This window comes from Streptomyces sp. NPDC042102, assembly GCF_055582305.1.
Window position 1 is genome coordinate 742,745 of the sequence record NZ_JBVJDL010000004.1, and the last position, 57,165, is coordinate 799,909.

At 74.1% G+C, this 57,165-nt stretch carries 48 protein-coding genes (1 of these 48 running past the window's edge); 12 read left to right on the plus strand and 36 right to left on the minus strand.

Annotated elements, in window-relative coordinates; genetic code table 11:
- Positions 1-250: 250 nt before the first annotated feature.
- The 3 genes from ACZ6KO_RS21420 to aceA are packed head-to-tail and all read right to left on the minus strand — an operon-like array spanning position 251 to position 4,040.
- The gene (locus ACZ6KO_RS21420; protein WP_469305573.1) at positions 251-1,123 is read right to left on the minus strand and encodes a 3-hydroxybutyryl-CoA dehydrogenase; all 873 of its coding nucleotides are present in this window, start codon (positions 1,121-1,123) and stop codon (positions 251-253) included.
- Positions 1,120-2,718 carry a malate synthase A gene (aceB, locus tag ACZ6KO_RS21425; protein ID WP_469305574.1) on the minus strand — a complete coding sequence of 533 codons (1,599 nt, stop codon included), beginning with the start codon at positions 2,716-2,718 and terminating at the stop codon, positions 1,120-1,122. Before aceB ends, ACZ6KO_RS21420 begins: the two co-directional genes overlap by 4 nt.
- A gap of 35 nt (positions 2,719-2,753) precedes the next feature.
- Positions 2,754-4,040: an isocitrate lyase gene (aceA, locus tag ACZ6KO_RS21430; protein WP_469305575.1), complete on the minus strand. Its 1,287-nt coding sequence runs from the start codon at positions 4,038-4,040 to the stop codon at positions 2,754-2,756.
- 387 nt (positions 4,041-4,427) lie between these two features.
- Between aceA and ACZ6KO_RS21435 the strand changes: the two genes are divergently transcribed.
- From ACZ6KO_RS21435 to ACZ6KO_RS21450, 4 genes are all read left to right on the plus strand, one after another.
- Positions 4,428-5,828 carry a short-chain fatty acyl-CoA regulator family protein gene (locus tag ACZ6KO_RS21435; protein ID WP_469305576.1) on the plus strand — a complete coding sequence of 467 codons (1,401 nt, stop codon included), beginning with the start codon at positions 4,428-4,430 and terminating at the stop codon, positions 5,826-5,828.
- A gap of 161 nt (positions 5,829-5,989) precedes the next feature.
- Positions 5,990-6,625 carry a metal ABC transporter ATP-binding protein gene (locus ACZ6KO_RS21440; protein WP_469305577.1) on the plus strand — a complete coding sequence of 212 codons (636 nt, stop codon included), beginning with the start codon at positions 5,990-5,992 and terminating at the stop codon, positions 6,623-6,625.
- Entirely contained in the window at positions 6,622-7,488 is an 867-nt protein-coding gene (locus ACZ6KO_RS21445; protein WP_469305578.1) for a metal ABC transporter permease, read from the plus strand. The genes ACZ6KO_RS21440 and ACZ6KO_RS21445 overlap by 4 nt, the downstream gene beginning before the upstream one ends.
- Entirely contained in the window at positions 7,446-8,255 is an 810-nt protein-coding gene (locus ACZ6KO_RS21450; RefSeq protein ID WP_469305579.1) for a metal ABC transporter solute-binding protein, Zn/Mn family, read from the plus strand. The genes ACZ6KO_RS21445 and ACZ6KO_RS21450 overlap by 43 nt, the downstream gene beginning before the upstream one ends.
- Before the next feature lie 96 nt (positions 8,256-8,351).
- On the opposite strand, the gene ACZ6KO_RS21455 is transcribed toward ACZ6KO_RS21450, so the two are convergent.
- Together ACZ6KO_RS21455 and ACZ6KO_RS21460 are read right to left on the minus strand one after the other, a co-directional pair.
- Positions 8,352-10,028, minus strand: a complete 1,677-nt coding sequence (locus tag ACZ6KO_RS21455) for a class I adenylate-forming enzyme family protein (protein ID WP_469305580.1) — start codon at positions 10,026-10,028, stop codon at positions 8,352-8,354.
- A complete protein-coding gene (locus ACZ6KO_RS21460; protein WP_469305581.1) occupies positions 10,025-11,800 on the minus strand; it encodes a CoA transferase in 1,776 nt (591 codons plus the stop codon). Before ACZ6KO_RS21460 ends, ACZ6KO_RS21455 begins: the two co-directional genes overlap by 4 nt.
- Positions 11,801-11,945: 145 nt before the next feature.
- Between ACZ6KO_RS21460 and ACZ6KO_RS21465 the strand changes: the two genes are divergently transcribed.
- Complete coding sequence (locus ACZ6KO_RS21465; RefSeq protein WP_469305582.1) at positions 11,946-13,136, plus strand: acyl-CoA dehydrogenase family protein; 1,191 nt, start codon at positions 11,946-11,948, stop codon at positions 13,134-13,136.
- Between the two features lie 18 nt (positions 13,137-13,154).
- Here ACZ6KO_RS21465 and ACZ6KO_RS21470 read toward each other — a convergent pair whose 3' ends face one another.
- Both ACZ6KO_RS21470 and ACZ6KO_RS21475 read right to left on the minus strand, forming a co-directional pair.
- Complete coding sequence (locus ACZ6KO_RS21470; RefSeq protein ID WP_469305583.1) at positions 13,155-14,189, minus strand: sugar ABC transporter permease; 1,035 nt, start codon at positions 14,187-14,189, stop codon at positions 13,155-13,157.
- 53 nt (positions 14,190-14,242) lie between these two features.
- Positions 14,243-15,457 carry an MFS transporter gene (locus ACZ6KO_RS21475; protein ID WP_469305584.1) on the minus strand — a complete coding sequence of 405 codons (1,215 nt, stop codon included), beginning with the start codon at positions 15,455-15,457 and terminating at the stop codon, positions 14,243-14,245.
- Positions 15,458-15,689: 232 nt separating this feature from the next.
- Between ACZ6KO_RS21475 and ACZ6KO_RS21480 the strand changes: the two genes are divergently transcribed.
- Positions 15,690-16,439, plus strand: coding sequence for a hypothetical protein (locus ACZ6KO_RS21480; RefSeq protein WP_469305585.1), 750 nt, complete (start codon positions 15,690-15,692; stop codon positions 16,437-16,439).
- A 138-nt stretch (positions 16,440-16,577) separates the two neighbouring features.
- Positions 16,578-17,276 carry a sigma-70 family RNA polymerase sigma factor gene (locus ACZ6KO_RS21485; RefSeq protein ID WP_469305586.1) on the plus strand — a complete coding sequence of 233 codons (699 nt, stop codon included), beginning with the start codon at positions 16,578-16,580 and terminating at the stop codon, positions 17,274-17,276.
- Positions 17,277-17,349: 73 nt separating this feature from the next.
- On the opposite strand, the gene ACZ6KO_RS21490 is transcribed toward ACZ6KO_RS21485, so the two are convergent.
- Both ACZ6KO_RS21490 and ACZ6KO_RS21495 read right to left on the minus strand, forming a co-directional pair.
- Positions 17,350-18,957 (minus strand): alpha/beta fold hydrolase, encoded by a 1,608-nt coding sequence (locus tag ACZ6KO_RS21490; RefSeq protein WP_469305587.1) that lies wholly within the window; start codon positions 18,955-18,957, stop codon positions 17,350-17,352.
- A 160-nt stretch (positions 18,958-19,117) separates the two neighbouring features.
- Positions 19,118-21,007, minus strand: a complete 1,890-nt coding sequence (locus tag ACZ6KO_RS21495; RefSeq protein ID WP_469305588.1) for an APC family permease — start codon at positions 21,005-21,007, stop codon at positions 19,118-19,120.
- A 263-nt stretch (positions 21,008-21,270) separates the two neighbouring features.
- Between ACZ6KO_RS21495 and ACZ6KO_RS21500 the strand changes: the two genes are divergently transcribed.
- Positions 21,271-22,029: a DUF4118 domain-containing protein gene (locus ACZ6KO_RS21500; RefSeq protein ID WP_469305589.1), complete on the plus strand. Its 759-nt coding sequence runs from the start codon at positions 21,271-21,273 to the stop codon at positions 22,027-22,029.
- Positions 22,030-22,335: 306 nt separating this feature from the next.
- Entirely contained in the window at positions 22,336-23,679 is a 1,344-nt protein-coding gene (locus ACZ6KO_RS21505) for a cellulase family glycosylhydrolase (protein ID WP_469305723.1), read from the plus strand.
- A 78-nt stretch (positions 23,680-23,757) separates the two neighbouring features.
- Here the strand turns inward: ACZ6KO_RS21505 and ACZ6KO_RS21510 are convergent, their stop codons facing one another.
- From ACZ6KO_RS21510 to ACZ6KO_RS21560, 11 genes are all read right to left on the minus strand, one after another.
- A complete protein-coding gene (locus tag ACZ6KO_RS21510) occupies positions 23,758-24,576 on the minus strand; it encodes a phosphate ABC transporter ATP-binding protein (protein WP_469305590.1) in 819 nt (272 codons plus the stop codon).
- Between the two features lie 11 nt (positions 24,577-24,587).
- The gene (locus tag ACZ6KO_RS21515) at positions 24,588-25,565 is read right to left on the minus strand and encodes a sortase (protein ID WP_469305591.1); all 978 of its coding nucleotides are present in this window, start codon (positions 25,563-25,565) and stop codon (positions 24,588-24,590) included.
- 36 nt (positions 25,566-25,601) lie between these two features.
- On the minus strand, positions 25,602-27,596 hold the full coding sequence (locus tag ACZ6KO_RS21520) for an LPXTG cell wall anchor domain-containing protein (protein WP_469305592.1): 1,995 nt from the start codon (positions 27,594-27,596) through the stop codon (positions 25,602-25,604).
- A gap of 148 nt (positions 27,597-27,744) precedes the next feature.
- The gene (locus ACZ6KO_RS21525) at positions 27,745-29,319 is read right to left on the minus strand and encodes an Ig-like domain-containing protein (RefSeq protein WP_469305593.1); all 1,575 of its coding nucleotides are present in this window, start codon (positions 29,317-29,319) and stop codon (positions 27,745-27,747) included.
- Positions 29,320-29,431: 112 nt separating this feature from the next.
- Positions 29,432-30,427 carry a substrate-binding domain-containing protein gene (locus ACZ6KO_RS21530; RefSeq protein ID WP_469305594.1) on the minus strand — a complete coding sequence of 332 codons (996 nt, stop codon included), beginning with the start codon at positions 30,425-30,427 and terminating at the stop codon, positions 29,432-29,434.
- Between the two features lie 100 nt (positions 30,428-30,527).
- Positions 30,528-33,122 carry a hypothetical protein gene (locus tag ACZ6KO_RS21535; protein ID WP_469305595.1) on the minus strand — a complete coding sequence of 865 codons (2,595 nt, stop codon included), beginning with the start codon at positions 33,120-33,122 and terminating at the stop codon, positions 30,528-30,530.
- Entirely contained in the window at positions 33,122-34,867 is a 1,746-nt protein-coding gene (gene pstS / locus ACZ6KO_RS21540) for a phosphate ABC transporter substrate-binding protein PstS (protein WP_469305596.1), read from the minus strand. The genes ACZ6KO_RS21535 and pstS overlap by 1 nt, the downstream gene beginning before the upstream one ends.
- A gap of 107 nt (positions 34,868-34,974) precedes the next feature.
- Entirely contained in the window at positions 34,975-36,339 is a 1,365-nt protein-coding gene (gene pstA, locus ACZ6KO_RS21545) for a phosphate ABC transporter permease PstA (protein WP_469305597.1), read from the minus strand.
- Entirely contained in the window at positions 36,336-37,367 is a 1,032-nt protein-coding gene (gene pstC / locus ACZ6KO_RS21550; RefSeq protein ID WP_469305598.1) for a phosphate ABC transporter permease subunit PstC, read from the minus strand. The genes pstA and pstC overlap by 4 nt, the downstream gene beginning before the upstream one ends.
- Positions 37,364-37,834, minus strand: coding sequence for a hypothetical protein (locus ACZ6KO_RS21555; RefSeq protein WP_469305599.1), 471 nt, complete (start codon positions 37,832-37,834; stop codon positions 37,364-37,366). The genes pstC and ACZ6KO_RS21555 overlap by 4 nt, the downstream gene beginning before the upstream one ends.
- A gap of 212 nt (positions 37,835-38,046) precedes the next feature.
- Positions 38,047-38,832, minus strand: coding sequence for a hypothetical protein (locus ACZ6KO_RS21560; RefSeq protein ID WP_469305600.1), 786 nt, complete (start codon positions 38,830-38,832; stop codon positions 38,047-38,049).
- 136 nt (positions 38,833-38,968) lie between these two features.
- Here ACZ6KO_RS21560 and ACZ6KO_RS21565 point away from each other — a divergent pair, with 136 nt between their 5' ends.
- From ACZ6KO_RS21565 to ACZ6KO_RS21575, 3 genes are read left to right on the plus strand one after another with little or no spacing between them, the layout of a single operon-like run.
- The gene (locus ACZ6KO_RS21565) at positions 38,969-39,610 is read left to right on the plus strand and encodes a TetR/AcrR family transcriptional regulator (RefSeq protein ID WP_469305601.1); all 642 of its coding nucleotides are present in this window, start codon (positions 38,969-38,971) and stop codon (positions 39,608-39,610) included.
- Positions 39,600-40,217 carry a hypothetical protein gene (locus tag ACZ6KO_RS21570; protein ID WP_469305602.1) on the plus strand — a complete coding sequence of 206 codons (618 nt, stop codon included), beginning with the start codon at positions 39,600-39,602 and terminating at the stop codon, positions 40,215-40,217. Before ACZ6KO_RS21565 ends, ACZ6KO_RS21570 begins: the two co-directional genes overlap by 11 nt.
- Positions 40,210-40,818 carry a GNAT family N-acetyltransferase gene (locus ACZ6KO_RS21575; protein WP_469305603.1) on the plus strand — a complete coding sequence of 203 codons (609 nt, stop codon included), beginning with the start codon at positions 40,210-40,212 and terminating at the stop codon, positions 40,816-40,818. The genes ACZ6KO_RS21570 and ACZ6KO_RS21575 overlap by 8 nt, the downstream gene beginning before the upstream one ends.
- Positions 40,819-40,914: 96 nt before the next feature.
- On the opposite strand, the gene ACZ6KO_RS21580 is transcribed toward ACZ6KO_RS21575, so the two are convergent.
- From ACZ6KO_RS21580 to ACZ6KO_RS21655, 16 genes are all read right to left on the minus strand, one after another.
- Entirely contained in the window at positions 40,915-42,360 is a 1,446-nt protein-coding gene (locus ACZ6KO_RS21580) for a glyceraldehyde-3-phosphate dehydrogenase (protein ID WP_401455071.1), read from the minus strand.
- Between the two features lie 184 nt (positions 42,361-42,544).
- Positions 42,545-43,636, minus strand: a complete 1,092-nt coding sequence (hypE, locus tag ACZ6KO_RS21585) for a hydrogenase expression/formation protein HypE (RefSeq protein ID WP_469305604.1) — start codon at positions 43,634-43,636, stop codon at positions 42,545-42,547.
- The gene (gene hypD / locus ACZ6KO_RS21590) at positions 43,629-44,828 is read right to left on the minus strand and encodes a hydrogenase formation protein HypD (RefSeq protein WP_469305605.1); all 1,200 of its coding nucleotides are present in this window, start codon (positions 44,826-44,828) and stop codon (positions 43,629-43,631) included. The genes hypE and hypD overlap by 8 nt, the downstream gene beginning before the upstream one ends.
- A complete protein-coding gene (locus ACZ6KO_RS21595; RefSeq protein ID WP_469305606.1) occupies positions 44,825-45,166 on the minus strand; it encodes a HypC/HybG/HupF family hydrogenase formation chaperone in 342 nt (113 codons plus the stop codon). Before ACZ6KO_RS21595 ends, hypD begins: the two co-directional genes overlap by 4 nt.
- Positions 45,167-45,213: 47 nt before the next feature.
- On the minus strand, positions 45,214-47,697 hold the full coding sequence (gene hypF / locus ACZ6KO_RS21600; RefSeq protein ID WP_469305607.1) for a carbamoyltransferase HypF: 2,484 nt from the start codon (positions 47,695-47,697) through the stop codon (positions 45,214-45,216).
- On the minus strand, positions 47,694-48,572 hold the full coding sequence (hypB, locus tag ACZ6KO_RS21605) for a hydrogenase nickel incorporation protein HypB (protein WP_469305608.1): 879 nt from the start codon (positions 48,570-48,572) through the stop codon (positions 47,694-47,696). Before hypB ends, hypF begins: the two co-directional genes overlap by 4 nt.
- Before the next feature lie 3 nt (positions 48,573-48,575).
- Entirely contained in the window at positions 48,576-48,977 is a 402-nt protein-coding gene (locus ACZ6KO_RS21610; protein ID WP_469305609.1) for a hydrogenase maturation nickel metallochaperone HypA/HybF, read from the minus strand.
- Positions 48,978-49,139: 162 nt separating this feature from the next.
- On the minus strand, positions 49,140-49,244 hold the full coding sequence (locus ACZ6KO_RS21615; RefSeq protein WP_469305610.1) for a DUF6893 family small protein: 105 nt from the start codon (positions 49,242-49,244) through the stop codon (positions 49,140-49,142).
- 23 nt (positions 49,245-49,267) lie between these two features.
- Positions 49,268-49,864 carry a hydrogenase maturation protease gene (locus tag ACZ6KO_RS21620; RefSeq protein ID WP_469305611.1) on the minus strand — a complete coding sequence of 199 codons (597 nt, stop codon included), beginning with the start codon at positions 49,862-49,864 and terminating at the stop codon, positions 49,268-49,270.
- Complete coding sequence (locus ACZ6KO_RS21625; protein ID WP_469305724.1) at positions 49,861-51,243, minus strand: hypothetical protein; 1,383 nt, start codon at positions 51,241-51,243, stop codon at positions 49,861-49,863. Before ACZ6KO_RS21625 ends, ACZ6KO_RS21620 begins: the two co-directional genes overlap by 4 nt.
- Before the next feature lie 134 nt (positions 51,244-51,377).
- A complete protein-coding gene (locus ACZ6KO_RS21630) occupies positions 51,378-52,106 on the minus strand; it encodes a DUF6084 family protein (protein ID WP_469305612.1) in 729 nt (242 codons plus the stop codon).
- Positions 52,103-52,864, minus strand: a complete 762-nt coding sequence (locus ACZ6KO_RS21635; protein WP_469305613.1) for a DUF5947 family protein — start codon at positions 52,862-52,864, stop codon at positions 52,103-52,105. The genes ACZ6KO_RS21630 and ACZ6KO_RS21635 overlap by 4 nt, the downstream gene beginning before the upstream one ends.
- A complete protein-coding gene (locus tag ACZ6KO_RS21640) occupies positions 52,861-53,463 on the minus strand; it encodes a hypothetical protein (RefSeq protein ID WP_469305614.1) in 603 nt (200 codons plus the stop codon). The genes ACZ6KO_RS21635 and ACZ6KO_RS21640 overlap by 4 nt, the downstream gene beginning before the upstream one ends.
- Positions 53,460-55,244 carry a nickel-dependent hydrogenase large subunit gene (locus tag ACZ6KO_RS21645; RefSeq protein WP_469305615.1) on the minus strand — a complete coding sequence of 595 codons (1,785 nt, stop codon included), beginning with the start codon at positions 55,242-55,244 and terminating at the stop codon, positions 53,460-53,462. Before ACZ6KO_RS21645 ends, ACZ6KO_RS21640 begins: the two co-directional genes overlap by 4 nt.
- A gap of 116 nt (positions 55,245-55,360) precedes the next feature.
- Positions 55,361-56,452 carry an NADH-quinone oxidoreductase subunit B family protein gene (locus ACZ6KO_RS21650; protein WP_469305616.1) on the minus strand — a complete coding sequence of 364 codons (1,092 nt, stop codon included), beginning with the start codon at positions 56,450-56,452 and terminating at the stop codon, positions 55,361-55,363.
- 61 nt (positions 56,453-56,513) lie between these two features.
- Positions 56,514-57,165 carry the final stretch of an enoyl-CoA hydratase-related protein gene (locus ACZ6KO_RS21655; RefSeq protein ID WP_469305725.1) on the minus strand. The gene runs 1,175 nt beyond the window's last position, so 652 of the gene's 1,827 nt are visible here — the last part of the coding sequence; its start codon lies beyond the right edge, outside the window; its stop codon occupies positions 56,514-56,516.

The following is a 57,165-nucleotide window of genomic DNA, read 5'->3' on the forward strand; positions in this document are numbered from 1 at the left end:
CCCCTTGGTAAACCCCGCCCCCGCCGCCGGCGGGGGCCGCCGGAACCGGGCGCCGCCCCCGGGCGCCCGCGGGGGGGCCGGGCCCGGCCGCCGGGGCGCCGGCCCCGCCCCGGCCGGCATCCTTCACACGCGGTCCGCATCCGTCACGCGGTCCGCATACGGCGCGAGGGGGTGCGGCGGACACCACTCCGCCGCACCCCGCCCGTCACGCACCGCCGGACCCCTCAGCCCGGCGCCCGCACCGGGTCCCTCAGCGGCCCCGGTCGTAGGTGTGGAATCCCCGGCCGGTCTTCCGGCCCAGCCGCCCCGCCTGCACCATCCGTGACAGCAGCGGGGGCGGGGCGTAGTGGGGATCCTTGAACTCGTCGTAGAGCGACTGCGCGATGGCGGCGACCGTGTCGAGTCCGATGAGGTCGGCCAGCTTCAGCGGCCCCATGGGGTGGGCGCAGCCGAGTTCCATGGCCGCGTCGACGTCGGCCGCCGTCGCGAACCCCGACTCCGCCATGCGGACGGCCGAGAGCAGGTAGGGGACGAGGAGGGCGTTGACGACGAAGCCCGCCCGGTCCTGCGACCTGACCACCGTCTTGCCCAGGGTGTCGCGGGCGAACGCCTCCACCGTCTCCACGGTCTGCCGGGTGGTGTGCAGCGAGGAGACGACCTCCACGAGCGGCAGGACCGGCACGGGGTTGAAGAAGTGCAGGCCGACGACCCGGTCGGCCCGGCCGGTGGCCATGCCCAGCCGTATCACGGGCAGCGACGAGGTGTTGGTCGCGAGGATCGCCTCCGGGTCGGCGACGATCTTGTCGAGGGCGGCGAAGGCGGCGGTCTTGACGTCCTCGTCCTCGGTCACGGCCTCGATGACGAGCTGACGGTCGGCCAGGTCGTCCAGGTCGCCGGTGAAGACCAGCCGGGCCAGGGCGTCCTCGGCGGAGATCCGGTCGAGCTTCCCGCGCTGGACCGCGCGTTCGAGGGAGACGGCGACGCGTTCACGGGCGGCCCGCGCGGCGGCGGCGCCGGCCTCGCAGACGACGGTGTCGACTCCCGCACGGGCGCACACCTCGGCGATACCGGCGCCCATCTGTCCACCGCCGACGATCCCGACCCTGCGGATCCGGTTGGTCATGCCCGGGCCTCCTGCCTGCGGACCAGGTGGCGGGTGTAGGCGTCGGGGGTGAAGAAGGCGGGCAGCTCCCGTGCCAGCGCGACGCGTTCCAGGACGTCCCGGGCCTGCGTGACGAGCGCGTCGGGCTGCTCGTCCGCGAAGGACGCGCACTCCTGGGCGATCACGGCGAGCAGGTCGTCCCGGTCGAGGGTCCGGTGGCGCAGCCACTGCCACAGCTGCGTCCGGGCGATCTCCGCGGTGGCCGCGTCCTCCATCAGCCCGTGCAGGGCCACGGCTCCGCGGCCGCGCAGCCAGGCGTCGAAGTAGCGCAGCGAGACGGCGACGTTGGTCCGTACCCCGTGCGGTGTGGGTGGCGCGCTGGTGCGCCGGACGGCGAGCAGGTCGGCGGCGGTGACGGCGACGTCGTCGCGGGTGCGGTCGAGCTGGTGCGGGCGGTCGCCCAGGACGCCGTCGAAGACCTCGCGGCAGACGGGGACGAGCCCGGGGTGGGCGACCCAGGAGCCGTCGAAGCCGTCCTCGGCCTCACGTTCCTTGTCCAGCCGGACCTTGGCGAGGGCGGCCGCGTCGGCTTCCGGGTCCTTGCCCGGCACCTGGGCGGCCATGCCGCCGATGGCGTGGGCTCCGCGCCGGTGGCAGGTGCGGACCAGGAGTTCGGTGTAGGCGCGCATGAAGGGCGCGGTCATGGTGACCTGGGCGCGGTCCGGGAGCTGGAAGTCGGTGCGGTGACCGAAGGTCTTGACGATGCTGAAGAGGTAGTCCCAGCGGCCGGCGTTGAGTCCGGCGCTGTGCTCGCGCAGGGCGTGGAGGATCTCCTCCATCTCGAAGGCGGCGGTGATCGTCTCGATGAGGACCGTGGCGCGCACGGTGCCGCGGGGAATGCCGAGGAGTTCCTGGGCGAGGAGGAAGACGTCGTTCCAGAGCCTGGCCTCGCCCGCGTTCTCCAGCTTGGGGAGGTAGAAGTACGGCCCGTGCCCGGCGTCGATCTGGGCCCCCGCGCAGTGGAAGAAGTACAGGCCGAAGTCGACGAGGGCGGCGGGGACCGGCCGGCCCGCGACCTCCAGGTGTTCTTCGAGCAGGTGCCAGCCGCGGGGCCGGACGACGATGGTCGCCGGGTTCTCGCCGAGCCGGTACTCCTTGCCCCCGGGCGTGGTGAAGTCGATGCGGCGGCGACACGCGTCGAGCAGGTTGACCTGGCCGTCGATCACGTTGTTCCAGGTGGGGGCCGTGGCGTCCTCGAAGTCCGCCATCCACACCTGCGCGCCCGAGTTGAGCGCGTTCACGGTCATACGCCGGTCCGGCGGGCCGGTGATCTCCACCCGGCGGTCGGTGAGTCCGGGCGCGGGCGGGGCCACGCGCCAGTCCGGGTCCGCCCGGACCCCGGCCGTGGCCAGGGAGAAGTCCAGCGGCGAGCCCGAGACGAGGCGGTCCCGGCGGCGGCGCCGCTCCTTGAGGATGTCCTCGCGGCGGTGGGTGAAGGCCGCGTCGAGCCGGCCGATGAAGTCGAGCGCCTCGGGGGTGAGGATCTCGTCGTGGCGGTCGCCCGCCGGCGCGAGGACCCGGACCCGGTGCGTGGTGGCGGTGGTGGTGGTGGACATGCGGTCTCCTGACGCGTCGAGGGGGCGGGATCGCCTCAGTGGAACTGCTCCTCCTCCGTGGAGCCGGTCAGCGCGGTGGTGGAGGAGGCCGGGTTGACGGCGGTGGAGACCAGGTCGAAGTAGCCGGTGCCGACCTCGCGCTGGTGCCTGACCGCGGTGAAGCCGTGCTTCTGGGCGGCGAACTCGCGCTCCTGGAGGTCGACGTACGCGGTCATGCCGTGCTCGGCGTAGCCGCGGGCGAGGTCGAACATGCCGTGGTTGAGGGAGTGGAAGCCGGCCAGCGTGATGAACTGGAACTTGTAGCCCATGGCGCCCAGTTCGCGCTGGAACTTGGCGATCTGGTCGTCGTCCAGGGCCGCCTTCCAGTTGAAGGACGGCGAGCAGTTGTACGCGAGCATCTGGTCCGGGTACCGCGCGTGGATCGCCTCGGCGAACTCGCGGGCCTGCGCCAGGTCCGGGGTGCCGGTCTCCACCCAGATCAGGTCCGCGTACGGCGCGTACGCCAGGCCGCGGGCGATGACGGGGGCCATGCCGTTCTGCACCCGGTAGAAGCCCTCCGCCGTGCGCTCGCCCGTCGTGAACCGCGCGTCGCGCTCGTCGACGTCGCTGGTGAGCAGGTTGGCGGCGAGGGCGTCGGTGCGGGCGATGATCAGGGTCGGGGTGTCGGCGATGTCGGCCGCGAGCCGGGCCGCGTTCAGGGTGCGGATGTGCTGCGAGGTCGGGACGAGGACCTTGCCGCCGAGGTGGCCGCACTTCTTCTCCGAGGCGAGCTGGTCCTCGTAGTGGATGCCCGCGGCACCCGCCGCGATCATCGCCTTGGTCAGCTCGAAGGCGTTCAGCGGGCCGCCGAAGCCGGCCTCGGCGTCGGCGACGATCGGGGCTAGCCAGTCGGTGGTGTCGTGGCCGCCTTCGGCGGTGGCGATCTGGTCGGCGCGCAGCAGCGCGTTGTTGATCCGACGGACCACCTGCGGAACGGAGTTGACCGGGTACAGGGACTGGTCGGGGTAGGTGTGGCCGGCCTGGTTGGCGTCGGCGGCCACCTGCCAGCCGGAGAGGTAGATCGCCTGGAGCCCGGCCCGCACCTGCTGGACGGCCTGGCCGCCGGTCAGCGCGCCGAGCGCGTGGACGTAGTCGAGTTCGTGCAGCCGGCGCCACAGCCGCTCGGCGCCGCGCCGGGCGAGGGTGTGCTCCTCGCGGATGCTGCCGGAGAGCCGGACCACGTCCTCGGCCCCGTAGGTGCGCTCGATCCCGGCCCAGCGGGGGTCCGTCGCCCACCGCTCGGCGAGGTCCGCCGCCGCTGCCGCCGTGTTCGTGTCTGCCATGACCGTCACCGTCACCGTCTCCATGAGTCGCTTGGTCTGCCAACGCGCTCGTACCGCACGATGCGCTGCTGGCACTGTGTGCCTTGCCATAAGGGTTGCGGCTGCCGGACCACCTGGGGGTGGAACGGGCAACGGTGCAGGGCAGTCGAGCCGGAACTGCCGGGATCTCCGACGTCAGGGCGTGAATCGTGCCCGGATGTCCGCCTCGACCGCCGGGGTCCGGCGAGCCGCAGGACCGACTCTGACAGCGGCACGCAGTGCCATCAATGAGGGACGTCTGCCAACTTCTGCGAATCTTCCGGCCCGGATCTGCCAAGTTTGCGAAGGCTGGCCACGGCATGATCGCGCGTACCCTGGAGCGGCCGGAGCGAGGCCGAGGGAGGCCGGGTGAGCAAGACGTACGCGGGAGCACGGCTGCGGAGGCTGCGCGAGGAGCGGCGGATGAGCCAGGCCGAACTGGCCCGGGTGCTGGGGATCTCGCCCAGCTACCTCAACCAGATGGAGCACGACTCGCGCCCGCTCACCGTCCCGGTGCTGCTCCGGGTGACCGAGGCCTTCGGCGTCGACCCCGGGTTCTTCTCGGAGCGCGACACCAGCCGGCTCGTCGCCGACCTGCGCGAGGCGCTCGCCGGAGAGGTCGCCGAGGCCCGGGTGTCCCCCGCGGACCTCGCCGAGCTCGCCTCCCGTATGCCCGCCGTCGCCGCCGTCCTCCTCGACCTCGGCCGGCGCAGTCAGCTGCTCGCCGAGCAGCTCGCCGATGCGGCCGACGGCAGGGACGGCGGCGCGGCGGACACGCCCCGTTCACCCCACGAGGAGATCCGCGAGTTCTTCTACCGCCGGCAGAACTACCTCCACGACACCGATCTGGCCGCCGAGCAGCTGGCCCGCGCCATCGGGATCCGCCCGGGGGACGTCCTGCACGCCCTCACCCGCAGGCTCGCCGAGCGCCACCGGGTACGGCTCGCGGCGGACTCGGACCGGCTGCACCACTACGACGGCGCGAGCCGGGTCCTGCACCTGTCGAACCGGCTGCGGCCGGGCCAGCAGGCGTTCCGGATGGCCACCCAGCTCGCGCTGCTGGAGTACGGGGCGGAGCTGGACCGGCTGGCCGCCGAGGACTTCCCGCAGGACTCCCCCGCCCACGCCCTGGCCCGGATCGGCATCGCGAACTACTTCGCCGCCGCGCTGATCCTGCCGTACGGGGCCTTCCACACGGCCGCCGAGGAGTTCCGCTACGACATCGAGCGGCTCACCGACCACTTCGGGCTCGGCTACGAGACCGTCTGCCACCGCCTCAGCACCCTGCAACGCCCCCGGCTGCGCGGGGTTCCCTTCTCCTTCGTACGGGTCGACCGGGCCGGGAACATGTCCAAGCGGCAGTCCGCCACCGGCTTCCACTTCTCCCGCGCCGGCGGCACCTGCCCGCTGTGGAACGTCTACGAGGCCTTCGCCTCCCCCGGCCGCATCCACGTCCAGGTCGCCGCCATGCCCGACGGGCAGCGCCATCTGTGGACCGCCCGGGCCGTCACCCGGCACCAGGGCGGCTGGGGCGAGCCCGGCAAGACCTTCGCCATCGGCCTCGGCTGCGAGATCCGCCACGCCTCCCGGCTCGTCTACTCCGACGGCCTCGACCTCGGCAACACCGGGGCCGACACCCCGATCGGCATGGGCTGCCGGCTCTGCGAACGTCTCGACTGCCCCCAGCGCGCCGTCCCGCCCCTGGGCCGGCCCCTGGCCGTCGACGAGAACAGCAGCACGTTCGTCCCCTACCCGGTCAGCGGGAGCTGACCGGACGTCACCGACGCCCTCCGCTCCCGGCACAGGGGGATCCCGAGCGATTTTCCGTCGCCCGGGAACTCGGGACGTCCGCCGTCCGACTACTGCCGCGTGGGCGACGGGCGGACCTCCTCTCGCGCCCCTGCCGTTACGTGAGGATCGAGGTGGGTGGGATGGGCGGGCTGGACGTACAGATGCGCCAGGTGGCCTGCCGGCACGGCCGGGTCGAGGCGGTCGCCGACGTGGATCTGGAGATCGCGGCCGGCGAGCGCGTGGCGCTGACCGGGACCAACGGTTCGGGCAAGACCACGCTCCTGCGTGCCGTGCTGGGCCTGCACCGGCAGGTGTCGGGGTCGATCACGGTCGGCGGGCGGGGCACCGGGTCACCGGCGGAGTGGGCCTGGCGGCGCAGGGCGTGCGCCTGGATCCCGCAGAAGCCCGCGGCGGGCCGGTTCCCGCTGCTGGGATCCGAACTGCTGGCCAGCAGCACGGCCCCGGCGGACGCCGTCGAGGCGGCGGACCGGCTCGGTGTCGCGCAGTTCACCGATCGCCCCCTGCACACCCTCTCGGGCGGCCAGTTGCAGCGCATGTACCTGGCCCGGGCCATCGGCTGCGTCGCCGCCGGGGCACAGGTGCTGCTGGCGGACGAGCCGACGGCCGCCCTCGACTTCGACGGGCAGGCGGACGCCACGGACGTCCTCACCTCCCTGCCGGTGACCCTGGTGGTGGTGACGCACGACCGGACCCTGGCGGAGCGCTGCGACCGCGTCCTGGAGATGGCGGCGGGCCGGCTGCGGGAGGTGCGGTGACCCTCGCCACCGCCGACCTCGGCGCCCTCCTGCAGCTCGTCCCCGTGCAGCGGGCCGGGATCGCCCTGCTGCTCGCTGCGGTCGGGCTGCCCGTGATCGGGGTGGTCATCGTCGGGCTCGACATCATGCCGGTCCGGTTCGCGATGATGCACGTCGCGCTGCTGGGCATCGCGGTCGGCCTGCTGACCGGGCTCGACCCCATGCTGTGCGCACTGGTCGCGTGCGCCCTCGCCGGTGCGGGCGTGGCTCCCCTCGCCCGGACCCCGGACGGCCTGTCCGGCGCGATGGGACTGCTGATGAGCCTGGCGATCGCCGCGGCCCTGCTGCTCATGGCGGTGTCGGGGGTCAACGCCTCCGGTGCGTTCGCGCTGCTGTGGGGGTCGATCCTGTCGGTGGGCACGCCGGATCTGATCGTGCTCGGTGTGCTCGCCGTCCTCGTACCGGGCCTGTTCTGGTGGCGGCGGCGCGAGATCGGTCTGCTGCTCTACGACCGCGAGCTCGCCCAGTGCTCGGGCGTGCCGGTGCGGGCGCTGACCGCCGCCCTGCTCGTCCTGGTGGCGATCGCGGTCGCCGGGGCGATCAAACTGACCGGTGCGCTGCTGGTCGACGCCCTGACCCTGCTGCCCGCGCTGGCGGCGCGCCGCCTGGGCGGCTGCTTGAAGTCGATCACGCTGTGGGCCATCGGCATCGGCGTCGTCGTCAACCTGACGGGGTTCCTCCTGGCCCTGTGGCTGGACTGGCCACCGGGCCCGGTCCTCGTCCTGACCGCGGGGGCCGTCGTCCTCGCCGTACATTTCATACCCGAACGGAGAATCAGCTCATGGCGCGCACCCGCGTCCGTATCCCTGCCCTCGTCGCACTGAGCGCGGCGCTCCTCCTGACCACGGCGTGCGGAAGCGACATCGCTCCCGACCCGGCACCGGCCAAGAGCGGCGGCGAGGCGAAGAAGGACAAGCCCGTGGTGGTCGTCACCACCACCTGGGAGGGCGCCTTCGCCAAGGCCGCCGGCGCCGAGGACGTCAAGGTCATCGTCCCGCAGTCCGTCCACCACGCCCCCGACTACGACCCCAAGCCCTCCGACCTCGCCGCCGTGGCCAAGGCCGACTTCGTGCTCTACGCGCCCTTCGAGCCGTACGCGGCGAAGATCAGGGAGGCCGCGGGCTCGAAGGCGAAGCTGGTGGAGGTGAACCTCGACAACGACCCCGACAAGGTGAAGGCCGAGGTCGACAAGCTGGGCCGGCTCTTCGGCACGGCGGACGCCGCCACCCGGTGGAAGACGGGCTTCGACACCGAGTACGCGCAGCTGAACAAGGACGTCCAGGGGGCCTGGCCCGGCGGCAAGAGCCCCTCCGTCGTCAGCCAGGTCTTCACCGGCTGGGCCGCGAAGCTCGCGGGCGCCACCCCGGTGGGCACGTACGGGCCCGAGGCCGTGACCCCGGCCCAGCTCGCCGAACTCTCCGCGAAGAAGCCCGCCTTCGTCCTCGACAACGCCCACATGTCGACCGGGACGGTCCTGCCCGACTCGGGCGCCAAGCAGGTCAAGATCGTCAACTACCCCGGTACGGACCTCGACCTGCTGCCGGTCTACCGCAACGCGGCGGCCGAGCTGAAGAAGGCCATGACCTCGTAACCCTTTTCCGTATCTCTTCCGCCCCGGGGCGGGGCACTCGCCCCGCCCCGCGCGCGTGGGCCCGGGCAGCGCGGAGCTGCCCGGGCCCACGCGTCGTCAGGCCGGGGTGAGCGGGGCCGGGTCCGTGCCGCGCAGTCCGTGCCGCTCGATCAGGCGCTCGCGCAGGGCGGCCCGGTCGGGCTTGCCCGCCGGAGTCAGCGGGAGCTCGGCCAGCAGCAGCAGGAGCTCGGGGTGCTTGCGCCGCTCCAGGCCGCGCGAGGTCAGGTGGGCGCCGAGTCCGGCCAGTTCGGGGGCCGCGTCCGTACGGGGCACGACGCAGGCCGCCAGCCGCTCCCCCATCACCGGGCAGGGCACGCCCACGCACACCACGTCGCGGACCAGCGGGTGGGCGGCCAGCTCGCGCTCCACCTCGGCGGGGCTGATGTTGGCGCCGCCCCGGATCACGATGTCCTTGAGCCGGCCGACGACGTGCAGGGCGCCCTCCTCGTCGAGGAAGCCGAGGTCCCCGGTGCGGACCCAGCCGTCGGGGGTGCGGTAGCGGGCGTCGAGGTCGGGTGCGGCCACGTAGCACAGCGGGGTCATCGGGCCGCGCGAGATGATCTCCCCGATGCTGCCGTCGGGCAGCGCCGCGTGGGTGTCCGGGTCGGTGATACGGATCTCTGCGACACGGGGGTCGGGGTGGCCCGCGACCACGCCGGTGCTGTCGGTGGGCGGGACCTGGTGGGCCAGGCCGGTGTGGCAGTTGACCCCGTCGGCGGATCCGTAGAGGTTGACGACGGGGCATCCGAAGGCCCGGGCCGCGTCCTTGGCGGTCGTCTCGTCGAGCGGCGCCCCGCCCAGGACGAGGGCGGTCGGGGAGGGCAGGGCACCGCCGTCGGCGTCGAGCCGGTCGAGCATCATGCGGATCATGGTCGGCACGCCCAGGATGTGGGTGGGCTCGTGCTCCCGTACGGCTGCCAGGGCGGCCTCGGGGGTGAAGTGGTCGAGCAGGACGAGGGTGCCGCCGTGCCGGGCCAGCGTCACCGCGGTCCCGTTGGAGCCGAAGGCGGAGGCCAGCGGCACGAGGAACAGGCAGCGCGGGGGCGTGCCGTCCGGCATGAGGGAGGCGAGGAAGTTGCCGCGCCCGCCGGCCAGCGCGTTGTGGGAGTAGGCGACCATCTTCGGCTCGGCCTCGGAGCCGGAGGAGACCAGGATCCGTGCGGCGCTGTCGGGGTCGGGGCGGGCCGGGGTGAAGGCCGTCGCGTCCGAGCGCAGCAACTGGGCGAAGGCGACCGCCCCTTCGGGGGCCGTTCCGGGGCCGGCGGCGATCACGTGGCGCAGGGCCGGCTGCGAGGGGGCCAGGGTGAGCAGGTCGGCGGCGTGGTGGGAGCCGCGGTGTTCGGTCGCGGCGATGACCGCGACGGCCTCGGCCCGGCGCAGCAGGCACTCGGCCTCCAGGACGCCCCGGCCGACGGGGAAGGGCAGGGCGATCGCGCCGATGGCCGCGATGGCGAGGTCGGCGATGACGGCATTGCGGTTGTTGGGGAGCTGTACGCCGACCACGTCGCCCGGGCCTATGCCGAGGCCGCGCAGGCCGGCGGCCAGACATCGCACCTTGCGGTCCAGTGCGGTGTAACAGAGCTTGCCCTTGGCGTCGAGGACGGCGGTCGCGTGCAGGTTCGCGATCTGGCGGGCCCGGAAGAGGCTGTAGAGGTCGAGGTCGGGGCAGGTCCCGTCGACCACCCACGAGCGGCGGAGCTCGGCGGGCAGCAGGTCGTGCAGGACGACGGTCATCTGAAGCTCCAGGGGTCGGGAACGGCAGGGGCACCGTGCGCGTCGCGGCTGATCGAGCCGGCGAAGCGCGTGTCGTGGTGGAGGTCGGCCAGGTCGGTGGTGACGGCGGTGGCGGTCAGGCCGTGGCCGGCCAGCAGGGACAGGGCGTCCGGGGTGCCGAGTCCGCCCAGGTCGTGGGCGGCGGCCGCGGCCGCGCACGCGTCGGAGGGCGCGACCCAGCCGTCGGCCGTGGGCAGCGGGCGGCGGAATCCGGCGGGCCGCCTGCGGTTCGCACCGCGCGCGGCACGGCGCAGGGCGGGCGCGGTCAGGGTGTCGGCCGCGCCGAGGAGGGAGGAATCGACGCGCACCCCGTGCCCGGTGCGCTCCCGCAGCAGCAGCCCCGCGAGCACGGCTTCGGCGCCGGTCAGCCCGCCCAGGACGTCGAGCAGGGTCATCAGGGACGGCGCCGGGGCCTCGCCCTCGGGGCGTACGGCCTCGCCGACGCCGGTACGGGCCTGGACCATGAAGTCCGTGCCCATGGGGGCGTCGGTCAGCCGGTCGGCCCAGCCGCTGGTGTACGCGTACACCAGGCCCGGGTTCACGGCGGCGAGGTCCTCGGCGTCCAGGCCCAGTTCGCCGGCCTTGCCCGGGGCCCAGTTGTGCAGGAAGACGTCGGCCTCGGCCGCCAGCTCGCGCAGCCGGCGCCGGTCGGCCTCCGCCTTGATGTCGATCTCCACGGCCCGCTTGCCGCGGTTGAGGGCGAGCCAGCGGGCCGAGATGCCCGAGCAGGCCGGGGGCATCCCGCGCAGCGGGTCCCCGCCCGGTGGCTCGATCCGTATCACCTCGGCCCCGAGCAGGCCCAGCAGGTGCGCGGCGAGCGGGGCCTGGATCCGGCGGCCGGCCTCCAGCACCGTGAGTCCGGCGAGCGGCCGGCCGGCGGGCTCGGCCGCCGCGGCGGTCCTGGCTCCGGGCCCGAGCGGACGCAGGGACCAGGGCGCGGCCCCGTCGTGCTCGGCGGCCCGCTCGGCCAGCGTGCTAAGGACGCACACCTCCGCGCCGGAGAGGGCCGCGGCCTGCCGGATCCGTTCCAGGGAGTGGGCTCGCGTGACCTCGTGCAGCGCCCCGGGGAAGGGGGCGCAGGCGGTGGCGTACCGGAACTGGAAGGGCCGCCAGCCGGCCCGCATCGCGTCGGCGGGCGCGTCCAGGGCCCTCCAGAACGCGGCCCAGGCCCCGGGGTCGAGGGTCTCCAGCTCGAAGAGCGTGCCCTCGGCGGAGGTGAAGGGCGGTCCGCCGGGCGCGAGATCGGCCGCCTCGCCCTCGTCGGCCCCGGCGGCGGCAAGGTACTGGGAGACGGCCAGCAGCCCGGCCCGGTCCGCGCCCGTGGTGACCTGCCGTGCCCGGACGCCCCGGGCCGAGCCGATCAGGGTGGCGAGGAGCCCCTGGACGGTGAGGACGGCGGTGGCCGTGGCCGTGTAGTCGGCGGCCAGGCCGCGCGGGCTCCCGTCGCGCCGGCCGTGGACGGCCATGACGCCGGTGGCGGCCTGCACGGTGGCCTCGTCGACGAGGCCGGCGTTCCCGCCGCCCCAGCCCGTGGTCGCGTGGACCGGCCCGGATTCCGCGCCGGTGATCACGACGTGCCCGGTGGCCGGGCCGTCCTGGCCGGCGTCCCCGCCCCGCGCGCCGAGCAGCCGGAGGCGGTCCGTCACGACGTCCGTGATCTGCGGCGGCCCCGAGGTGTCGAAGCGCAGTGTGTCGAGTGGCCGGACCGTCTGCGTGGTTGCTGGTGACGCCATGCCTCTCCTCTCCTGGCGCGGCGGTGGCCGCACCGGCACGTTGGGCGAATTCCTGGGAACCCGGGAGCCTGCGCACCCGACCAGTTCCACGGACAGACAGTCGGACAACCGTTCCCACGGGTTCCCGGAAATCTGGAGGAAAGCAGTGACGGACCCAGGCGCCACCCCCACCGCGCAGGCCCAACCCGCCGCAGGTGCGGCGCAGTTGCGTGACCGGATCACCCGGTTCGTCCGGGACGAGGTGATCCTGTCCGAGCCGCTCCTGGACGCGGGAGGGCCCGCGGCGGCGGCCGCCCTGGACGAACTGCGCGTCCGGGCCCGCCAGGAGGGACTGTGGGCGCTGCCGCTCCCGGCGGAACTGGGCGGCGGGGGGCTGGCCTTGAGGGTGTACGCCGCACTCGCCGAGGCCGAGGGCGCCAGCGATCACGGGCCCGCGGCACTCGGCTCCCTTCCCCTCCTCGACGTCACGATGCTCGCGCGCCACGGCGGGAGCCGGATCCGCGAGGAGTACCTCACGCGCCTGGTCTCCGGCGAGATCCGCACCTGCTACGCGATGACCGAGCCCGGTGTTCCGGGCACCGACCCGTTCCTGACCGCCACCCGGGCCGAACGCCGCGCGGACGGCTCCTGGGTGGTCACGGGCCGCAAGTGGTTCACCTCGGGAGCCGCGAACGCCGACCTGGTCACCGTGCTGGCCCGCACCGCCGGCTCCGCCGGGGACCGCGAGGGGCTGTCGCTGCTCCTGGTACCGACGCGTTCCCCCGGCTTCCGCGTCGTCCGTGAGCTCCCGGTGTTCGGAGCGGCCGGCCAGTACGAGATCGAGCTCGACCGGGTGCCGGTGCCGGCCGGCCACGTCGTCGGCGAGGTGGGCGGGGCGCTGGCCGTCGCCGGAGAGCGGCTGCAGCTGGGGCGGACCCTGCGCTGCCTGCGCTGGCTCGGTCAGGCGCAGCGCGCCTTCGACCTCATGTGCGAGCGGGCCGCCACCCGCAGCGGTTCCCGCGGGCCGCTCGCCGGCCATCAACTGGTCCAGCAGCACGTCTTCGACGCCCTCCTCGCCCTGCGCACGACCCGGCCGCTGGTCCACGAGGCCGTGGCCCTGATCGCGGCCGGGCAGGACGCCCATGTCGAAGTGGGGCTCGCCAAGGTCGCCGCCGCACGGATGCTGCAGCAGGTGACGGACTCCGCGATCCAGGTCCACGGTGCCGCGGGGCTCGGGCCGGACACCCCGCTGCCCGCCCTGTTCCGGGGCGGCCGTGCCGCCCGTATCCTCGACGGCCCGGACGAACTGCACATCACCTCCGTGGCACGCCGCGTGCTGCGCGCCCACGGTGCGTAGACCCCGTCGGCCGGGCCGCTACACGCCGGTGATGTCGACGACCCCGTCCAGGGCGGCGAGCGCGAGCGTCAGGAAGAAGGTTCCCCAGACGAGTTCGTGCCGTACGGCCAGCCCCCTGCCCGCGTCGTAGCAGCCGTCCACCAGCCGTCCCGCCGGCGCCCCGGGCGCCGCCCCGCCGTGGAGGTGGCTCCCGGCCAGCCGGCGCAGGATCGCCACGGCCCGGGAGGAGCAGTGCTCCGCCCGTGGCCCGGGGACCCTGGCCAGCTTCAGCAGGGCCACGGCGGTGATGGCGGCGGCCGAGGTGTCGAGCGGGCCGTCGGGCCGCTCGGCCTCGGCCGGCGGGACCAGCGGTCCGGTCAGGAATCCCCCGTGGGCCAGGAGCCGTTCGGCCGCCTCCGCGAGCCGGTCGGGCCGGTCCCGCGCGAGCCGGGGGTGGAGCAGGGCGTCGGCCACCGCGAGCAGGAGCCATGCACGGCCCCGGCTCCACCCGGGGAGCGGGTCCTCCAGGGGCTGCCACCGCTGCCCGGTGAACTGCCACGCGGGCGCGGGCCACGGTCCGCGCGTCAGGTCCTCGCCGAGGCAGAGGTCGAGGTGCCGGTGCAGGTGGGCCGCCGCGGCCGCCGCTCCGTCGGGTCCCGCCCCGGCCAGCAGGGACAGCATCCCGGGGACGGCGTCCACCCGGGCCAGCAGGCGGGGCCCGCCGAAGGCCGCTCCCCAGGGCACGAGACCCAGCGTGCGGTCATGTGCCGACAGGCAGGCCTCGGCGGCCGCCCGCCGGAGCGCCGCCGCCGCGTCGTCGTCCGCCGCGAGGGCCGTTCCGTACCAGAGGATCAGGCCCCGGGTCGCCGTGTCCGCGTCCACCCAGCGCGCCAGCCGGGCCGTGCACCGCGCGGCCGTCACGCGGTCGGCCGGGTCGCCGGTGTACCGGGCCCGCAGCCACAGCAGCCCGGCCCAGAACCCGCCGGCCCACGCACCGCGGCCGGTCGTGGTCCACCTGCCGTCGTCGGGGTCGGCGTAGAGCGGAAAGCGGTCGCCCACCTCCACGTCGGTCACCCCGACGCGCTCCATCAACGACGCCAGAGCACGACCGGCCCAGTCCGTGCCGGTCACGCGGTCCGCACCGCCCTCGCGCGGCGGTCCCGCACGGCCCAGGCGAACGCGACCCCGGCTGCCGCCGCGAACTCCGCGGCCACCAGCAGCCAGCCCGGCCCGTACCGGCCGCCCGACACCAGCAGCCCGAACAGCGGCGGACCCACCGCGAAGCCGGCGAAGAACCCGGCCGCGGCCAGCGCCGAGTCCTGACCCGCCCGCCCCGGCGCGGCCCGCTGCATCACGAGCACCATCGTCACGGCGTTGCCGGAGACGGCGAACACCCCCACCGCCACGGCGCCGGCCCACACCAGCGGGCCCACGGCCAGCGCGGCCGCGAGCAGCAGGGCCGCGCCCAGCGCCCCGCAGGCGAGCCATCCCGGCAGCCACTCGGCCCGGCCGGGACGCGCCGCCCTCGACCAGCCCACCCGGCCCACGATGCCCGTCACGCCGAGCACCGCGACCAGAGCCGCGGCCGCCGTCGGCCCCAGCCCCAGCTCCCGCGCGCCGAACAGCGCGAGGTAGGTGTTCACGGAGGCGATGCCGCAGCCCAGGAACAGCGAGAACACCGCGAGCCAGGCGACCGTCCCGCGCGGGACGAGCGAGGTGCGGGGGCCGCCCGGGGGGACGGGAGGGTCGGCGGGGAGGGCGCGCAGCGCCCACAGCCCGGTCAGCAGCGCGGCGCCGGCGGCCGTCCACACGGCACCCCGCCAGCCCAGCCCCGCGGCGAGCGCCGCGAGCGGCAGCCCGGCCGCGAACGCCCCCAACTGGACACCGGACTGCTTCATTCCGGTGACCGCACCGCGGCGGGCGGGCGGTACCGCGGCCAGGATCGCCTTGTTGGTCGCCGGGTTGGCCAGCGCCTGCGGCACGCCGCCCAGCGCGACCGCGCCGAGCAGCAGCCCGGCGCCCGGGGCCGCCCCGATCAGCGTGAGCGCGCCGGCCGAGAGCAGGAGCAGGGCCACCAGCGAGCGGCGCGGGCCCACCCGGTCCACGATCCGGCCGCCCGCCGGCGACAGCAGGGCCGCCGTGCCGAACCCGATCGTCGTCGTCAGACCCAGCACGAAGGGCGATACGTCCAACTCGTCGACCAGGCGCGGCCCGAGGGCGCCGATCAGGAACAACTGCAGCATCGAGAGGGCCATGGCGGCCGTCAGGAGCCCGGTGAGCTGTCCGCCCGCCCACCGTCGCCTCCCTTCCGGCGCAGCGGTCGCCACTTTCTCCGCCGGCACAGCCGCCTCCCTCTGACGTCGATCGCTCCTGCCGAATACGCAGTCAGTCGTCCCCGGAGTCCTGCCAGTTCCGCCCGTCCGCCGTGTCCTGCGTCACATGACGCGCCCTGCGCGGGACAGCGGACACCGACCCCTCACAGGGGGCGCACCCCCGTGCACCGGTCACGGCGGAGGTGCGAGGATGAGGCCCGCCATGACGCCAGGCCACTGTTCCCGAGCCGTACGGGCTGCGATGTTCGCAGCCCTGTGCGTGGTGCTCGCGGCCACCGGCCACGTCCTCATGTCGGGGACGCCCGTGCCCGGTTGGGCCATGGCCGCCGCGTTCGTCGCCGCCGCGGCCCTCGCCTGGTCGCTGGCCGGCACCGAGCGCGGTCTCCTCGCCGTCACCGCGGTGGCGATCGCCGTACAGGCCACGCTCCACGCCTGTTTCTCCCTCGCGCAGTCCCTCGTCCCACCGCTGCCGCCGGGCGGCTCCTTCGCCCAGCAGTGGGCGCAGTACCTGACGTGCGGGGACAGGGTGCTGTCCCCGTCCGAAGCCGCGCGCCTGGTCGACGACGCGGGCCTCGGCGGCCAGGTGCACCAGCCGCCACCCGGCACGACGGCCGTGGCGGAGGCGGGCGCTCACGCCCACCACACCCCGTACGGCGGCGTGCCGGAGGCCGTGGCGGGCACTCCGGTGCCGGACGCGCACGCCATGGCCGACCTGGCGATGTCCCCCTCCGGCATGCTGGCGGCGCACCTGCTGGCCGCCGTCATCGCCGGATTCTGGCTCGCGTACGGCGAACGGGCCGCCTTCCGGCTCCTGCGCACCGCCGCGGCATGGCTCTGGACACCGCTGCGGCTCCTCCTCGCCCCGGCCCGTGTGCCGCACCGGCCACCGCTGCGCGTACGCCGTGAGCGCGGCGGCAGCCCGCTGCGGCAGCTCTTCCTGATCCATGTCCTCACCTCGAGGGGTCCGCCCGCGGGAACCGCTGTCATCTGACAGCCGGCTCCCCGGGCACGCGCGGGTGTGATCCCCGTCGCGGCCCGGGCATCGGCCATGCCCTCCGGCAGGCCGTACACCTCACCGGCCCGCCGATCGCGGCGCCGGACACCCCACGCGCGTAAGGACCTTGTGGCGATGACCCCTGCCCCGAGCACCCGCCAGGACCCCGCCGGGCCGAAGACGGCCGGGCACACCCCCAGCAGCGACGAAGCCGTGACGCGGCTGGCGCTCGCCGCACGCGACGGCGACCCCGACAAGGCCGACCGGTTCGTCCGTGCCCTCCAGCGCGACGTCTGGCGGTACGTCGCGTTCCTCAGCGCGGACCCGCAGGCCGCCGACGACCTCACCCAGGACGTCTTCGTACGCGCCCTCCCCGCGCTGGCCCGGTTCGAGGGCCGCTCCTCCGCCCGGACCTGGCTGCTGTCCATCGCCCGCCGCACCGTCGTGGACAGCCTGCGCCGCTCCGCCGCCCGGCCGCGCCTGGCCGACCGCGACGACTGGCAGACCGCCGCCGAACAGGCGCAGCCCCAGGGACTCCCCGGCTTCGAGGACGGCATCGCCCTCGCCGAACTCCTGGCGACGATCGCCGAGGAGCGCCGCGAGGCGTTCATCCTCACCCAGCTGCTGGGGCTGCCCTACGCCGAGGCGGCCGAGGCCATCGGATGTCCCGTCGGCACGGTGCGCTCCCGCGTCGCCCGCGCCCGGTCCTCGCTCATGGCACTCCTGACGGACACCGCGGGTCCCACGACGGACCAGCACCGGCCCGCCCCGCAGCGCCGCCGCCCGGCCACCGCCCCGGATCCCGCTCTCCGAGCGGTGGCCTCGCTCGCCTGAACCGACGGCGGCCCGCCCCCTGGCCAGGGGGCGGGCCGCCGGGGCGCGCGGACGGGGCGACGGGACGGGCCGGTCAGGGCCCGGTCTCGAACACGGGCGCCTTGAGCCCGTTCAGGCACGCGGTCTTCGGCGAGGCCGGGTTCTCGAAGAACGAGACGGTGATCTCCTGGGCGCACTTCGAGCTGGCGAACACCACGTGCGGCTCGTACGGGACCGTGACGACCTTGGCCCTGCTCAGCGTGCGGGCGACGTACGGCCCGTTGTCCGCCCCCGTCTGGGAGTCGAACCCGCCCGACAGGGCGAGGGTGGGGATGTCGCCGCGGGTGACGTCCCGGATCGAGCGCGGCGCCGCGGGAACGTTCCAGACCGCGCAGTCCGGACGCAGGAAGGTGAGTTGCGGAGCCTGGGCCTGCACCGAGCGGGGGAAGGACGGGAAGGCCTCCTGTCCGCCGCGCAGCGCCTCTTCCCCGCTCTCGTACGGTGTCCATTCGCTGCAGAAGATGCCGTAGGCGAGACCGTGCGAGACCACGCCCACGCCCTTGGGGTTGAGCTTCCAGCCCGCCCACTGCCGGGCGACCCGCTGCGGCTTGCCGTGTGCCAGCTCGTCCAGGGCGCGGGGCACTTCGGGCGCCACGTGGGTGGCGGTGGTCAGCCAGTTCACGAGGGCTCCGCCGTCCAGGACGACCTTCACCGGCTCGTCGTGGCCCGGGAGCGTGACGGTGGTGGTGACCGGCTCGGCCTCGAGGTCGCGCACGAGCCTGTCGAAGGTGGCCGGCAGGTCCGGGTACCGCTCGTTGCACGCCGGCTGCTGGGCGCAGGCCTTGAACAGGCCGTCGAAGCCCTGCCGGGCGCTGCTCCAGGTCTGGGCGGAACCGGCGGTGGACGGCGGCAGGATGCCGTCGATGCCGACGGAGCGCAGCCCTTCGGGGTGCAGCCGCATGTAGGTCAGCGCCAGGTGGGTGCCGTAGGAGATGCCGAACAGGTTCCACCGCTCGATGCCGAGCGTGGCACGCAGGTCCTCGTAGTCCGCGGCGCTCTCGATGTCGTTGTACGCGCCGAGGTCGACGCCGCGGCCCGCCAGCTGGTCGCGGCAGGCCTTGGTGGCCTGGACGTGCAGGCGCCCGGTGGACGGGGCGTCGTACACGAGGCCGACCGTGCGTCCGCCGAACCGGTCGATGCCCGGGCACAGGAGCGCCGGTTCGGCCGAGTACGTACCGCGCTGGGACATGAGGACCACGTCACGGTCGCGGTTGAGGCCGCCGTCGACCGCCAGCTTCGCCTCGAAGACCGCGTCGTCCCCGGGTCCGCCCGCGAGCCACACGATGGGGTCGGCCTTCGGTGTGCCGGCCGTGGCGGGCACGATCGCGACTCCGAGCCGAATCGTCCGGCCGTTCGGGCGGGCGCGGTTCTCGGGCACGGTGAGGGTTCCGCAGCGGGCCCCCGCGAGCTCCTCGACCGGTTCCGGCGTCCGCGGGCAGGGGCCCGGTACGAACCGGGCGTCGCCCACCGTCCGGGCGACGGTGCCGGTCGGCGCGGCGGGGGTGGCGGTGGCGTCGGTGCGCGAGCGCGCCTGGGCGGGCGCGGTGAGCAGGCCGGTGACGAGGAGTCCCGTGACCAGGCCGGCCGATGTGGCCCACGGTCCTCGTGCCGTGCGGCGACGGGGCGTCCGGTGGAGTGTCATCTGTCCTCCCGGTCGTTCCGGGACGCTCGAACGGAGCACGCCTACCCGACGCTACCGGGTGGGCGGTACGGGTGCACCCGGAGCGGTTCGCGGGGCGGGGCTGCGGGTCGGGGGCCGCGGGTCCACCACGGCCGCGGCCCCCACCCGCGCCGCCGCGCCGTCAGGAACCCCCGGCCCCGTCCTCCGCCGTGATCCGGAAGCGGAGGCGGCAGATGACCGCGTCGGTGTCGCGGCGCACCGCGTGGGCGACGACGGAGCCGCGCTGGTTCTGCAGCAGCCGCTGCCACAGGCGTGCGGGTTCGGTCTCCGGGATGAGGACGGTGATCTGCGCGTCCGGGTGGGTCTGCGCGAGCTTGCGCACGTACGCCGAGACGGGGCGGCCGAGGGTGCGGGTCTGCGAGGAGAGTTCGATCAGGTCGACGCCCGGCTTCCACAGCTCCCAGTCGCGGCGCAGGGCTTCGGTGGCCTGCCGGTCCTCGGCCGTGGGATGCGTGACGGTGACGGCGAGGACCTCGTCGCCGAGGGAGCGGGCGGCGGTGAGGGCCTGGCAGGTCAGACGGGACAGACCGGAGACGGGGACCACGACCAGCGAGTGGGCGCGGTGCGGCGGCTGCGGTACGCGGCCCAGTTCGAGGCGTTCGCCGATGTCGGCGTAGGCGCGGTGGACCTTCTCGAAGGCGAGGACGATCAGCGGCAGCGTCACGACGATCAGCCAGGCGCCCTCGGTGAACTTGGTGGCGGTGACGACGACCGCGCTGACGCCGGTCAGGAGCGCGCCGAAGCCGTTGAGGACCGCCTTGGACCGCCAGCCCCGGGCGCGCTCGCCGTACCAGTGCCGGACCATGCCGACCTGGCAGATGGTGAAGCCGACGAAGACGCCGATGGCGAAGAGCGGGACGAGGGTGTTGGTGTCGCCGCCGGAGAGGACGAGCAGGGCGGCGGAGACGAGCGCCAGCCAGACGACACCGTGGCGGTGGACCTGGCGGTCGGCCTTGAGCGCGAACACGTGCGGCAGGTGGTTGTCGCGGGCCAGCAGGCTCATCAGCACCGGGAGCCCGCCGAAGGAGGTGTTGGCGGCCAGCGCCAGCAGCACCATGGTGGCGAACTGGACGACGTAGAAGGCCAGGTTGTGCCCGAACGAGGCGTCCGCGAGCTGGGCGAGGACGGTGACGCCCTCGACCGGCTGGAGGTGGAAGCGGCCGATCAGGATCGACAGGCCGATCAGCATGACGCCGAGCAGGGCGCCGAGCGCGACCTCGGTGCGCTGGGCGCGGCGGGCGGCCGGGGCGCGGAAGGACGGCACGGCGTTGGCGACGGCCTCGACGCCGGTCAGGGCGGAGCAGCCGGCCGCGAAGGCCTTCAGCAGGAGCAGCGCGCCGACCGCGGTGGCGCCCTCACCGAGCGCGGAGGCGTGGCCGGCGGCGGACGCGGTGCTGACCGGGGCGTCGCGGAAGAGACCGACCGTGATCATCGCGAGGATCGATCCGACGAAGAGCGCGGTCGGGACGAGGAAGGCCTTGGCGGAGTCGACGACGCCGCGCAGGTTCACGGCGGTGACCACCACCAGGACGCCGAGGCAGATCCAGACGCGCTCCCCGTGCAGTGACGGGAACGCCGAGGTCAGGGCGGCGACACCGGCCGTGACGGACACGGCGACGTTCAGCACGTAGTCGAGGATCAGGGAGGCTGCGGCCACCAGACTGGTCCGCCGGCCGAGGTGCCGCTTGGCCACGGCGTAGGAGCCGCCGCCGTCCGGGAAGGCGGCGATGACCTGCCGGTAGGAGGCGACCAGCACCGCCAGGAGCGCGGCGATCGCGAGCGTGACCGGGAGGGTGAAGCCCAGCCCGTAGGCTCCGGCGGCCGCCAGCACCAGCACGATCGACTCGGGTCCGTACGCCACGGACGCCATGGCGTCGAGCGACAGCGCGGCGAGGCCCTGGAGCGCGGTCAGCCTGTGGCGGTCCACCGACCCGGTCGCGCCGGTATCAGGGGGCTCCTCCTGACGCGACCCCTCAGCGGTCGTGATCGCCTTCTCTACGTGTGTGGCCATGTCGCCGTGTCCCTCCGAATGAACAAGTCAGGACAGCGTCGAAGCCGTACGGGCGGATCACCAGCGTCCTTGGCGGCTTCCATACGCCCGATCGGCCGCTCTTCACGCGATTTATACGCGTCGGACGTGGCAGCGTAAGAGGCCTGTCAAGACAGGCCCTCGCGCGCTGCTCCGGCTCCGCGCAGGGGGCAGGCTTGTTCCGGGCGGCGTTCTGCGGACGGCGCCCGGCGCGACGAACGGCCCGTCCGGGCGGGAGGCAGCACATGTCCGGGTTCTGGTACCGGTTCCGCGACCGCATCGCCCTGGCCGCGGCCCTCGTGGTGCCCTTCCTCGTCGCGCTCGCGCTCGTGCCCTTCCGCACGGACCTCTCGGCGACGAACGAGGCACTGATCATGGTCGTCGCCGTGATCGCGGTCTCCGCCCTGGGCACGCGTGCGGCCGGTGCGCTGGCCGCCCTCTCGGCGGCGGCCTGGTACGACTTCTTCCTGACCAAGCCGTACCAGCAGTTCACCATCGCCGACAGCGGCGAGGTCCAGTCGGCGGTCCTCCTGCTCGTCGTCGGCCTGCTCGTCTCCCAGCTGGCGGTCCGCGGCCGCCGGCTCCAGGCGGTGGTGGTCACGGACGCGGCCCAGCTGTCGAGCCTCGAGGGAACCGCCCGCCTCGCGGAGGAGGGCGGCTCGCCAGAAGCGGTGGTCGAGTACGCGCGCACGCAGCTCGTGGGGCTGCTGGGGCTGCGCGGCTGCCGTTTCGAGTACGGGCACCTGACGGGGCGGCTGCCCCGGCTGGAGCACGGCGGCGGCGTATGGCTGCGCCGCCCGGGCCGGATCACGGAGTACGCGGACTGGCCGGACGGTGAGACCGAGCTGCGGGTGATCGGCGGCGGCCACTACTACGGCCGCTTCCTCCTCGACGCCCACCCCGGCCGGCCCCTGCCGCCCGAGGCGGCCCGTCTGGTGGCCGTCGCGCTGGCGGCCCAGGTCGGCGCCGCGCTGGATTCGGCCGGCCTGTCCCACCCGGGCTGACGGTACCCGCGCGCGCCGCCCGGTGCGGCGGCGCGACGGCCTCGTGCGGGTTTCGCTGCCGACCTCTTGTGGTGGGGACCGGAGTGGCGCTATCCATGTCTCTACCGTCAGGAAACTTTCCTTACGATCGCACGATCGTCAACAGATGGAGAGACCTTGAGATCCCCACGCCTCCGCCTGATCGGCCTCGCCGGCTCCGGCATCCTGTCCGGCGCTCTCCTCACCGGACTGGCGGGCGGCTCGGCGGCCACCGCCGCCGCTCCCCCCGCATCCCCCGCCGCCGCGGCCGCCGCATCCGCCGCGGCCGTGGTCCACGAAGCCGAAGCGGCCCGCGTCTCGAAGGGACTGGTCGAGTCCAACCACGCCGGGTACACCGGATCCGGCTTCGTCAACTACGACAACGTCAGCGGCGGTTACGTCGAGTGGACGGTGAACGCCGCGCAGGCCGGCAGCGCCGCGCTCACGTTCCGCTACGCCAACGGCACCACCGCCGACCGCCCCATGACCATCACCGTCAACGGCACGCCCGTGGCCACCGACAAGGCCTTCAACGGCACCGGCGGCTGGACCTCCTGGACGACCGGCGGCCTCACCGCCACCCTCCGGGCGGGGGCCAACACCGTCCGCGCCACCGCCACCACCGCCAACGGCGGTCCGAACGTGGACCACCTGTCCGTGGACGCGGGCACCACCCCGCCCCAGCCCGGCACCACGCCGGTCGGCATCAACGGACAGCTCACGGTCTGCGGCACCAAGCTCTGCAACCAGTACGGCAAACCGGTCCAGCTGCGCGGCATGAGTTCGCACGGCACCCAGTGGTACGCCCAGTGCCTCACCAACGGCTCGCTCGACGCCCTCGCCAAGGACTGGAACGCGGACGTGCTGCGCGTCTCGACGTACGTGCAGGAGGGCGGCTACGAGACCGACCCGGCCAGGTTCACCGCCCTGGCCCACTCGCTCATCGAGCAGGCCACCGCCCGCGGCATGTACGTGATCGTCGACTGGCACATGCTCGACCCGGGCGACCCGAACGCCAACACCCCCCGTGCGAAGACCTTCTTCTCGGAGATCGCCAACCGCCACAAGGGCAAGAACAACGTCCTCTACGAGATCGCCAACGAGCCCAGCGGGGTCTCCTGGTCGCGGATCAAGAGCTACGCCGAGACGATGATCCCGCACATACGCGCCATCGACGGCGACGCACCGGTCCTGGTCGGCACCCGCGCCTGGTCCTCGCTCGGCGTGTCCGAGGGCGGCACCGAGTCCGAGGTCGTGAACAACCGGGTCAACGCCTCCAACATCATGTACACGTTCCACTTCTACGCCGCCTCGCACGGCCAGGAGTACCTGAACGCGCTCTCCCGGGCGGCGGATCGCATCCCCATGTTCGTCACCGAATTCGGCACCCAGGACTACGCCGGTGAGGGCGCGAACGACTTCACGATGTCGCAGAAGTACCTCGACCTGATGGCCTCGAAGAAGATCAGCTGGGTCAACTGGAACTTCTCCGACGACTGGCGCTCGGGCGCCGTCTTCAAGGACGGCACCTGCAACGCCAACGGCCCCTGGACCGGTACGTCGTCCCTGAAGCCGGCCGGCGTCTGGATCCGCGACCGCATCCGCTCCGCCGACAACTTCCCGACCGCGTGAGACACATGTGAGGAAAGGGCCCCGGGCCGCCGTCACCGCGGCGGTCCGGGGCCCTTCCCGTGACCCGGCGGGCGCGGTTCAGCCGAAGCGCCCCTCCACGTAGTCCGCCGTCCGCTGGTCGGTCGGGCTGGAGAACATCGCCGGGGTCGGGCCGTGCTCGACGATCCGGCCCGGGGTGCCCTGCTCCGCGAGGAAGAAGGCGCACTGGTCCGAGACGCGGGCCGCCTGCTGCATGTTGTGGGTGACGATCACGATGGTGACCTCGTCGGCCAGTTCGCGGATGGTCTCCTCGATGCGGCGCGTCGACGTGGGGTCCAGGGCCGAACACGGCTCGTCCATCAGCAGGATCCGCGGCCGGACCGCCAGGGAGCGGGCGATGCACAGGCGCTGCTGCTGTCCGCCCGAGAGGGCGCCGCCCGGCTGGCGCAGCCGGTCGCGGACCTCCTTCCACAGGCCCGCCTTGGTCAGGCACTCCTCCACCAGGTCGTCCTTCTGTGCCGCCGAGGCACGCACGCCCGTGAGCTTCAGGCCCGCCGTGACGTTGTCGTAGACCGACATCGCCGGGAACGGGTTCGGCTTCTGGAAGACCATGCCGATCATCCGGCGGGCATCGGTCAGGCGGCGGCCGCGGGCGTAGATGTCCTCGCCGTCCAGCAGCACCTCGCCCGCGAGCTCCGCGCCGGGGATCAGCTCGTGCATGCGGTTGAGGATGCGCAGGAAGGTCGACTTGCCGCAGCCCGAGGGGCCGATGAGGGCGGTCACCTGGCCGCCCGGCATGGTCAGCGACACCCGGTTCAAGACCTTGCGGCCGCCGAACCAGGCGGAGAGGGAACGGGCCTCCAGGGAGGAGGAGGGCACCGCGGGTACCACGGGCAGGGGCAGCGTCTCGGTGGTCATGGGGGCCTCGATCACAGGAGGTTGGGCAGGAGCAGGGCGGCCTGGTCGGCCGCCGCGAGGCCGAGGGCGGCCAGCACGGGGAAGCCCACCAGCCAGGTGTGGGGCCGGCCCCAGCGGACCCTGGCCCAGGCCAGCGCGGCCGCCCCGGCCAGCAGGGCCTGGCCCCACAGGATCAGCGGGATCCAGGCCGAGGGCTGACCGGCCATCGGCGCCTCGTCGGCGGCCAGCCGGCCGGGGGTGCGCCCCCCGGACTGCTGGGCGGGCGTGACCAGTTCGGCGTCGACCTGGAGCACGCCCCGGGGCATGTACGGGGTGCCGTCGGCGGTCATCAGGGTCAGCAGGCCCGCGTCCCCCTTGGGCCTGACCGGTTGCCGGTCCCCGGCGCGCCGGACGCCGAGCACCCGGTACTCGTGCTCGCCCTGCCCGGTCGTGACGGTGAAGGTCTCGCCCTTCTCCAGGTCGCCGATGCGGGCGAACGGGCCGCCGTAGCCGGCCTGCCGGCCCATCAGGATGCTGGTACCGGGCTGGCCGGGCAGGACGGTGTCGCGCCGGTGTCCGGGACCGGAGGCGAGGACGTCGGCGGTGGTCGCCTCGCGGACGACCTCCCGCAGGCCGATCTGCGGGATCGTGAGCAGCGCGACGGGCGTGCCGACCGAGGTGGGGCCGACCGGGGCGGTGGCGTTGGCGAGCCCGCCCCGCAGCTCGGCGTACCCCACCCGGCGGTCCCGCTCGTGCCGGAGGCTGCCGAGGGGGCCGACCTCGGCGACGAAGCCGAGCAGGAGGGCGCCCAGGATGGCCAGGGCGGCCCCGGTGGCCCACAGGCCGGGGCCGGCGGACGGCCCGGCGGACCCGGTGGACCCGGCGCCGCGCCCGGGCCGCCCCGCGTACGGCCCGGCCGGGTGGCCGGCGGACGCCCGCCCCGCCGGGGCCGGGCCGGCTCCGGCGGGGTCGGGGCGCACGTCCACCGGCGGGGTGGAGGTGGCGGTCATCTGTCGTTCTCCGATGGTCGGTCGCGTCACGTGCCGTCAGGCACGCGGGAAGGTCAGCAGGCCGCGGCGGCGGGCCCACCAGACGGCCGAGCCGCCGATCAGGACGAGGGCCGCGGCGATCAGGGCGAGGGTGCCCGCGTCGGTACCGGTGTCGGCGAGGCTGCCGCCCGGCTTGGAGCCGGAGCCACCGGTCGTGCCGCCGCCCCCGGTGCCGCCGGCCGTGGTGCCCGCGCCGCCCGTGGTGACGTTGGTGGTCAGCCCGAGGCCCGGACCGCCCGTCGCGGTGGCGGTGGAGGTCGGCGTCGGCGAGGCGCTGCCGGAGGGGTCCGGGGTGGTGGTGGGGGTGGGCGACGGCGTGCCCGTCGCCGTCGGGGTGGTGGTCGGCGTCGGGGTCGGGGTGGGCGTCGGGGTGGGCGTCGGCGTCGGCTGGCCGCCGCCGGACGGGTCGGTGGTGCGGTACTCGGTGTTCGAGGTGAACCACATCGAACCGGTGAAGTCCCCGAACGTCTCGGTGCCGAACGCCTTGCGGCACACCACCTTCAGGTCGTAGCGGCCCTCCAGGGTGGTGAAGCCGGCCTCGTTGGCGTAGTCGCGCATGGTCATCGTGAGCGGGATGATGATGCCGCCCGAGGGCGCCTGCCCGTACGTGGAGATCGGGGAGTTGCCCACCACGTTCTTGCCCTCGGCCGGGAAACCCTTGCCGGTGACCTTCACCAGGACGTTGGTGGCGGGCGACGGGCAGGCCGCCGAGGTGGTGAGGTCGACGCTGGTGGTGTCCAGGCCGGTGGCCGGGTTGATCACCGCCGTGCCGGCCGGGGCGGCCTGGGCGGCCCCGGGCACGGCGACCGCGGCCGTGACGGCCAGGGCCGCGAGGGCGGCGGTGAACACGGCGATTCCTGCCGCGTCGCGCCGGGTGGGACGGGAGAACTGCACGATGGGCTCCTTCGGGGCGATCTCGGTGGTGGTGCGCCGGCCGGCCGACGCGGTGGCCGCCGCCCGGGCCAGGCGCCGGCGGCGCCACAGCCACACCCCGCCCGCGACGATCGCGAGGACCAGGGCGAGCAGCGTCCACGGAACCGTCCACAGCGACACCGAACGGGTCACGGACGGGAGTTTGGGGTCCACGCCTTCGCGGGTGGCGACCGCCTGGACGGAGACGACGGCCGACGCGCGCAGGCCCGGCACCACCCCGTTCGCCTTCGCCGTGATCGTCAGCGAGCTGCCGGGCAGCAGGTCACCGAGGTCCTTCAGGCCGCCCGCGGTGACGGAGCCGCCGAGCATCCCGTTGATCCGGACGGCCTGGCGGGCGCCGAGCCGGACGTTGCCGGTGTTGCGCAGGGTGTACGTCACGGTCGCCGAGCCGGTCCCGAAGGGATTGAAGGTGCCCTCGTACGAGGCCTTGACGTCCTCGACGGCCAGCTTCGGGGTCAGCTCGCCGGCGACACGCAGGTAGACGCGCGTGCCGACGCGCTGGTCGAGGCGGACCCTGTTGCCCTGGCTGTCCGCGCCGTCGCCGGCCAGGGTGGCGACGATGCCGGCGGTGTGGTCGCCGGGGGTGGCGTCGCGGGGGACGGCGAGGGTGAAGGGGACGATGACGTTGCCCTTCGGCGGGACCGTGACCTTGTCCTTCTCCAGCTTGATCCAGCTGCCCGCGTCCTTGGGGACCTGGCCGCCGGGGAGCAGGTCGAAGCCGCCGTCCACGGTGTTGACGGCGTCGCTGGCGTAGACGGCCAGGTCGAGGGGCTTGTCGCCGTAGTTCCAGACGGCGATCTGGTCACGCGTCGCGGCTCCGCCGGTGACCCCGTACGAGAAGTGCGGGCGGGCGTCGGGCTCCTTGGGGCCGGCGGGCTGCACACCGAAGGTGGCCTTGCCGTCCTGCGCGTGCGCGGCCGGTGCGGGGAGCAGCGCGAGCAGCACCAGGGCGGCGAGCAGCACCGCGACCGGGGCGAGGGCCCGGGTGAGGGCGGTGGCGGTCCGCGTCCGGGGCCCTGGCCCGGGCCGGGCGGCGAGGTCGACGGCGGAAGAGGTCATGCGCGGGGCGTCCGATCCGGGCGGGGCCGGGCGGAGCCGGCGCGTTCGAGAAGACGGGGTGCGGGTGGGGACCGAGGCGTCAGGGGCGGGGCGGAACGGGCCGGTGTGGCTGGGAAGGGCCCGCTCCGCCCCGAGGCTCACGCCTGGATCAGATGGCGGTGAGGGTGAGGGTGGCGGTGTAGGTGCCGGCCACCGTCGAGGTCGGCACGTTCAGCGCCAGGTCGGCGGTGACGTGCGCGGTGCCGAGGCCGGTGCCGTTGGCGAGGGTGCGGGCGGACTTCAGGCCCGCCGTGCCGGCGTCACCGGTGGCCGCGCCGTGGGCCGCAGGGACGACGGAGCCGGGGGTGACGGTCTGCGCGGGCGCCTTGTCGACGAGCTTCGGGGACCAGCCGAGGTTCTGGCCGTTGATGCCGTGCGTGGCACCGTCGGAGAAGTCGGTGACCTGGCCGCTGACGGTCCAGCCGGGGTTGCCGGCGCGGGTGTCGGTGAGGGTGACCGGGTTGATGGAACCGGCGGTGGTCAGCAGGTCGCCGTCGGCGTTCAGGACCGGCGAGGGCAGCGTGACCTGCGGGTTGGCGACGCTGATCACCAGCGCGCCGGCGTTGACGGTGGTGGTGATGGTCTCCGACGCGGAGACGCCGGCGAACGCGCCGACCACGTAGGGGATCGCGCCCGAGTCGGAGCCGGTGAAGGCGCCGGAGTCGGCCGGCACGAAGACGGCGGTGAAGGAGTGGTCGCCCACCGGCAGGTTGCTGGTGGTCAGGACGGCGCTGCCGCCCGCGACGGGGACGGTGCCCAGGGTGGTGGTGTTGCCGCCCACGGTGTCGGTGAACTTCACCGATCCGGCCGCGCCCGCGGGCGTGACCGTGCCGGTCAGGGTGACCGGGCTGAACTGCGGCGCGGTGGAGGCCGGGGAGACGGCGAGGGCGGTGGTGGTCTGCGCCGCCGGGACGGCCTGGACCACGTACGAGACGTTGGCGGAGGTCGAGCCGTTGTACGAGGCGCTCGCCGGCGTGAAGACCGCGGTCAGGTCGTGCGTGCCCGCGGTGAGGTTGCTGGTGGTCAGGGTCGCGGTGCCGTTCGCGACGGTGACGGCCGTGCCGAGGTTGGTGCCGCCGTCCTTGAACTGGACGGTGCCGCCGGCCCCGCCCGGGGTGACCGTGGCGGTGAGGGTGACCGGGGTGCCGGCCTGGGCCGGGCCCGCCGGGGTGACGGCGAGCGACGTGGCGGTGTCGGTCTTCACCGCCGGGTCGGTGTTCTGGTACGTGGTGTTGGAGGTGAACCAGACCGCACCGGTGAAGTCGCCGAGGCTGGTGCCGTTGAAGGCCGTCCGGCAGATCACCGTGAACGCGTACTTGCCCTGGAGGGTGGTGAAGCCCGCCTGGCTGGCGTAGTCGCGCATGGTGGAGGACAGCGGGATGACCATGCCGCCGTTGGGGGCGGTCGGGTACGTGGAGATCGGGGAGTTGCCGACCACGTTCAGGCCGCCGGCCGGGAAGCCGGAACCCTCCACCTTCACCAGCACGTTGGTGGCGTTGGCGGGGCACGCGCCGGAGGTGGTGAAGGCGATGCCGGAGGTGTCGGCGCCGGTCGCCGGGTTGATGTCGATGGTGCCGATCGGGGCGGCGTACGCGGCGGAGGCGCCCGCCAGGCCCGCCGCGAAGGCGGTGGTCACGGCGGCGACGCCGAGCGCCAGTGCGCGGGACACTCTGTTCTTCAGCACTACGGTCTCCAGAATCGGAAGCTCAGGAAGATCAGGGAAGATCAGGGAAGAGCAGGGAAGAGCAGGGACGATCAGGGAAGTGCGGTGACGTGCGGGAACGTGCGGTGCGCGATCAGGGGGTCTGCTTGGTGGTGTCGCCACAGTTCGGGTTCGTGGCGAAGCCGTAGGTGTTGATCACCGAGGTCTGCTTGCAGATCTCGGAGTTCGCGCCGACGAAGACCGTGCTCCAGGGCGCGGTGGCGACCTTGCTGGTCGGGATGACGTTGTAGACGTCGCGCTTCACGCCGAAGCCGTTGTTGAGCACGGTGGGCGCGAGACCGTCGATCGTGCCGAGGATGGCGCGGCCGCGCAGGTCGGCGATGGTCTGGGAGGACTGGGCCTGGTACTGGGCGATGGAGAAGGGCACGATCGCCGAGTCGTCCAGGACGCGGCCGTCGTGCTCCTGGACCGGGGCGCCGGCCTTCTTGTCCTTGATGCAGGGGTAGACGCCCGCGACGACGTCGGCCTCGGTGATGCCCATCTGGGACTGCCAGAAGCTGCGGGTGCCGGAGCCGGCCTGCGGCAGGTAGACCGTCATGTCGTAGTTCGGGCCCGTGCCGACGTAGTTCGGGTCGCAGTGGTAGATCGCCTTCAGGTCGGTCAGCGACAGCTTGCGCGGGATCGCCGAACCGGGGGTGATGGCGTAGCTGACGCCGTCGACCGCGAAGGGCACGTAGGTCAGACCGGGGGCCGCGGCCGCCAGGTTCAGGGAGGAGGAGCGGGCGAAGTCCAGGCAGCCGTTGTTCGCCTGCAGGGAGTTCAGCAGCGCGGAACGGCCGGCGCCACTGCCGTTGGGGCGGGCCATGGTGCAGTTCGGGTTGGTCGCCGGGTCCTTGGTGGTGACGTTCGCCGAGCCGGTGGCGTCGTAGGAGCCCAGCACCTTCTGACCGTTCACCGTGATGGCGGCGGCCAGACCGTTCATGACGTCCTGGGTGGTGTCGGAGCCGACGCCGGAGAGCTGGCGGTACTGCGGCTGCCCGGCCGGGTCGGCGAAGGCGATGCTGCTGCCGGCGGCGCCGAGCGCCAGGGCGGCCGCCGCGGCGGCGAATGCGATCTTCTTCTTGTTCACGCGGGTTTACCTCTCGGATAGGCTGCGCCCCGGGTGGTACCCGGCACGCGTGGGGTGCGGTTCCGTTGGCGCGGACGAATTCAGACGATGTGTCCGGGTATCACCTCCTGACGGCGCGCTGGGCGATACGGGCGCGCAGAAGGGGCAGGTAGCGGGGCAGCAGCGGGCCGGCGAAGGCCCCGAGCGCCCCCACGAGGAGACAGATCAGCAGGGTGTAGCGGACGGCGCCGACCACCCAGCGCGGGGTGTCGCCCACCGCCTCGGCGGCGGGAGCGGCGGCCGGTGCCGGGCCGGCGGCCTGCGCGGCGGGCGCGGCCGGAGCGGCGACGGCCGGGGCCGCGCCGCCCGAGGCGGCCGCGGCGCCGCCGCCGGACCCTCCCGTGCCGCTGCCCCCGGTGCCGCCTCCGGTGCTGCTCCCGGCGCCGCCCCCGACGGACCCTCCGGTCCCGGTACCACCCGCGGCGGCCGCCGAGCCGCCCGAGCCACCGGTGGAGCCGGCGCCCCCGTCACCACCGAGCCCGGCGGGCTTGCGGCCCGCCTCGGCGGCGATCTTGCGCGCGGCCTCCCGGGTCTGGGCGCGCAGGCTCTCGGGCAGCGGGGCGTACCCGTGCGGCAGGGTGCCCGCGGCCACGCCCGAGGTCTGGCCGGGACCGGCCGCGTAGGTCAGCAGGGCGCCGTAGTCACGGCCCTCCGTCTGCGTCAGGTCGGCGGGCACGGTCGCGGCGTACGTCAGCACCGTCAGCGGGTAGGCCGCCGGGTCCTTCGCCGCGGGGTCGGGCAGGCTGGTGCCGTCCGGACCCGGCGTACGGGCGCCCGCGGCGGCGGCCAGGGCGGCCGGCTCGGGGGCCACGAACCGGCCGGCGGAGTTCAGGAGTTCGGCGCGCACCAGACCGTACCGGTCGGCGGTGGCCGTGTCGGTGACGGCGAGGACCGCGCGGGCGCCGGCCGGCTGCGGCGGGTCCTTCTTGTAGGCGGGGGGCGTCGCGGTCGCGTCCCAGGAGGTACGGGCCAGGGAGTCGCCGCGGCTCGCGGCGCGGGCGGCGGCGTGCATGTCGCTCGCGTACGGGTGCTTGTCCTGGACGCAGAGCGGGGCGGACGGCCGGTCGTCGAAGGGCTGGCAGTACGGGTCGCTCTTGGGGAAGCTGTCGATGGGCAGCGCCATGTCCTTGTAGTGCGGGTTCACGGCCATCCCCGCGAACGCCCGGTCCCCGTGCGTCCCGGAGTTGTCGGGCACACCGCGCAGGAACTCCTTGGCGGCCGGGTCCTGCGCCACCCACTCCCACAGCTGGCGGGTGGTGTCGGCGAGCGGTTGCGGGACGAGGGCGTCGCCGAGCCGGCCGGGGAAGTCGAGGCCCGCGAACTCGGGGTTGTGGCGCAGGAACTCCGGGTCGCGGCCGATGTTGTCGGGGTTCTTCGCGGTGCTCTCGGCGAAGCGCGAGTTGCCGTCCCGGTAGGACTCGGTCAGCAGCTTCGCGACGAGCCGCGGGGTCAGGCGCAGGGTGGACAGGCGGGTGCCGTTGCGGGCCTTGACCTCGTCGGGGGCGCTGAAGCCGGCCTGGCTCTCGATGAAGTAGCCGATGGTGATGCCGGAGAGCGAGACGGGCGCGTAGACGGGCTTGCGGGACTCGGACGCCGCGGCCGCGCGGCCGACGAAGACCAGGCCGGGGCTGCCGGAGAGCAGCTTGACGCGGGCGGTCTCGTCCGGGACCTGGGCGTAGCCGTAGATGGCCTTGGCGCCGGTCTGGCACAGGGCGGGCTGCCAGCGGGTGACGGCCTCGGCGGCCATCTCGCTGCCCAGCGTGCCGCGTTCCTCGGCGCCGATCGGGCAGAAGCTGCCGAGCGGCTCGAAGCCGAGCGGGAAGACCAGGCGGTGCTTCCAGTTGGCCGGGCTGAGCGGGGAGGACTGGAGCTGCCCGCCGGACTGGGAGGTGTACGGGCTGCCGTCGATCTCGGTGGTGCCGCGCGGGACGACCACCAGCCAGCAGCCGCGGCCGGCGGCCCTGCCGGCCGTGTCCTTGACGGCCGCGCCGCAGCCCAGGCCCGGCGCCTCGATGGCGGTCTGGGTCTCGAACCAGACCTCTCCGGCGCCGCGGGCGTTGGTGCGGGCGTAGGGGACCTCGTTGGTGCTGTTGACGTCGAAGAACTCGTTCCAGTTGCCCGGGCTGACCGGGTCGTCGTTGACCGTGCGGAAGGGGGCGTACGAGATACCGCTCGGTGTGGCGGGCGGCAGCGGCCGGTTCTCCGCGTCCTTGAGGCGGTCGCCGTAGTTGAGCTGGCGGCTGTTGGTGTACGCGCCGGCCGACTGGTTGCCGGCGCCCGCGCCCAGCGCGGAGGAGCCGCCGAACTGGCACTGGTCGGTGGTGGGTCCGGTCGCCGCGTCGCCCCAGCACTGCATGATCTGGAGGTAGTTGGCGGAGTACGCGGTCTCCGAGACGGTCGGCGTACCACCGGTCCAGGAGATCTTGACGACCTGGTTCACGAGGTTGCGGGTCTGGCTGACGGTCACCTCGAGGCCGGCGAACTCGCCGCTTCCGGAGACCGTCGCCGGGGATTCCGCGCCGGCGGCGTACGCGGGCCGCGCGCCGCCCGGCACGAGGTCGCCGGTGGCCACCACGGGCAGCAGGGCCAGGCAGAGCGAGCCCAGCAGCAGGCGCAGGGCACGTCGGCCGCGCCGCGGGAGACGTGAGCGGCGCATCACGAGCCGCCTCCGGCGCGACGGCGGGCCAGATGCCGGGTCAGCAGCGGCGGGCCCACGGTCAGGGTCACCAGGATCAGCACCCCGAGCAGCATCAGGGCCGTCTGGAGTGCCCCGCCGATCCTGGACGAGGTGGTGACGGGGATGCCGAACAGGTCGCCCGCCGCCAGCGGCTTGCCCGTCTGCGGGTCGACCGCTCCTTCCCCGCCGTCGGCGGCGGCTGCGGCGCCGTCGGCAGCGCCGGTCGCACCGCCGTCCGCGCCGCCGCCTCCCGTGGCCGCGCTGCCGCCGCCACCGGTGCCGCCCGTGCCGGAACCGCCGGTCGCCGCGCCGCCCCCGGTGCCGCCGGTGCCGCCGCCCGTGGCACCGCTACCGCCCGTGCCGGAGCCGCCGCCGGAGGCGCTGCCCGTCTGGGTGGGGGCCTTGTTGCCGCCGGTGCCGATCTCGCACTGGGTGGCGCCCTTCTTGTCGCACTCGGAGGGCTGGGGCGCGGTGTTGGCGAGGGTGTTGGTGCCGTCGGAGGAGAAGGTGGGGTTCTTGCAGTTCTTGATGTCGACGTTGGTGGCGACGACACCGGGGATGCGGCGGACCTGCTCGAGACCGGCCTGGACGAGGTTGATCGGCAGCGGGGAGTAGCCGAGCCGGTCGACCGACCGCTGGCCCTCGCAGAGGAAGTAGTAGGCGAAGGCGCCGAGCGCCTTGCCCTTCTGCGGGTTGAAGTTCGCTTCCTGCGCCGTCGGGATGATCATGTAGCTGTAGCTGGAGAGCGGGTAGTTGCGGCGGTCGCTGCTCTCGTCGTAGACCTGCGAGAGGTCCTGGGTGAGGTCGGAGCCGATCCTGGCCTTGGTCAGCGAGACGGCCACGTTCTGGGCCGTGGGCTCGGTGTAGTAGCCCGCGCCGTTGAGGATCTTGGCGACCGGGAAGCCGGTGGTGGCCACCGCGTAGGAGTACTCGACGTAGGTGATGGTCCCCTGGTTGCCGTCCTGGGCCACGTAGCCGGAGACGCCGTTGGAGCCGGACTGGCCGACGAAGCCGCGGCCGGCGACGACGGGGAAGTTGGAGGTCTGCCCGCAGGGGGTGGTGCGGCCGGCCTTCGCGCAGTAGGCGTCCCACAGGCCGGTGTGGCGCATGGCCAGCCAGTTGGTGAGCTGGGCGGTGGTGCCCGAGCCGTCGGAGCGGACCACGGGGACGATCTTGCGGGCGGGGAGGGAGCCGGCCAGGGAGGGATTGTCCGCCTTGATGGCCGGGTCGTTCCAGGTGGTGATGACACCGGTGAAGATCTTGGCGACGACCTCGCCGGACAGGCGCAGGTTGGTGATCCGGCGGTTGCCGATCTTCAGGTTGTACATGAAGGCCGTACCGCCCGCGACGATCGGCATGTAGCTGTACTTCCGCGAGGGCGCCGGGTCGACGACGCCGGAGTCCTTGATGCCGTACGGGATCTCGGAGACCGCGAAGTCGACGGTGCCGTTGCGGAACTGGTTGCGGCCGTCGGAGGAGCCGGTACCGCTGTAGTTGACCGTCATGCCGTACTGCTTGACGTTGGCGCGCCACTGGTCGAGGGCGTTCTGGCTCCAGGTGGAACCGGCGCCGGAGACGGGCACGTAGCTCTCGGCGGCGGCGGGCACGGCGCCCGGCAGCACGACGGCGACGGCGGCCAGGAACAGCGTGAGCACGCGGACGAGGAGGCGGACGGGGCCGCGCGCGGGGGCGCGTCCGGGGTGGGCCGGGGATCGTCCGGGCATCGGGAACTCTCCTGATCAGTGACGGTGCGTACGAAGCGACGGCGGGCGGCGGCGGACCGGCCGGCCGGTGGCAGGACGGCGGCGGGGCGGGCGGAGCGCGGGTCGGGCTACGACCGGGGCGGCGGCTGCGGGGGCAGGTCCCCTTGGTGTGCGGGCGCACCGGGGTCCTTGGGCCCGGCCTGCGGGTCCGGTCCCGGGGCCCGCCCCAGGTGGTTCAGGCGCTCCAGTTGCTCCAGCCGGTCCCGCTCCTCGGCCCGGGCCGCCATGCGGTCCGCGTCGCGCGCCGAGGCGAGGACCCGGCGGTGCTGCTGGCCGCGGCCGAGCTGGCCGGGCGCCTTGCCGCCGATGACGCGGGCGAGCACGAACAGCAGCAGCACCAGCCCCATCAGCAGGGCGGCGCAGCCGAAACCGCGCGCGATCATGGTCTGGTCGGGGTAGCCGACGAGGCTGAACGTGGCCAGGGGCAGCGACATCTGCGGCCCCTCGAAGGGGTTGGCGTTGAATCCGGCGGCGATGCCGGAGGTCAGCAGCACCGGGGAGGTCTCGCCGATGCCGCGGGCGGTGCCCAGGATCACGGCGGTGGTCAGTCCGGAGCGGGCGGTGGGCAGCACGACCGTCCACACGGTGCGCCACTGGCCGGCGCCGAGGGCGTAGGAGGCCTCCTTCAGCGAGCCGGGCACCAGCCGGATCACCACGTCGGAGGCGCGGATGACGATCGGCAGCATCATCACGGACAGCGCGAGGGCGGCGGCGAACCCGGACTTGTCGTAACCGAGGATCAGGATCCAGGTGGCGTAGATGAACAGGCCGGCCACGATCGACGGCAGCGCGGTCATCGCCTCGACGATCGTGCGTACGAACCGGGCGTAGCGGCCGGGGACTTCGTTGAGGAACACCGCGCACGCCAGTCCCAGCGGCACCGTGATCACCAGAGCGATGCCGATCTGTTCGAGGGTGCCGACGATGGCGTGCAGCGCCCCGCCCTGGGTGAGCGGGTCGAGCGGGCCGCTGGCCGCCATGTCCTCGGTGAAGAAGTTGAGATGGGCGAGCGCCTCCCAGCCGCGTACGAAGGCGTAGCCGACGACGAGGAGCAGGGCCGTCAGCAGCAGGACGGCGATGCTGTGCACGAGGACCTGGGCGAGGCGGGCGCGGACGGCGGCGCCGTTCTCGTCGAGGGAGACCAGGACCGCGTACAGCGACATGAAGGCGAGGTAGAGGACGACGGTGAAGCCGAGCGGCCCGTCGAAGGGCAGCACCCTGCCGAAGAGCAGCGTGGTCAGGCCCAGCGCGGCGGCCGCGGCCCCCACGAGGGCGAGTACGTCGCGGACATGCACGCCGGAGGTGTTGCGGCGGACCTCGGCGGGTGCGCCGGCGCAGTCGGGGACCGCCTCGGGGCAGACGGTACGGGGCGCTGCCGCTCCGGCGGGGCGGACGGGGTCGGCGGGGTCGGCCGGGTGTGCGAGGACCGTCATGCCTCGGCCCCCGCTCCGGAGCGGCTGCGGGCCACCATCGAGGAGGCGATGAAGTTGACGACGAGGGTCATGAGGAAGAGGGCGAGGCCGGCGGCCATGAGGGCCGACATCCCGAATCCGCTGGCGGATCCGTAGCGCAGGGCGATGAGGGCGGACACGGAGTTGGCGCCGTTCTGGAGGAGGCGCCACGGCACCTCGAAGACGGGGGAGATGATCAGGTAGATGGCGATGGTCTCCCCCAGCGCGCGGCCGAGCCCGAGCATGGTGCCGCCGATCATGCCGCCCTTGCCGAAGGGCAGGACGACGGAGCGGATGACACCCCACTGGGTGGCGCCGAGCGCGAAGGCGCCCTCGCGTTCGCCGGGCGGGGCCTGGGCGAAGGCCTCGCGCATCACCGAGCAGGCGATCGGCGTGACCATCAGCGCGACGACCATGCCGGCGATGAAGCCGGAGGAGGTGTAGTAGGTGTTGGCGCTGAGCGGATCGCTCGGGTTGTCCCCCTCGACGGAGAACAGCGGGAACCAGCCGAAGTAGGTGGTGAGCCAGCGGGACAGGCCCACGACGTGGGGCTGGAAGAGGAACAGCCCCCACAGGCCGTAGACCACGCTGGGCACCGCGGCCATCAGGTCGACCAGGCTGATCAGGGTCCGCTTGAGGCGGCGCGGGGCGTACTCGGTGATGTAGAGCGCGGTGCCCGCGGCGAGCGGTACCGCGAACAGGATCGCGACGATGCCGATGAAGACGGTTCCGGTGAGGGCGGCCGCGATGCCGAAACGGTGGGAATCGGGCTCCCAGGCGGTGGTGGTCAGGAAGTCCACCGGGCCGGCGTCGCGCAGGGCCTCCAGGGCGCGGGCGCCGAGGAAGACCCCGACCAGGGTCATGATCAGGAGGACGACGGCGCCGGAACCGCGGGCGGAGCCGCGGAAGATCCGGTCGGCCGGGTCGCCGCCCTTGGCCAGGGCCCGCGGCGTGTCCACCTTCCCCGCGGGTGCGTCGTCGAGGGGGGTGGTCGTGGTCGCGGCGGTCACTGCGGGCCTCCCCCGCGGACGGCCAGGCCGGGCGCGTCACCGGCGCCCGGCAGGCGCAGGCCGCGCAGCCGGCGGGTGTGGGTGACCCCGGAGGCGACCTGGGCCTCGGCGGTGGCGGCGAGGAAGAGCTGGAGGCTGTGGCGGCACTCGCGCTGGCGGCGGAAGGTGCGGACCGCCTCCGCGACGCGGTGCTCGTCGAGGGTGAGCTGCCAGGTCCAGGCACCGGTGCCGGCGTCGGCCGACGGGGACATCACCACGAGGGAGGTCACCCGGCCGGCCTGCGCGCGCAGTTCCTGGACGGCGGCGCAGCAGGCCGTGAGGCTGCTGTGGACGCGCGGACTGCGGCCGAGTTCGTGGTTGTTGGCACCGACCAGGCGCCAGGTCACGGCCTCGGCGGCGTCGCTCGCGCCCCCGGCATCCGGGGCGCCCCCGGGCGCCTGGCGTCGTGCGACATCGACCCACGACACGAACAGAAAACGTGGTTGAGACACCGATCCGCCCCCCTTTCCCCGCACACCGTGCATGGCTGGAAATCGGCCACCCACCCATGACCGCGGGCATGACAATCCACGGGGAGGAGGGCCGAGGAGCACACGGATCGGTGAAGGAGAAACGGAGAACGTGTGAACGCGAGGCGGGGGCGCCCATACCCCTTGATCACGTCGGCGCCCTGGTCCCCCTAGGGAATTCGTGAGGGCCGGACGGCCGGGCGACCGGCACCGCCGCGGCCGTCGCCGGCGCCACCGCCACCGCCCGGCGAACGGCGGCAACCGGGCCCGTGGCCGGCCGCGGCACCCGGGGGCCCCGCAAAGCCCCCGTCCGGGACGGCCGGAAACAGCCCTGCGCTCGGAACAGCCGATATCGGCGAGGTTGCTCGTGAAGACAGGACCCTGCCGGCGCCGTGAGGGGCAGCCGAGTCCCGGCTGCCGACCTGCTGCAGGGTGGGCGGGCCCGACTCGGTGCGCAGGCAGTCGGGGAAGGACGACGGCACGGGGGCCGGCTGCCCGGCGGCGTTCAGCGTCTGCTGGGAGGTGACCCAGGCCCCGGGCACTTCTTCGAGGTGCGCGACGATCTGCCTGGCGCCGTCCTGGACGCTGATGGGGGCGCCGCCGGGCTCGATCGGCAGGACGGTCCGGTCCGCGGCGGCCAGGTGGGACCGGATCCACATCGGCACGGCGATCTGGACGGCGGCGTAGAGGGCGAACGTGGTGGCCATCGCGGGCAGGGTGCGGCGGATGACCAGGCCGAGGGCGACACCCACCAGCAGTCCGGTGCAGTAGAGGGTCTGGTCCGAACTGGCGACCTGGTCCACCAGGCTGCTGCCGGCGGTCCGGTAGAGGTCGGCCAGCTGCGGGCCCGTGACTGCCAGGCCGTGTTCGGGTTGACCGCGATCTGCCTCGCCACGTCTTTGACCGTCGGCAGGGGCGTCGTACGTGCCGGCCGTGCGCCCGGCGATGTCCGCCACCGGTGGTCCCGCCGGACACGACGAGTTGTCGATCGCGCCGGCGCACCGCCCGACTTCCCGTTCCCGCACCGGAAACGGCGAGGCGCACCGATGGGGTGTACTATCGGTACACTCCATCGGTACGTACTATCGGTTCATGCCATTGCCCCGATTCGAACGGCTGCCCCGCGAGCGCCAGGAGCTCATCCTCGGCGTGGCGCGGCGGCACTTCGCCGAGTACGGCACCGAGGGTGCCTCCTACAACAAGATCATCGAGGCCGCTGGATTCTCGAAGACCGCGGCCTACCACTACTTCGACGGCCGCGAGGATCTGCTGGCGGTCGTGCTCGACGGGGTCCTCGAGCGGTTGCTCGCGGCCCTCGGGCCCTGGGTGCCGGCCGCGGACGAGGCGGAGTTCTGGGGCCGTCTCGACGCGGGCGCCAGGGCTCTCGCCGCGCACCTGCGGGAGCACCCGGACGATCTGGCACTCGCCGACACCGCCATCGGGCGCACCCACGGCGGGCCGTGGACCGGCTGGTTCGACGCCCTGGTGACGGACGGGCAGCGGCTGGGGGTCATCCGTACCGACGTCGATCGCGGGCTGCTGGTGGCGGTGACCGCCGCGGTGGTACGGGCCGCCGACGCATGGGCGCTCGCCCGGATGCGGGAGCCCGGCGTCGGGGCCGCCGAGCGCGAGGCCGCCGAGCGCGAGGCCGGGGCGCAGCTGTGGGCCCTGCTGCGCGGGCTCTGGGCCGGTGGCGGCGGCACCACGGAGGGGGATGTCGTCGATGCGCGCTGATCTGGAGATCGTCTGGGAGGTGCCCGCCACCCCGGCCGGGCTCGCCGGGCGTCTGGAGCGGTTCATGGGGCCCGGCAAGTCCCGGGCCGAGTCCGCCGTGGAGAGCGTCGGCCTGGCCGGCTGCGCGCTGCTGCTCGCCGCCGGGGTGTGGGGCTCGGGAGCCGCGCACGCGTGGTCGGCCGTCCAGCTCGTCGTCGTGGCGCTGGTGGGGCTCGACCTCGTCGGCGGCGTGCTCACCAATGCCACCAACGCCGCGAAGCGCTGGTACCACCGGGCCGGCCCCGGGGTCAGGCGGGCCCGGCTGCTGTTCGTCGGCGCCCATCTGGCGCACCTGGCGGCCATGGGGCTGGTCGTGCTGTCGGGCGACTGGGGCTGGACCCTGGGCAACGCCGCGCTGCTGCTCGGCGGGGCGGTCGCGGTGGAGTTCGCGCCGCTGCACCTCAGGCGGCCGGTCGCGATGGCCGTGACGATGGCCGCCGTCCTGGTGAACCTGTTCTGGCTGACGGTGCCCGCCGTGCTCGGCTGGTTCGCTCCGCTGTTCTTCCTGAAGCTGCTGGTCTGCCACCTCGTCCCGGAGGCGCCCCTGGAGCGGAGGCGGGATGGCTGACACCGCCGGACCGTGGCGGACCGACCTGGATCCAGCCCCCGATCCGGCCGCGTGCGCCCGTACGCTGGCCGCCGCCTTCGCCCGCGAACCGGCCGTCACCTGGATCTGCGGCGGCTCGGCACCGGCCCGGACGCGCTGGTTCGAGACCACCCTGCGCACCCACGCCACCCTCGCCGGGGCCCGTCGGCACACCCTCACGGACCCGTCCGGGCGGACGGTGGCGGCCGCCGTCCTGACGCCTCCCGGGGTGGTGCCCGGGGCCGGCGCCCGGGCCCTCTGGGCCGCCCGGACCGCCGTACGCTGCGGCCCGCGCGCGCTGCGGCGCACGCTGCGCTACCTGCACGCGGCCGAGACCGGGGTTCCCGACGGCGCCTGGACGCTGGAGTTCGTCGGCGTGCTCCCGGAGCTGACGGGCCGGGGCGCCGGACGGGTCCTGCTGGACCACCTGCTCGACGCCACGCCGGCCCCGGCGGGCTTCTTCCTGACGACCGCCGATCCGACGAACGTGGCGCTCTACCGGCGTTTCCGGTTCGAGGTCGTGCGCCGCACGACGCTGGCTGGGCTGGAGATCACCGCCATGGCGCGGCCCGCGGGCGGCTGAGCGGGCCCGCGACGGCCGGAGGCCGTACCGGACGGATCCGGTACGGCCTCTGGTGCGTGCTGCGGTGCTGCGGTGCGGCTGCGGCTGCGGCGGTGATCAGGCCGCCGGGGCCGGGAAGGTCGGGTACTCCACGCCGGAGACGTGCTGCACGACCCGGATGACCTGGCACGAGTAGCCGAACTCGTTGTCGTACCAGAGGTAGAGGATCGCGTTGTCGCCGTCGACCTTGGTCGCGCCGGCGTCGACGATCGACGCGTGGCGCGAGCCGACGAAGTCCATGGAGACGGCGTCGGGGGCGGTGGTGAAGTCGATCTGGCGCTTCAGCGGCGAGTGCAGCGAGACGTCACGGAGGTAGTCGAGGACCTCCTCGCGGGTGGTCTCGCGGCCCAGGCGCAGGCTGAGGATGGCGATCGAGACGTCCGGGACGGGGACGCGGATCGAGCTGCCGGTGATCGGCGCCTTCAGCTCCGGCAGCGCCTTGGCGACGGCGGAGGCGGCGCCGGTCTCGGTGATGACCATGTTCAGCGGCGCGGAGCGGCCGCGGCGGTCGGCCTTGTGGTAGTTGTCCAGCAGGTTCTGGTCGTTGGTGAACGAGTGGACGGTCTCCACGTGGCCGCGCAGCACGCCGTACTCGTCGTCCATGGCCTTCAGCGGCGGGACGATCGCGTTGGTGGTGCAGGAGGCGCAGGACAGGATGCGCTCGTCCGGCTTGATCATGTCCTGGTTGACACCGTGGACGATGTTCGGGACGTCGCCCTTGCCCGGGGCGGTCAGGACGACCTTGTCGATACCGGGGCGCAGGTGCTTCGACAGGCCCTCGCGGTCGCGCCACTTGCCCGTGTTGTCGATGAGGATGGCGTCCTTGATGCCGTACGCCGTGTAGTCGACCTCGGAGGGGTCGTTGGCGTAGATCACCTTGATCGCGTTGCCGTTGGCGATGATCGTGCTCGTCGCCTCGTCCACGGTGATGGTGCCCTGGAACTGGCCGTGGATGGAGTCGCGCCGCAGCAGCGAGGCGCGCTTGACGAGGTCGGCCTCGCCACCGCCGCGGACGACGATGGCACGCAGGCGCAGACCGTTGCCCGAACCGGCCTTCTCGATGAGCAGGCGGGCGACGAGGCGGCCGATGCGGCCGAAGCCGTAGAGGACGACGTCGCGGCCGGCGGCGCGCTCGATCTTGTTGGCGCCGGTGGCACCGGCGACGGCGGCGGCGGTGAACTCCGCCACCGACAGGCCGCGGTCGTCGCTCTTGTACGTCGCGGCGAGCATGCCGATGTCGATCTGGGACGGGCCGAGATCGAGCGTCGTCAGTGCCTGCAGGAACGGGAGGGTCTCGGTGACCGAGAGCTCCTCGCCGGCTATCTGGCGGGCGAACCGGTGGGTCTTGAGGATGCTGACCACGGACTTGTTCACCAAGGAGCGGCTGTGGAGGAGGACCGTGACGTCCCGCTCGCGGTGCAGCTTCCCGATGATCGGGATCATCGACTCCGCGATCTCCTCGCGGTTCTTCCAGTTGGTGAACGAGTCGTCATTGACAGTCACAGGCGTATCTTTCGAGCTAGGCGGCGCTCACATGCTAACCCCCCGGCTCATTCGTTGCTCAAGGGTGGGGGGTCCCTGACCGGCGCCACGCCGCGCACGGCGGCGCCCGGCCCGGTATCGGCCCAGGTCGGGCGCCTTTCGGTCGGCCGACCGGTGATCAGCGGATCGGCCGGCGGGACGGCGGTCAGCAGATCCGCGGGAGCTGTTCGCCGATCGGCAGGTCCACGACGCGGGTGCCGCCCAGACCGGTGCGGGCCACGAGCATCCCCGGGTGGCTCTCCACGGCCTCGCCGATGATGCGGGACTCGCGGCCCAGCGGGTGGGCGCGCATCGCCTCCAGGACCGCGTCGGCGTGCTCGCGCGGTACGAAGGCGACCAGTTTGCCCTCGTTCGCGACGTACAGGGGGTCCAGGCCCAGGACGGCGCAGGCGTTCGCCACCGCCGGCGGGACGGGGACCTCGCGCTCGCGGATGACCACGCCGGCGCCGGAGGCGGCCGCGATCTCGTTCAGCGCCGCCGCCAGGCCGCCCCGGGTGGGGTCGCGCAGCACGTGCAGGTCGGGGGTGACGGCGAGCATGGCCTCGACCAGCGAGCCGAGCGGCGCGCAGTCGCTCTCGATCTCGACGCCGAACTCCAGGCCCTCGCGCACGCTCATGATCGCCACTCCGTGGAGCCCGATCGCCCCGCTGACGATCACGACGTCCCCGGGTACGACCCGCTGCGGGCGCAGATCGACGCCCGCCGGGACCAGGCCGATGCCGGCCGTGTTGATGTAGATCCCGTCGCCGTGACCGGCCTCCACCACCTTGGTGTCGCCGGTCACCACCTCGACGCCCGCGGCCCGGGCGGCCGCGCCCAGGGCCCGCGCCACCCGGTCGACCACCTCCATCTCGACGCCTTCCTCCAGGATGAACCCGCAGGAGAGGTAGGCGGCGCGGGCGCCGCTCATGGCGAGGTCGTTGACGGTGCCGTTCACGGCGAGGTCGCCGATGCTCCCGCCGGGGAAGAACAGTGGCCGCACGACGTACGAGTCGGTGGAGAAGGCGAGCCGGACGCCGCCCAGGGTGAGGGCCGCGGCGTCGCCGAGCCGCGCGAGCGCCTCGCCCCCGTACGCGGGCGCGAAGACGTGCTCGACGAGCTCGGCGGACAGGGCCCCGCCCCCGCCGTGGCCCATGACGATGCGGGGCCGGTCGCGCAGCGGGGCCGGGCAGGTCCAGGCCAGCGGGTCCGGTTCGGTCGCGCGCGGGCCGGGGCCGATGGTCGTGGTCTCAGACAACGGGGCTCGCCTCCCGGGCGGCGATGGTGGCGGTGACGGTGGCGGTGGCGGAAGCACCGGCGGTGGCGGCGGGCGCGGCAGCACGGCCGGAGGCCGCGGGCGTCAGCTCCAGGCGCCGGTAGAGGTAGTACGCGGCGCAGGCGCCCTCGCTGGAGACCATCGTGGCCCCCAGCGGCGTACGCGGGGTGCACAGCGTGCCGAAGGCCTCGCACTCGTGCGGCTTGAGCAGGCCCTGGAGGACCTCGCCGCTGCGGCACGCGGCCGGTTCGCGGGTCTGGATGCCCGTGACCGAGAAGCGGTGCTCGGCGTCGTAGTCCCGGTACTTCGGGGCCAGCCGCCAGCCGCTCCCGGGGATCACGCCGATGCCGCGCCAGGCCCGGTCGACGACCTCGAAGACGTCCTCCAGCATGGCGCGGGCGGCCGGGTTCCCCTCCGGGCGTACGGCGCGGGCGTAGGCGTTGTCGACGGTGTGCTCGCCGCGTTCCAGCTGCCGTACGGTGCGGCGGACCCCTTCGAGGATGTCCAGCGGCTCGAACCCGGTCACGACGATCGGGACGCGGAACCGTTCGGCCAGCTCCGGGTACTCCCCCACCCCCATCACACTGCACACGTGACCCGCCGCCAGGAAGCCCTGGACGCGGCAGCTCGGGGACTTCATGATCGCCTCGATGGCGGGGGGCACGCGCACGTGGGACACGAGCAGGCTGAAGTTCGGGATCCGCAGCCGGCGGGCCTGGTACACCGTCATGGCGTTGGGGGGCGCGGTCGTCTCGAAGCCGATACCGAAGAACACCACCTCGCGGCCGGGGTTGGCCTGCGCGATCCGCAGCGCGTCGAGCGGCGAGTAGACCACCCGTACGTCGCCGCCCTCGCCGCGCACCTGGAACAGGTCCCGTCCGGTGCCCGGTACGCGGAGCATGTCGCCGAAGGAGCAGAAGATCACCTCGGGCCGGGAGGCGATCTCCAGGGCCTTGTCGATGACTTCGAGGGGTGTGACGCAGACCGGGCAGCCCGGGCCGTGGATGAGCTCGACCTCGTCCGGCAGGAGCTGGTCGATGCCGTGCCGGATGATGGTGTGGGTCTGCCCGCCGCACACCTCCATCAGCGCCCACGGCCGGGTGACGGTGGCGTGGATGTCGTCGAGCAGGCGGCGCGCCAGCTCCGGGTCCTGGAACTCGTCGATGTACTTCACCGCTGCGCCTCCCCGGCCGCGTCCGCGGCGGCGGCGTCCGCGGCGTACGCGGGCGGGACGGCGGCGCCCGCCTCGGCGGCGGCCAGCTCCCAGGGGTCGCCGAACTCCTCCTGGAGCATGCCGAGCTGGGCGAACAGTTCGAGCGTGTGCCGCGCCGAGTCCTCGTCCAGCCGCTGGAGGGCGAAGCCGACGTGCACGATGGCGTACTCGCCGACCTGGAGGTCCGGCAGGTACTCCAGGCACACCTCCTTGACCACGCCGCCGAAATCGACGGTGGCCATCCTGGTGCCGTCGCGTTCCTCGATGTCCAGCACTCTGCCGGGTACCGCCAGGCACATGGGCCTTCTCCTCGCTGTGGGTGGTGCGCCGCCCGCTGCCGGGGCGGTTATCGGTCGGTGGCCGCGGCTCCGGTCCCGGCCGGTGTGGCGCGGGCGGCCACCATCAGCTGGCCGAGGGCCAGCCCGCCGTCGCCCGGCGGCACGAGGTGGTGGCGCAGGACGGTGAAGCCGTCCGCGCGCAGGGCCGCGGCGCAGGCCGAGGAGAGCAGGGTGTTGGCGAACACCCCGCCGGTCAGGGCGACGGTGTCCGGGCCGTGCCGCTCCCGGGCCAGGACGCACACGTCGTGCACGAGGGCGGCGACGGCCCGGTGGAAGCGGGCGGCGACCACGGCCGCGCCCGCGCCGGCCCGCAGGTCGGCGACGATCGCCGCGAGGACGGGCGCCGCGTCGGCCCGCAGCGGGCCGTCGCCGTCCGCCCCGCCGCGCCCGTCGGCGGCCGGGTCCGGCGGGCACAGGGCGAACGCGTAGGCGGTGGTGTCGTCGTCGGGCGCGCCCACGGCGGCGGCCTCCAGCTCGACGGCCGCCTGGGCCTCGTACCCGGCCCGGTGGCAGATGCCCGCCAGCGAGGACACGGCGTCGAAGAGACGGCCCATGCTGGAGGTGGGCGGGCAGTTCAGATCACGCTCCAACTGCCGTTCCAGGACCTTCAGTTCCTCGGCCGGGCAGGCGGCCGTGCACGCCAGGTCCGGCGCCCGGCCGAGGCCGGCCGCGCGCAGGTGCGCCAGCGCCATCCGGTACGGGCGGCGCACCGCGGCGTCGCCACCGGGCAGCGGGACGTACGCGAGGTGCGCGAAGCGGGTGAAGCCGTCGTAGTCGGCGAGCAGGAACTCGCCGCCCCACACCGCGCCGTCGTCACCGTGGCCGGTGCCGTCGAAGGCGACGCCGATCACCGGGCGGGTGCCGTCCAGACCGTGCTCGGCCATCGCCGCCGCGACGTGGGCGTGGTGGTGCTGGACCCGTACGACGGGGCGGCCGGCCGCGTTCCGGGCGGCCCACTGGGCGGAGCGGTAGCCGGGGTGCCGGTCGGCGGCCAGCAGGTCCGGCCGCACCCCCGTGATCGACTCCAGTTGCGCCTCGGCGCGTTCGAAGGCCTGCTGGGTGGCGAGGTCGTCCATGTCGCCGATGTGCGCGGACAGCCAGGCCTGCCGGCCCTCGGCGAGGCAGAACGCGTTCTTGAGGTCGCCCCCGACGGCGAGCGCGGGCCGTACGGCCGCCGGCAGGGGGACGGGCAGCGGCGCGTACCCGCGGGCGCGGCGGACGATCAGCGGCCGCCCGTCGCAGACCCGCACCACCGAGTCGTCGCACGGCACGTGGATCGGCCGGTCGTGGGTGAGCCAGCCGTCGGCCAGGTGCGCGAGGCGCTCCAGTGCCTCGGCGTCGTCGGTGACGATGGGCTCACCGGCCACGTTGCCGCTGGTCATGACGAGCAGCCGGGGGCCGGTGGCGTCGCCGGGCAGACCGAGCAGCAGATGGTGCAGGGGGGTGTACGGGAGCAGGACGCCGAGGTCCGCGCTGCCGGGCGCGACGCACTCGGCCGGACGCGGGGCCGCACCGGCCGGTGGCGGCGCCGCGTCCTCGTCGGGACGGCGGCGCAGCAGGACGATGGGCCGGGTGGCGCCTTCGAGCAGGCTCCGCTCCTCGGGGCCCATCCGGACCAGGTGCGCGACGGCGTCGGCGTCGGCGGCCATGACGGCGAACGGCTTGTCCCCACGGGCCTTGCGGCGCCGCAGCCGGGCGACGGCGGCGGCATCGGAGGCGTCACAGGCGAGGTGGTATCCGCCGAGCCCCTTCACGGCCAGGATCGCGCCGTCGGCGAGCAGGGCGCGGGCCCGGACCACCGGATCGGCCCCGGCCACGGGCCCAGGCGGACCGCCGCCGGGGCGCGGGACGAGGAGGAGGCTCAGCCGGGGTCCGCAGGCGGGGCAGGCCACCGGCTGGGCGTGGAAGCGCCGGTCGGCCGGGTCGGCGTACTCCCGGGCGCAGTCCGCGCACATCGGATAAGGGGCCATGGTGGTGTGGGCCCGGTCGTACGGCAGTCCGGTGACGATCGTGAAGCGCGGGCCGCAGTGCGTGCAGTTGATGAAGGGGTGGCGGTGGCGCCGGTCGGCGGGGTCGGCCAGTTCGCTCAGGCAGGCGGCGCAGGTGGCGGTGTCCGGGGAGACCAGGGTGCGGGCGGGTCCGCCGGTGCGGGAGGCGAGGATCGTGAAGGCGCGGCCGTCGCCCGTGGCGGGCAGTGCGTGGTGGTCGACCGAGTCCACCCGGGCCAGCGGCGGCGCCTCGGCGGCGATCCGGTCGCAGAACCGGGCGACGGCCGGGGCCGCGCCCTGGACTTCCGCGACGACGCCCTCGGGCGTGTTGGTCACGTGCCCGGACAGCTCCAGCGAGGTGGCGAGGGTGTAGAGGTACGGCCGGAAGCCGACGCCCTGGACGACGCCCCGGACGGTGACCCGGCGACGCAGCGGCCCGTCCCCGGCGGGAGCCGGTACCGCGGGCCCTGCCGGTGCCGCTGCCGGGCTCGACGGACCGCTCACGAGCGGGCCGGGGCCATGGCGTCGGTGCCGGCGCCGGCCGCGTCCACCCGGGCGTGCGGGTGGGGATGCGGGCGGGAGGCGGCCGCGGCGTGCCCAGGACCGTCGTGATCGTGGTGGCCGTGGCCGTGGCCGTGGCCGTGATCGTGATCGTGATCGTGGCCGTGCTGGTGTACCGCCGCCTCCGGCCCGCGGGCCATGACCGGGATGTGGCGGGGCCCGCCGCCGGCCACCGCCAGCGCCCGGTCCAGCACGCCCCCGATCCCCCGCCCCTGGCGCGCGGACGTCAGGAGCACCTCCACACCCGGATTGACCTGCTCCACATGGGCCCGGAAGGCGGCCTCGTCGAAGCCGACGGCCCCGGCGATGTCGGTCTTGGTCACCACCACCAGGTGGGCGAGCCCGAACGCCGTCGGGTACTTCAGCGGCTTGTCCTCGCCCTCCGTCACGGACGCGAGGACGACGCGCAGCGATTCCCCGAGGTCGTAGGAGGCCGGGCAGACCAGGTTGCCGACGTTCTCCACGAACAGCAGCCGCGTGCCGTCGGGCAGCCAGCCCGGGAGGTGGGCGCCGAGCATCCCGGCCTCCAGGTGGCACAGCCCGTCGGTGAGCACCTGCTTGACCGGGACGCCGGAGCGCGCGAGCCGGACCGCGTCGTTCTCGGTGGCGAGGTCGGCGGTCAGCGCCGCGACGGGCACCGACCGCCGCCGTGCCAGCAGGAGTTCGTGCTCCAGCAGGGCGGTCTTGCCGCTGCCCGGGCTGGAGAGCAGGTTGACCACCGCGGTGCCGCGGGCGGCCAGACCGGCGCGCAGCGCACCGGCGGTCGCGTCGTTCTTGGCCAGGACGGCCTGTTGCAGGTCGACGACCTCACGGCACATGGTTCAGCGCTCCTCGTCGGATGGGTTCGCGGTGGCGGTGGTGGCGTGCGGCCGGCAGTCCTCCCACTGCACACCGGCGATCTGCAGTTCGCGGCCCGCGAGCAGCTCGGTGCTCGACCCGCCGCACACCGGGCAGCTCAGCCGGGGCGGCATGCCGACGGCCCACGCGTGGCCGCAGGAGCCGCAGCGGGCCCGTCCGGGCACGAGGTCGGTGACGAGGGAGGCGCCCTCCAGTACGGTGCCGGCGCAGGCCAGTTCGAAGCAGAAGGAGAGCGCGTCGGGGACGACACCGGCCAGTTCGCCCACCTGGAGCCGTACCGAGTGCACCGCCGTGACGTCGCCGGCCCGCTCCGCAGCCGCTTCCACCTGGCCGATCACCGCCAGTGCGATGGACATCTCGTGCATCGGTCTCCGTCCGCCCGCCGGCCCCCCATTAGAGGCGAGGTGCCGGTACGGGCGGTTCCGGCACGCCGGTGGGCGCGGGCGGCGTACGCCGTTCGACGCAGCGGCCCGGCGCACCGGGGGTGCGCCGGGCCGGCCGGGCGGCGTACGGGACGGGGTGACCCGTCACATCCTGCGCAGGCGCAGATAGCGCCTGAGGTCCGGCAGCACGTGCAGCATGACGGCGGCCACGGCGCCCGCCACCGCTCCGCCGACGAGGGCCTTCTTCATCCCGTGTCTCCTCACTTCGCAGCTCATTGGGCGGCCCCGGCGGCCGTGGCCCGCGGCGCGTGCTCCCCGGGGCGGCCGGTCAGCACCAGCTCTTCGACCATCCGTACGGCTTCCGGCACGGCGGCCGCCACCGGCGCGCTGAGGCCGATGCGTTCTTCCACCGACTCGGGCTCGCACCCCACCACCAGCGTGCGCCGCGGGGGCTGCCCGCCGGTGCCCGCGCACAGGGTGCCGAGCAGCGCCAGCACGGTGTCCGGGGTCATCCGGTGGCCGTCGAGCGCGGCGCCCGGCGGCGCGGCCGCGCCGGGGTCGCCGGAGTCGGTGTGTTCGATCAGGTACACGGTGCCGGGCGCGCCGCCGCGCGCGGTGGCGTCGACCAGGACCAGGGTGTCGTAGCCGTCGAGGAGCTGGTACGCCAGGTGCACCCCGCGTACGCCGATGTCCACGACCTCGACGTGTCCCGGAAGGCGGCGTCCGCCGAGCGCACGGACGACCTCGACGCCGAAGCCGTCGTCCCCGAGGAAGATGTTGCCGATGCCGGCGACCAGGACCCGGGGGGCCTCGAGCGGCCCGGGGGTGTCGGGCAGGTCGGAGGTGTCGGGCGGGTCGGGAAGGTTCATGCGTCGCCCTCCAGCGGTGTGACCTCGTCGGGCTGGAAGTACAGGAACCGTCCCTGCTCCCGGCGGATGTCGGCGCCCGGGTCCCCCTCGACCGTGACGGCCAGGTGGACCGTGCCGTCCACGTCGTGCAGGACGGCCTCGACCCGCGCGGTGCGGCCGCGCAGGAAGAGGTCCTGCGCGTCGGTGCGGCGCAGGCCCGGCCGCAGTACGACGCGGCTGCCCGCGCCCAGCGCCCGGCCGGCCACGACCACGGTGTCCGTGGCCGGGTCGAAGCCCGCGTCGCTCGCCGGGTCCCACCAGGGGGTGTCCGGGCGCGGCACGCCGTACTCGTCGGGAAAGCCGTCCCCGCTCCCCGGGGAGGCCGTGCCCGGTCCGGTCACCTCGCGCAGGCTGCGCACCGCCCCGTGGAGACGTTCGAGCACCTCGGCGGGGAGCGAGTCCGCCAGGTCGATCACGGCGGCGGCCCGGTCGTCGGTGCCGCGGGCCTCGCGCTTCTCCTCGTCGGTGAGGGCGGCCGTCCGCAGGGCGAGGATCTCGTCGATCTCGGTGGAGTCGTAGAGCGCGCCCGGGCTCTCGGGAGCGATGGCCGGGTGGTCCTCCAGGATGATCGGCGAGGACAGCACCAGATCGGCGCTGCCGGGTTCGCCGGCGAGGACGGGCCAGGTGTGCTGGTTGCGGCAGGCGGCGACCGCGTCCCTGGCCCACTCGGGGGGATCGGTCATCGACAGGAACGAGCCGGAGCTCAGGCCCATCAGCAGGTGCGCGCCGACCAGCGAACGGGGCAGCGCCGCGGCACGGTCGGGGTCCCGTCCGTCGGTGGGCGTCCAGGTGCTGGTGTTCTCGACGACGGCGGTCAGCCGCAGGGTCCGGTAGGGGCCCTCCAGTTCGCGGGCGGACAGCCGTACGGCGCCGCTGATCGCCGCGCGGCGGCGGACCAGCCGGCCGACGGGCCGGCCGGCCGCGTCGTGGACCGGTTCGGTGTCCTCGCCGGCGGGCCGGTCGAAGGCGACGGTGACGCCGTCGTCGGCCAGCAGGTCGGCGACCGGTACGACCACTTCGACGCGTTCCTCGGTGGCCTCGTCCCAGGGGACCAGGACCCGGTCGGGCAGCCGGAGTTCGGGCACCGTCTCGAACCCGCCGTCGGGGCGGGCCCGCTCGACGGTGCGCCGCCGGGGGTGCAGGAAGCGCACCTCGACGGCGAGGGCGGCGCCGGCCCGGGGTTCCATCAGGCACTCGGTCCGCTGGAAGGTGTGCTCGGCGGCGACGGCGCCCCAGGCGGGCGGCACCAGGACGCCGAACTGCCAGCGCAGCCGGTTCTTCGCCGCCGAGGCCCGGTAGGGGTAGAGCACGTAGCCCTCGAAGAGGACCGCGTCGGCCACCTGCCGGGCGAGCGCGAACCGCGCCTCGGTCGGCGGCGCGAAGGCGGTCGGCGCCGGGGTCCCGGGGGCCGTCGCGGTCCCGGTCGTGGTCCCGGTCGCGGTCCCGGCAGCCGTGCCGGTACCCGTCGTCGCGGTCACGGCGCCGTCCTTCCCGCGGCGGCGGTCAGCGCCTGGTAGGGGTCCCGGCGGGCCGGACCCGCCCCGCCCGCCCTGCCCGTCCCGTCCGCCTCGTCCGCCGCTTCCGCCGCGTCGAGCAGCGCGCGTACCGTCGCCTCCCAGGACGGCAGCGCGCGCCGCGAGCGGTAGGCGAGCAGGGCCGCCATGGTCTCGCCGGGCAGCCTGATCCAGCCGCACCCGGGGAAGTGCTGCTCGATCATCTCCCGCCATACCGCGACCGGCATGCGGTACGTCGCCTCCCGGTCCCAGGGAATCGGCTCGACGTGGAAGCCGCCCGCGCCGGTGAAGGCCGTGCCGGAGAAGAGCATCAGCAGCGGGACCTCGCCGTCGGCGAGCGCCTCGAGGTAGCGGGTCGCGGCGATGTCCATGTCGTAGGTGCAGGGCACCACGAGGTCGGTCTCGGTCTCGCCGGTGAAGGCCGGGACCATCAGGGGGACCTGCGCGAACTGCACCGGCTTGAGCGTGTCGCCCCAGCGCGAGCGCTCGCCGAACAGGTCGGTCAGGCCCTCGGCCTCGGCGGCTGCGTAGCCGCGCCGGGCGGGTTCGATACGGATCTGGCAGCGCAGGGCCAGGGCGTGCACCCGGGTCCCGCCGGACGCCGTCACGCGCAGCCGGAAGACGAGGGTCGGCCCGGCGGCGTACCGGTCGGCGCGGACGCCGGTGCAGGTGAAGGAGAACTCGGTCACGGCCGGCCCTTCCCGTCCACGGTGCGGGCGCGGCCGGCCACGTGGGCGAAGAAGGCGTCCAGGGCGGCACGGGCCTCGGCCCCGCCGTCGAAGCCCTGCCACAGCAGTCGCATCCGGCCGACCAGTTCGTACGCGGTGTCGATGGGGACGAGGTAGCAGTCGCAGCGGCCGTCGACGCGGCGCAGCAGGAGCGCCTCGACGTCGGGTTCGAGCAGGCCGGCCAGGCGGCTGCCGCCCAGAACCGCGTCCCAGGCGGCCGGTTCGAGTTCGCTCTCGGTGGCACCGGCGGGGCTCGGGTAGAGGGCGACGAGCCGGTCGAGGGCGGCGTTGCGGAAGAAGAACGCGACGCCGACGGGGATCTGGAGGGCTTCCCAGGCGCCGTCGCCGAGCCGGTGGTCCGGATCGGTGAGGTAGCGGTCGGGCACCGCGCGGAAGCGGCCCGCGGCGGCCGCGCCCGGCTGCTCCATGAGCAGGGCGCAGGAGGTGCACGCGCACAGCAGGGCCCGCCGGTCGGTGTCCACCAGGTGGCGGTGGTCCTGTTCGGCCACCGCCGCCGCACACAGCTCGCACCGCTCCACCGGCGCCGGCCGCTCCGCCAGGAACCTCCGCAGCCCCCGCCCACGGGCAGCCCCGAGGGCACCGGCAGCCGCAGGGGCAACAGCAGCCCCGGGGGCATCGGCCACCACGGCCCGGGCGGCCCGGGACACCACGGCCCCGGGCGTCCCGGCCCCGGAGGCCTCCGTACGGGTCGGGTTCATGAGCAATCCGCCGCGGTCGCCCGCGCGCCCTCCGCCGTACGCGGCGCCGGGCCGATGTGGAGCAGCGGCAGCTCCTTGGGGGCCTGCTCGACCTCGACGGCCAGGACCTCCGGCGCGAAGCAGTCCAGCGCGTCCTGCGCGGCCTGCCGGGCGGAGCCGGCGGTGCTCGCGCAGCCGCAGCCCGTGCCCGCCCCGGCGCCCGCGCCCGCCGCCGCCCGCAGCCGCAGGGTGCCGCTCGCCTCGTCGAAGGCCACGACCTCCAGCGCGTGGCCGCGTACGGCGGCCAGCGCGCGGGCGATCCGCGTGTCCCGGTCCTCGGGGTGGAGGTCGTGCAGCACGAGCAGGCTCGCGACCAGTTCGTCCCCGAGGAGCGCCGCCAGCGGCCCGTCCGCGGGCCGCCGCCCGCCGGGGGCGGACAGCAGCTCCAGGATGCGGGCCAGGCCGGAACCGTAGAAGTCCATGAGGGACCGCACGAGTTCCTCGGCCGCGCTGCCGGCCGCCGGGTCACCCGTGGCGGCCAGCCGGTCGAGCACGTCCTCGACGCGGCGCCCGGTCTGCTCGGCGTCCACGGGGCGGTGCCCCGTCGTCAGCGCGCTCATCCGCCCAGTCCGCTCAGGCCGGTGGGCACGTGCATCTTCTGCACCGTCTTGCCGCCGCCGACGTACATGTGGACGCCGCAGGGCAGGCAGGGGTCGAAGCTGCGGACGGCGCGCATGATGTCGATGCCCTTGAAGTTCTCCGGGGAGTTCTCCTCGAAGATCGGCGTGTTCTGCACGGCGTCCTCGTACGGGCCCGGAGTGCCGTAGGAGTCGCGGACGCTGGCGTTCCACGGGGTGGGCGGGTACGGGTGGTAGTTGGCGATCTTGCCGTCGCGGATCACCATGTGGTGGGAGAGGACGCCGCGCACCGCCTCGGTGAAGCCGACGCCGATGCTCTCGTCCGGCACCTCGAACTTCTCCCAGGTCTGGGTGCGTCCGGCCCGCACCTCGGCCAGCCCCTGCTCCGCGCAGTGCAGCGCGACGGCGGCGGCGTAGGCCTGGAAGTAGGTGCGCGCGCGGTTGCGTTCCAGCGCGTTGCTCCAGCGCGGGATCTTCCACTCGAAGGTGGTCTCGGGCTTGGTCATGGTGCGCGGCAGGTTGATGACGACGCTGCTGCCGGTGGCCTTGACGTAGCCGATGTCGACGAGCCCGGACAGGGCGGTGGACCACAGCCGGGCGATGGGGCCGCCGCCGGTGTCGAGGGCGAGGTGGTCCTTGCCGTCGAACCAGCGGGGTGACATGACCCAGCTGTACTTGTCGTCGAAGTTCCGCTTCTGCGGGGCGGGGATGGTGTGCTGGTTCCAGGGGTGGCGCGGGTCCACCGGGTTGCCGAGCGGGTCGTGGGTGACGAACTGCTCCTGCCCCTGCCAGTCGTCGTAGTACGAGCTGCCGAGCAGGATGCGGATGCCCAGGTTGATCTCGGTGAGGTCGTTGGTGACCAGTTTGCCGTCCACGATCACACCGGGGGTGACGAACATCTTCCGTCCCCAGTCGGTCATGTTGGCGTAGGTGAAGTCGCAGTGGGCCGGGTCGTTGAGCGCGCCCCAGCAGCCGAGCAGCACGCGCCGCCGGCCGACCTCCTCGTAGCCGGGCAGGGCCTCGTAGAAGAAGTCGAAGAGGTCGTCGTGGAGCGGGACGACGCGCTTCATGAACTCCACGTACCGCATCAGCCGGCTGAGGTAGTCCGTGAAGAGCTGGACGGAGGCGATGGTGCCGACGCCGCCGGGGTAGAGCGTGGAGGGGTGCACGTGGCGCCCCTCCATGAGGCAGAACATCTCCCGCGTGTAGCGGCTGACCTGGAGGGCCTCGCGGTAGAACTCGCCCTCGAGGGGGTTGAGCGAGCGCATGATGTCGGCGATCGTGCGGTAGCCGTGCTCCGCGGCGTGCGGGGCCTCGGTGCGCTCGGCCAGTTCCAGGACGCCGGGGTTGGTCTCGCGGACCATCTTCTCGCAGTAGTCGACCCCGACCAGGTTCTCCTGGAAGATGTTGTGGTCGAACATGTACTCCGCGGCCTCGCCGAGGTTGATGATCCACTCGCCGAGGTGCGGGGGCTTCACCCCGTACGCCATGTTCTGGGCGTAGACGGAGCAGGTGGCGTGGTTGTCCCCGCAGATCCCGCAGATGCGGCTGGTGATGAAGTGCGCGTCACGCGGGTCCTTGCCGCGCATGAAGACGCTGTAGCCGCGGAAGACGGACGAGGTGCTGTAGCACTCGGCGACCCGCTTCTGCTTGAAGTCGATCTTGGTGTGGATGCCCAGGCTGCCCACGATCCGGGTGATCGGGTCCCAGGCCATCTCCACCAGGCCGCTGCCGTCGCCGGCCGCCTTCTTCGTCGGTGCCATCGTGTCTGCCGTGCCCTTCGTCGTGCGGGGAGTCAGGTGCGGGATCAGGTGCGGGGATCAGGTGCGGGGATCAGGAACGGGGGTCAGGAACGGGGGGCGGGTACGGAGGGCTCCCGCTACCGCCAGGGCGGCCGGAAGCCGGTGGTGATCTCGCGGCCCGTGTGACGCCACGCCGGCTCCTGGTCCACGGTCCGGGTGGTGAAGGACCGCAGCCGCCGGATCACCGCGCCGTACGCGCCGCTGGCGGTCCTGGAGACCTTCGCCCCGGGCGGCTCGTCCATGAAGGGCATGAACTTGTCGGGGAAGCCGGGCATGGTGCACGCGATGCAGATGCCGCCGACGTTGGGGCAGCCGCCGACGCCGTTGATCCAGCCGCGCTTGGGCACGTTGCACTTGACGACCGGGCCCCAGCAGCCGAGCCGGACCAGGCACTTCGGGGAGTCGTACGTCTTCGCGAACTCGCCCTGCTCGTAGTAGCCGGCGCGGTCGCAGCCCTCGTGCACGGTCGCGCCGAACAGCCAGGTCGGCCGCAGCTTGTCGTCCAGGGGGATCATCGGGGCGGCGCCGGCGGCCTGGTGGAGCAGGTAGGTGAGCGTCTCGGAGAAGTTGTCGGGCTGGATCGGGCAGCCGGGCACGCACACGAGGGGGATGCCGGCCTTCGACGTCCAGTCCCAGCCGAGGTAGTCGGGCACGCCCATGGCCCCGGTCGGGTTGCCGGCCATGGCGTGGATGCCGCCGTACGTCGCGCACGTGCCGATGGCGACCACCGCCAGCGCCTTCGGCGCGAGCCGGTCGATCCACTCGCTGGTCGTGATCGGCTGGCCGGTCTCGGGGTCGTCCCCGAATCCGCACCAGTAGCCCTCGGGCTTGATCGCCTCGTTGGGGACGGATCCCTCGACGACCAGCACGAACGGGTCGATCTCGCCCCGCTCGCCCTTGAAGAACCACTCGATGAACGTGTCGGCGCCGCCGACCGGACCGCACTCGAAGTCGATGAGCGGCCAGTGCACGGCGACCTTCGGCAGACCCGGCAGGACTCCGAGCACGATCTCCTCGATGCTCGGCTGCATCGCGGCGGTGAGCGCCACGGAGTCGCCGTCGCAGCTCAGCCCCGCGTTGATCCAGAGAATGTGGATCGTGGGCGATTCGTCGGCGGGCTTGCCGTCGGCGTCCGCAGCGGTTGCCGCGTGCGGCGTGGCTGCAGTCATGGGACCGCCTCCTCGGGAGGTTTAGGGATGAAGCCCTGCATTTCGACCACCAGAGTCCTTGCTACCAGCCCTCCGGCCGGAGTGGGACGTCATCCAGGACCGTTCCGGTGACGCCGGTCCTCGCCGATCCGGTGACGCCGGGCCGCGCGGCCGTGCCGGAGCCGAGGTGCGCAGGGGTGCGCTCCGGCCGCTCCTTGCGGACGAACGCGCGCCGCAGCGCGTGGTACGGGGCGTCCGGGTCGTGGAAGGTGCGGTGCATCCGGGCCAGCTCCCGTTCCCGGAAGGCGGCCAGCGGGGTGAGGCTCTCCCGCCGGTCCCGTTCGGCCTTCTTCGCGGCGATCCGCGACGGCGTGGCCGGCAGGCCGGCCAGGTGGGCCGCGAGGCGGGCGGTGCGGGCGGTGAAGTCGCCGGGGCCGCACTCGATCACCCGGTCGGCCAGGCCGAGCCCGCGGGCGCTCGCGGCGCTCACCGGCAGGGCCTCGGCCATGAGCCGGTCCGCGACGACGGCGCCCACCCGGCGCGGCAGGGAGTACGTCCAGTACTCCGACCCGTACAGGCCCATCAGCCGGTAGTGCGGGTTCAGTACGGTGCCCGCGCGGCACCACACCTCGTCGGCGGCCAGCGCGAGCATGACGCCACCGGCCGCCGCGTTGCCGCCGACGGCGGCGACCACCAGCCGGTCGGTGGTCTCCAGGACCGCCCCGACCAGGTCG

Excerpts from the sequence above, each read along its gene's own strand:
- ACZ6KO_RS21635 (WP_469305613.1), bottom strand. The coding sequence starts at position 52,864 with ATGAACCCGACCCGTACGGAGGCCTCCGGGGCCGGGACGCCCGGGGCC.
- ACZ6KO_RS21485 (WP_469305586.1), top strand. The coding sequence starts at position 16,578 with ATGACCCCTGCCCCGAGCACCCGCCAGGACCCCGCCGGGCCGAAGACG.
- ACZ6KO_RS21495 (WP_469305588.1), bottom strand. The coding sequence starts at position 21,007 with ATGGCCACACACGTAGAGAAGGCGATCACGACCGCTGAGGGGTCGCGT.
- ACZ6KO_RS21420 (WP_469305573.1), bottom strand. The coding sequence starts at position 1,123 with ATGACCAACCGGATCCGCAGGGTCGGGATCGTCGGCGGTGGACAGATG.
- ACZ6KO_RS21640 (WP_469305614.1), bottom strand. The coding sequence starts at position 53,463 with ATGAGCGCGCTGACGACGGGGCACCGCCCCGTGGACGCCGAGCAGACC.
- aceB (WP_469305574.1), bottom strand. The coding sequence starts at position 2,718 with ATGTCCACCACCACCACCGCCACCACGCACCGGGTCCGGGTCCTCGCG.
- ACZ6KO_RS21440 (WP_469305577.1), top strand. The coding sequence starts at position 5,990 with ATGGGCGGGCTGGACGTACAGATGCGCCAGGTGGCCTGCCGGCACGGC.
- pstS (WP_469305596.1), bottom strand. The coding sequence starts at position 34,867 with ATGCCCGGACGATCCCCGGCCCACCCCGGACGCGCCCCCGCGCGCGGC.
- ACZ6KO_RS21500 (WP_469305589.1), top strand. The coding sequence starts at position 21,271 with ATGTCCGGGTTCTGGTACCGGTTCCGCGACCGCATCGCCCTGGCCGCG.
- ACZ6KO_RS21620 (WP_469305611.1), bottom strand. The coding sequence starts at position 49,864 with ATGAACCTTCCCGACCCGCCCGACACCTCCGACCTGCCCGACACCCCC.
- ACZ6KO_RS21535 (WP_469305595.1), bottom strand. The coding sequence starts at position 33,122 with ATGCGCCGCTCACGTCTCCCGCGGCGCGGCCGACGTGCCCTGCGCCTG.
- aceA (WP_469305575.1), bottom strand. The coding sequence starts at position 4,040 with ATGGCAGACACGAACACGGCGGCAGCGGCGGCGGACCTCGCCGAGCGG.
- ACZ6KO_RS21610 (WP_469305609.1), bottom strand. The coding sequence starts at position 48,977 with ATGCACGAGATGTCCATCGCACTGGCGGTGATCGGCCAGGTGGAAGCG.
- ACZ6KO_RS21510 (WP_469305590.1), bottom strand. The coding sequence starts at position 24,576 with ATGACCACCGAGACGCTGCCCCTGCCCGTGGTACCCGCGGTGCCCTCC.
- ACZ6KO_RS21565 (WP_469305601.1), top strand. The coding sequence starts at position 38,969 with ATGCCATTGCCCCGATTCGAACGGCTGCCCCGCGAGCGCCAGGAGCTC.
- ACZ6KO_RS21460 (WP_469305581.1), bottom strand. The coding sequence starts at position 11,800 with ATGGCGTCACCAGCAACCACGCAGACGGTCCGGCCACTCGACACACTG.
- ACZ6KO_RS21490 (WP_469305587.1), bottom strand. The coding sequence starts at position 18,957 with ATGACACTCCACCGGACGCCCCGTCGCCGCACGGCACGAGGACCGTGG.
- ACZ6KO_RS21455 (WP_469305580.1), bottom strand. The coding sequence starts at position 10,028 with ATGACCGTCGTCCTGCACGACCTGCTGCCCGCCGAGCTCCGCCGCTCG.
- ACZ6KO_RS21575 (WP_469305603.1), top strand. The coding sequence starts at position 40,210 with ATGGCTGACACCGCCGGACCGTGGCGGACCGACCTGGATCCAGCCCCC.
- ACZ6KO_RS21595 (WP_469305606.1), bottom strand. The coding sequence starts at position 45,166 with ATGTGCCTGGCGGTACCCGGCAGAGTGCTGGACATCGAGGAACGCGAC.
- ACZ6KO_RS21645 (WP_469305615.1), bottom strand. The coding sequence starts at position 55,244 with ATGGCACCGACGAAGAAGGCGGCCGGCGACGGCAGCGGCCTGGTGGAG.
- ACZ6KO_RS21450 (WP_469305579.1), top strand. The coding sequence starts at position 7,446 with ATGGCGCGCACCCGCGTCCGTATCCCTGCCCTCGTCGCACTGAGCGCG.
- ACZ6KO_RS21520 (WP_469305592.1), bottom strand. The coding sequence starts at position 27,596 with ATGACCTCTTCCGCCGTCGACCTCGCCGCCCGGCCCGGGCCAGGGCCC.
- ACZ6KO_RS21515 (WP_469305591.1), bottom strand. The coding sequence starts at position 25,565 with ATGACCGCCACCTCCACCCCGCCGGTGGACGTGCGCCCCGACCCCGCC.
- hypB (WP_469305608.1), bottom strand. The coding sequence starts at position 48,572 with ATGTGCCGTGAGGTCGTCGACCTGCAACAGGCCGTCCTGGCCAAGAAC.
- ACZ6KO_RS21650 (WP_469305616.1), bottom strand. The coding sequence starts at position 56,452 with ATGACTGCAGCCACGCCGCACGCGGCAACCGCTGCGGACGCCGACGGC.
- pstA (WP_469305597.1), bottom strand. The coding sequence starts at position 36,339 with ATGACGGTCCTCGCACACCCGGCCGACCCCGCCGACCCCGTCCGCCCC.
- ACZ6KO_RS21570 (WP_469305602.1), top strand. The coding sequence starts at position 39,600 with ATGCGCGCTGATCTGGAGATCGTCTGGGAGGTGCCCGCCACCCCGGCC.
- ACZ6KO_RS21615 (WP_469305610.1), bottom strand. The coding sequence starts at position 49,244 with ATGAAGAAGGCCCTCGTCGGCGGAGCGGTGGCGGGCGCCGTGGCCGCC.
- ACZ6KO_RS21480 (WP_469305585.1), top strand. The coding sequence starts at position 15,690 with ATGTTCGCAGCCCTGTGCGTGGTGCTCGCGGCCACCGGCCACGTCCTC.